Annotated in this window: 49 protein-coding genes, 4 tRNA genes and 1 pseudogene (2 of these 54 cut by a window edge); 29 read left to right on the top strand and 25 right to left on the bottom strand. The window is 55.4% G+C overall.

What is annotated here, in order from left to right; all coding sequences use genetic code 11:
• A protein-coding gene (gene ppk2, locus ACFOSS_RS12610) for a polyphosphate kinase 2 (RefSeq protein WP_377153022.1) crosses the window boundary here: on the top strand, positions 1–254 show its final stretch. 574 nt of this gene lie to the left of the window's left edge; 254 of the gene's 828 nt are visible here — the last part of the coding sequence; its start codon lies beyond the left edge, outside the window; the stop codon is at positions 252–254.
• 108 nt (positions 255–362) lie between these two features.
• On the opposite strand, the gene ACFOSS_RS12605 is transcribed toward ppk2, so the two are convergent.
• Positions 363–2,021, bottom strand: coding sequence for a SulP family inorganic anion transporter (locus ACFOSS_RS12605; protein ID WP_377153020.1), 1,659 nt, complete (start codon positions 2,019–2,021; stop codon positions 363–365).
• 180 nt (positions 2,022–2,201) lie between these two features.
• On the opposite strand from ACFOSS_RS12605, the gene ACFOSS_RS12600 reads away from it, so the two are divergent.
• Positions 2,202–4,055 (top strand): ABC transporter ATP-binding protein, encoded by a 1,854-nt coding sequence (locus tag ACFOSS_RS12600; protein ID WP_377153018.1) that lies wholly within the window; start codon positions 2,202–2,204, stop codon positions 4,053–4,055.
• Between the two features lie 132 nt (positions 4,056–4,187).
• Positions 4,188–4,264: transfer RNA gene (locus ACFOSS_RS12595), tRNA-Met, on the top strand.
• A gap of 182 nt (positions 4,265–4,446) precedes the next feature.
• Here the strand turns inward: ACFOSS_RS12595 and ACFOSS_RS12590 are convergent.
• On the bottom strand, positions 4,447–4,626 hold the full coding sequence (locus ACFOSS_RS12590; protein ID WP_377153016.1) for a DUF2496 domain-containing protein: 180 nt from the start codon (positions 4,624–4,626) through the stop codon (positions 4,447–4,449).
• Between the two features lie 271 nt (positions 4,627–4,897).
• Here ACFOSS_RS12590 and ACFOSS_RS12585 point away from each other — a divergent pair, with 271 nt between their 5' ends.
• Positions 4,898–5,515, top strand: a complete 618-nt coding sequence (locus ACFOSS_RS12585; RefSeq protein ID WP_377153014.1) for a TetR/AcrR family transcriptional regulator — start codon at positions 4,898–4,900, stop codon at positions 5,513–5,515.
• A 47-nt stretch (positions 5,516–5,562) separates the two neighbouring features.
• Entirely contained in the window at positions 5,563–7,881 is a 2,319-nt protein-coding gene (locus tag ACFOSS_RS12580) for an acyl-CoA dehydrogenase (protein ID WP_377153946.1), read from the top strand.
• A 74-nt stretch (positions 7,882–7,955) separates the two neighbouring features.
• On the opposite strand, the gene pyk is transcribed toward ACFOSS_RS12580, so the two are convergent.
• Together pyk and ACFOSS_RS12570 are read right to left on the bottom strand one after the other, a co-directional pair.
• Positions 7,956–9,395: a pyruvate kinase gene (gene pyk, locus ACFOSS_RS12575; RefSeq protein WP_377153012.1), complete on the bottom strand. Its 1,440-nt coding sequence runs from the start codon at positions 9,393–9,395 to the stop codon at positions 7,956–7,958.
• Between the two features lie 189 nt (positions 9,396–9,584).
• Complete coding sequence (locus ACFOSS_RS12570; protein ID WP_377153010.1) at positions 9,585–10,436, bottom strand: MurR/RpiR family transcriptional regulator; 852 nt, start codon at positions 10,434–10,436, stop codon at positions 9,585–9,587.
• Between the two features lie 343 nt (positions 10,437–10,779).
• On the opposite strand from ACFOSS_RS12570, the gene glk reads away from it, so the two are divergent.
• On the top strand, positions 10,780–11,751 hold the full coding sequence (glk, locus tag ACFOSS_RS12565) for a glucokinase (RefSeq protein WP_377153944.1): 972 nt from the start codon (positions 10,780–10,782) through the stop codon (positions 11,749–11,751).
• A 78-nt stretch (positions 11,752–11,829) separates the two neighbouring features.
• Here the strand turns inward: glk and ACFOSS_RS12560 are convergent, their stop codons facing one another.
• The 3 genes from ACFOSS_RS12560 to rimO all read right to left on the bottom strand — a co-directional run bounded on the left by ACFOSS_RS12560 (position 11,830) and on the right by rimO (position 15,448).
• Positions 11,830–13,200, bottom strand: coding sequence for an ATP-binding protein (locus ACFOSS_RS12560; RefSeq protein ID WP_377153007.1), 1,371 nt, complete (start codon positions 13,198–13,200; stop codon positions 11,830–11,832).
• On the bottom strand, positions 13,191–13,865 hold the full coding sequence (locus ACFOSS_RS12555; RefSeq protein WP_377153005.1) for a response regulator: 675 nt from the start codon (positions 13,863–13,865) through the stop codon (positions 13,191–13,193). The genes ACFOSS_RS12560 and ACFOSS_RS12555 overlap by 10 nt, the downstream gene beginning before the upstream one ends.
• Positions 13,866–14,092: 227 nt before the next feature.
• A complete protein-coding gene (rimO, locus tag ACFOSS_RS12550) occupies positions 14,093–15,448 on the bottom strand; it encodes a 30S ribosomal protein S12 methylthiotransferase RimO (protein ID WP_377153942.1) in 1,356 nt (451 codons plus the stop codon).
• Positions 15,449–16,056: 608 nt separating this feature from the next.
• Between rimO and ACFOSS_RS12545 the strand changes: the two genes are divergently transcribed.
• Entirely contained in the window at positions 16,057–16,335 is a 279-nt protein-coding gene (locus ACFOSS_RS12545) for a hypothetical protein (protein WP_377153003.1), read from the top strand.
• A 580-nt stretch (positions 16,336–16,915) separates the two neighbouring features.
• Complete coding sequence (locus ACFOSS_RS12540; protein WP_377153000.1) at positions 16,916–17,392, top strand: SixA phosphatase family protein; 477 nt, start codon at positions 16,916–16,918, stop codon at positions 17,390–17,392.
• A 70-nt stretch (positions 17,393–17,462) separates the two neighbouring features.
• On the opposite strand, the gene sodB is transcribed toward ACFOSS_RS12540, so the two are convergent.
• Complete coding sequence (gene sodB, locus ACFOSS_RS12535) at positions 17,463–18,044, bottom strand: superoxide dismutase [Fe] (RefSeq protein ID WP_377152998.1); 582 nt, start codon at positions 18,042–18,044, stop codon at positions 17,463–17,465.
• 250 nt (positions 18,045–18,294) lie between these two features.
• Between sodB and ACFOSS_RS12530 the strand changes: the two genes are divergently transcribed.
• A complete protein-coding gene (locus ACFOSS_RS12530) occupies positions 18,295–18,627 on the top strand; it encodes a Grx4 family monothiol glutaredoxin (protein ID WP_377152995.1) in 333 nt (110 codons plus the stop codon).
• 49 nt (positions 18,628–18,676) lie between these two features.
• Here the strand turns inward: ACFOSS_RS12530 and ACFOSS_RS12525 are convergent, their stop codons facing one another.
• The 4 genes from ACFOSS_RS12525 to uraA form a co-directional block, all read right to left on the bottom strand.
• Positions 18,677–19,831 carry an ABC transporter substrate-binding protein gene (locus tag ACFOSS_RS12525; protein ID WP_377152993.1) on the bottom strand — a complete coding sequence of 385 codons (1,155 nt, stop codon included), beginning with the start codon at positions 19,829–19,831 and terminating at the stop codon, positions 18,677–18,679.
• Positions 19,832–19,951: 120 nt separating this feature from the next.
• Complete coding sequence (locus ACFOSS_RS12520) at positions 19,952–21,274, bottom strand: Na+/H+ antiporter family protein (protein WP_377152991.1); 1,323 nt, start codon at positions 21,272–21,274, stop codon at positions 19,952–19,954.
• Positions 21,275–21,385: 111 nt separating this feature from the next.
• A complete protein-coding gene (rnt, locus tag ACFOSS_RS12515) occupies positions 21,386–22,021 on the bottom strand; it encodes a ribonuclease T (RefSeq protein ID WP_377152989.1) in 636 nt (211 codons plus the stop codon).
• A gap of 34 nt (positions 22,022–22,055) precedes the next feature.
• On the bottom strand, positions 22,056–23,321 hold the full coding sequence (gene uraA, locus ACFOSS_RS12510; protein WP_377152987.1) for a uracil permease: 1,266 nt from the start codon (positions 23,319–23,321) through the stop codon (positions 22,056–22,058).
• Positions 23,322–23,516: 195 nt separating this feature from the next.
• Here uraA and ACFOSS_RS12505 point away from each other — a divergent pair.
• A pseudogene (locus tag ACFOSS_RS12505) lies at positions 23,517–24,371 on the top strand (flagellar protein MotY); the annotation flags it as partial.
• 267 nt (positions 24,372–24,638) lie between these two features.
• On the opposite strand, the gene ACFOSS_RS12500 reads toward ACFOSS_RS12505, so the two are convergent.
• The 6 genes from ACFOSS_RS12500 to ACFOSS_RS12475 form a co-directional block, all read right to left on the bottom strand.
• Positions 24,639–25,445, bottom strand: a complete 807-nt coding sequence (locus ACFOSS_RS12500; RefSeq protein ID WP_377152985.1) for a tetratricopeptide repeat protein — start codon at positions 25,443–25,445, stop codon at positions 24,639–24,641.
• Positions 25,446–25,565: 120 nt separating this feature from the next.
• Positions 25,566–27,452 carry a M48 family metalloprotease gene (locus ACFOSS_RS12495; protein ID WP_377152983.1) on the bottom strand — a complete coding sequence of 629 codons (1,887 nt, stop codon included), beginning with the start codon at positions 27,450–27,452 and terminating at the stop codon, positions 25,566–25,568.
• Between the two features lie 36 nt (positions 27,453–27,488).
• Entirely contained in the window at positions 27,489–28,082 is a 594-nt protein-coding gene (locus ACFOSS_RS12490) for a LemA family protein (protein ID WP_377152981.1), read from the bottom strand.
• 100 nt (positions 28,083–28,182) lie between these two features.
• Positions 28,183–28,590, bottom strand: coding sequence for a lactoylglutathione lyase (gloA, locus tag ACFOSS_RS12485; protein ID WP_377152979.1), 408 nt, complete (start codon positions 28,588–28,590; stop codon positions 28,183–28,185).
• 78 nt (positions 28,591–28,668) lie between these two features.
• Entirely contained in the window at positions 28,669–29,559 is an 891-nt protein-coding gene (locus tag ACFOSS_RS12480; protein ID WP_377152977.1) for a DMT family transporter, read from the bottom strand.
• Between the two features lie 12 nt (positions 29,560–29,571).
• Positions 29,572–30,681, bottom strand: coding sequence for a beta-N-acetylglucosaminidase domain-containing protein (locus ACFOSS_RS12475; RefSeq protein WP_377152975.1), 1,110 nt, complete (start codon positions 30,679–30,681; stop codon positions 29,572–29,574).
• Positions 30,682–31,012: 331 nt separating this feature from the next.
• Between ACFOSS_RS12475 and tig the strand changes: the two genes are divergently transcribed.
• The 12 genes from tig (at position 31,013) to ACFOSS_RS12415 (ending at position 43,016) form a co-directional block, all read left to right on the top strand.
• Positions 31,013–32,323, top strand: coding sequence for a trigger factor (gene tig / locus ACFOSS_RS12470; protein WP_377152972.1), 1,311 nt, complete (start codon positions 31,013–31,015; stop codon positions 32,321–32,323).
• An 85-nt stretch (positions 32,324–32,408) separates the two neighbouring features.
• Positions 32,409–33,032, top strand: coding sequence for an ATP-dependent Clp endopeptidase proteolytic subunit ClpP (gene clpP / locus ACFOSS_RS12465; protein WP_377152970.1), 624 nt, complete (start codon positions 32,409–32,411; stop codon positions 33,030–33,032).
• Positions 33,033–33,103: 71 nt separating this feature from the next.
• Positions 33,104–34,384, top strand: a complete 1,281-nt coding sequence (gene clpX / locus ACFOSS_RS12460; protein ID WP_377152968.1) for an ATP-dependent protease ATP-binding subunit ClpX — start codon at positions 33,104–33,106, stop codon at positions 34,382–34,384.
• 143 nt (positions 34,385–34,527) lie between these two features.
• Positions 34,528–36,879: an endopeptidase La gene (gene lon, locus ACFOSS_RS12455; RefSeq protein ID WP_377152967.1), complete on the top strand. Its 2,352-nt coding sequence runs from the start codon at positions 34,528–34,530 to the stop codon at positions 36,877–36,879.
• A gap of 165 nt (positions 36,880–37,044) precedes the next feature.
• Positions 37,045–37,317 carry an HU family DNA-binding protein gene (locus ACFOSS_RS12450; protein ID WP_377152965.1) on the top strand — a complete coding sequence of 91 codons (273 nt, stop codon included), beginning with the start codon at positions 37,045–37,047 and terminating at the stop codon, positions 37,315–37,317.
• A 116-nt stretch (positions 37,318–37,433) separates the two neighbouring features.
• The gene (ppiD, locus tag ACFOSS_RS12445) at positions 37,434–39,350 is read left to right on the top strand and encodes a peptidylprolyl isomerase (RefSeq protein ID WP_377152963.1); all 1,917 of its coding nucleotides are present in this window, start codon (positions 37,434–37,436) and stop codon (positions 39,348–39,350) included.
• Between the two features lie 148 nt (positions 39,351–39,498).
• Positions 39,499–40,146: a UvrY/SirA/GacA family response regulator transcription factor gene (gene uvrY, locus ACFOSS_RS12440; RefSeq protein ID WP_377152961.1), complete on the top strand. Its 648-nt coding sequence runs from the start codon at positions 39,499–39,501 to the stop codon at positions 40,144–40,146.
• A gap of 57 nt (positions 40,147–40,203) precedes the next feature.
• Positions 40,204–42,039: an excinuclease ABC subunit UvrC gene (gene uvrC, locus ACFOSS_RS12435; protein ID WP_377152959.1), complete on the top strand. Its 1,836-nt coding sequence runs from the start codon at positions 40,204–40,206 to the stop codon at positions 42,037–42,039.
• Between the two features lie 47 nt (positions 42,040–42,086).
• On the top strand, positions 42,087–42,644 hold the full coding sequence (pgsA, locus tag ACFOSS_RS12430; protein WP_377152957.1) for a CDP-diacylglycerol--glycerol-3-phosphate 3-phosphatidyltransferase: 558 nt from the start codon (positions 42,087–42,089) through the stop codon (positions 42,642–42,644).
• Positions 42,645–42,753: 109 nt separating this feature from the next.
• A tRNA-Gly gene (locus ACFOSS_RS12425) sits at positions 42,754–42,829 on the top strand.
• 5 nt (positions 42,830–42,834) lie between these two features.
• Positions 42,835–42,908: transfer RNA gene (locus tag ACFOSS_RS12420), tRNA-Cys, on the top strand.
• 21 nt (positions 42,909–42,929) lie between these two features.
• Positions 42,930–43,016, top strand: a tRNA-Leu gene (locus ACFOSS_RS12415).
• Positions 43,017–43,321: 305 nt separating this feature from the next.
• On the opposite strand, the gene ACFOSS_RS12410 is transcribed toward ACFOSS_RS12415, so the two are convergent.
• The gene (locus tag ACFOSS_RS12410; protein WP_377152955.1) at positions 43,322–43,729 is read right to left on the bottom strand and encodes an H-NS family histone-like protein; all 408 of its coding nucleotides are present in this window, start codon (positions 43,727–43,729) and stop codon (positions 43,322–43,324) included.
• A 659-nt stretch (positions 43,730–44,388) separates the two neighbouring features.
• Between ACFOSS_RS12410 and ACFOSS_RS12405 the strand changes: the two genes are divergently transcribed.
• On the top strand, positions 44,389–45,318 hold the full coding sequence (locus ACFOSS_RS12405; protein ID WP_377152953.1) for a hypothetical protein: 930 nt from the start codon (positions 44,389–44,391) through the stop codon (positions 45,316–45,318).
• Positions 45,319–45,610: 292 nt separating this feature from the next.
• Here ACFOSS_RS12405 and ACFOSS_RS12400 read toward each other — a convergent pair whose 3' ends face one another.
• Both ACFOSS_RS12400 and ACFOSS_RS12395 read right to left on the bottom strand, forming a co-directional pair.
• Positions 45,611–46,018: an H-NS family histone-like protein gene (locus ACFOSS_RS12400; RefSeq protein ID WP_377152951.1), complete on the bottom strand. Its 408-nt coding sequence runs from the start codon at positions 46,016–46,018 to the stop codon at positions 45,611–45,613.
• A 437-nt stretch (positions 46,019–46,455) separates the two neighbouring features.
• Complete coding sequence (locus ACFOSS_RS12395) at positions 46,456–47,427, bottom strand: GlxA family transcriptional regulator (protein WP_377152949.1); 972 nt, start codon at positions 47,425–47,427, stop codon at positions 46,456–46,458.
• Between the two features lie 220 nt (positions 47,428–47,647).
• Here ACFOSS_RS12395 and ACFOSS_RS12390 point away from each other — a divergent pair, with 220 nt between their 5' ends.
• On the top strand, positions 47,648–48,112 hold the full coding sequence (locus ACFOSS_RS12390) for a DUF3465 domain-containing protein (protein ID WP_377152947.1): 465 nt from the start codon (positions 47,648–47,650) through the stop codon (positions 48,110–48,112).
• Between the two features lie 82 nt (positions 48,113–48,194).
• Here ACFOSS_RS12390 and ACFOSS_RS12385 read toward each other — a convergent pair whose 3' ends face one another.
• Together ACFOSS_RS12385 and ACFOSS_RS12380 are read right to left on the bottom strand one after the other, a co-directional pair.
• A complete protein-coding gene (locus ACFOSS_RS12385; RefSeq protein ID WP_377152945.1) occupies positions 48,195–48,743 on the bottom strand; it encodes an NADPH-dependent FMN reductase in 549 nt (182 codons plus the stop codon).
• Positions 48,744–48,885: 142 nt separating this feature from the next.
• Entirely contained in the window at positions 48,886–49,329 is a 444-nt protein-coding gene (locus ACFOSS_RS12380) for a universal stress protein (RefSeq protein WP_377152943.1), read from the bottom strand.
• 960 nt (positions 49,330–50,289) lie between these two features.
• Here ACFOSS_RS12380 and ACFOSS_RS12375 point away from each other — a divergent pair.
• On the top strand, positions 50,290–51,969 hold the full coding sequence (locus ACFOSS_RS12375) for a methyl-accepting chemotaxis protein (RefSeq protein WP_377152941.1): 1,680 nt from the start codon (positions 50,290–50,292) through the stop codon (positions 51,967–51,969).
• On the opposite strand, the gene ACFOSS_RS12370 is transcribed toward ACFOSS_RS12375, so the two are convergent.
• Entirely contained in the window at positions 51,952–53,358 is a 1,407-nt protein-coding gene (locus tag ACFOSS_RS12370; protein ID WP_377152939.1) for an EAL domain-containing protein, read from the bottom strand. The genes ACFOSS_RS12375 and ACFOSS_RS12370 overlap by 18 nt on opposite strands.
• Positions 53,359–53,729: 371 nt before the next feature.
• Between ACFOSS_RS12370 and ACFOSS_RS12365 the strand changes: the two genes are divergently transcribed.
• The 4 genes from ACFOSS_RS12365 to ACFOSS_RS12350 all read left to right on the top strand — a co-directional run bounded on the left by ACFOSS_RS12365 (position 53,730) and on the right by ACFOSS_RS12350 (position 57,279).
• Positions 53,730–54,251: a glycine zipper 2TM domain-containing protein gene (locus tag ACFOSS_RS12365; protein WP_377152937.1), complete on the top strand. Its 522-nt coding sequence runs from the start codon at positions 53,730–53,732 to the stop codon at positions 54,249–54,251.
• A gap of 232 nt (positions 54,252–54,483) precedes the next feature.
• On the top strand, positions 54,484–55,002 hold the full coding sequence (locus ACFOSS_RS12360) for an Hcp family type VI secretion system effector (protein WP_377152935.1): 519 nt from the start codon (positions 54,484–54,486) through the stop codon (positions 55,000–55,002).
• A complete protein-coding gene (locus ACFOSS_RS12355; RefSeq protein ID WP_377152933.1) occupies positions 54,974–55,291 on the top strand; it encodes a PAAR domain-containing protein in 318 nt (105 codons plus the stop codon). Before ACFOSS_RS12360 ends, ACFOSS_RS12355 begins: the two co-directional genes overlap by 29 nt.
• Positions 55,288–57,279: a type VI secretion system Vgr family protein gene (locus tag ACFOSS_RS12350; protein WP_377152930.1), complete on the top strand. Its 1,992-nt coding sequence runs from the start codon at positions 55,288–55,290 to the stop codon at positions 57,277–57,279. Before ACFOSS_RS12355 ends, ACFOSS_RS12350 begins: the two co-directional genes overlap by 4 nt.
• Before the next feature lies 1 nt (position 57,280).
• Here ACFOSS_RS12350 and ACFOSS_RS12345 read toward each other — a convergent pair whose 3' ends face one another.
• Positions 57,281–57,671: the 3' portion of an insulinase family protein gene (locus ACFOSS_RS12345; protein WP_377152928.1), read on the bottom strand. Its footprint extends 2,417 nt past the window's final position; the window shows 391 of its 2,808 coding nt (coding positions 2,418–2,808); the start codon falls outside the window, past its right edge; it ends in the stop codon at positions 57,281–57,283.

Below are 57,671 nucleotides of genomic sequence, written 5' to 3'. Positions count from 1 at the left end.
AGTCATTTGACCGTTGGGATGAGTATACCGAAGCACGGGATCGGATGTTCCTGCGCACGGATACCTCCTGGGCCCCCTGGTTTGTGGCCCGTTCGGAAGATAAAAAGCGGGTCCGGTTGAATGTGATCTCCCATCTGTTATCGCATATTCCTTACGAGGCACTGCCCAGCGAAGTAATCAAACTGCCAAAGCGAAAAATTGGCCGCTACAAGGAAGCGGACTACCCTTTTCGCTACATTCCAGAAAAATTCTGAAATCGCACTCTGCGGTTTAGTGAAGACGCCAGTGGCGCCTTCACTCGTTATAGCGGCGGCGATAACAGCCGCCTCCGGTCGTAGAGCGCAAGACGGTTATCGTTTGGCTCAATGCCGTGATGGCGAACCCTGCCGGTGCAGGTACTGCTGGATACCGAGTCGGGCATTAAATAACAGCCGATCCCCGAGACTGTCGGCGAATTTGCTATTGCGAAAGCTGGCCAGAACTTTGGGGCTCAAGTCGGCGAACCAGACGGTATAGCCTTGTTCCTGCGCCCTGGCCTCTCCCTGAATCAGCATCTGCAGTGCCGAATACTCGATATCCGGTACTCGGCTCATGTCGAGCAACAATACCTGGGGGTGGTACTGGTGTAACAGACTTTGAATCTGGCTACCGATGTTCTGGGCGTTAATAAAGAAAATGCGGCCTTCAGGTCGCAGGATCAGCAGCCCGGGGATCTGTTCATCTTCCGGGTGGTCAGCGCTGAGCGGACGCAGGACATCAGCCCCCGGCTTGCGTGCTATGACATAGACAGCGGGAAAGGCGGTTTGGTGGGCCAGGCCAACCAGCGAGGCGATGATGGCGATGACAATGCCTTCGAGAGTGCCAAACAGCAGCACGCCAAGACAGGCGATCACCGCCCAGCGAAACTCCAGGGTCCGGATCTGGCGAATGGCGCGAAATTCGGCGGGCTGGATCAAGCCGACCGAATAGACGATGACCACGGCCGCCAGGGTGGCATGGGGAAGATAGCCAAGAACAGGCGCCAATAGCAACAGGGTGGCCAACGCCGTGCCCGCGGTGACCACTGATGCCATCTGGCTTTGTCCACCGCTGGCACCGACGACAGCTGTCTGCGAGGTGCCGCCACCCGAGGGCATGGTTCCACAGAAGGCGCCGACAACATTGCCTGTGCCCGTAGCCAGCAGTTCACGGTTGGCATCTGGTGGCGGATCCTCATGTCGTGCAAAGGCGCGACCGGCGGCTATCGATTCGGTAAAGCTCATCAGGGCGATGCCCAAAGCGCCGGGAAGCAGCTGTTGCATCAGGGTGATATCCGGCTGCACCAGTTGTGGTAATCCCCGGGGGATGATGCCGACGATCGACAATCCCGCGGGGGCCAGATCCAGCCCCCACGCCGCCGCAATGGCAATACCGACCGCGACCAGCGGGGCCGGGCTATGGGGCCAGAAGCGCTCCATGCCGATCAAAATGCCCAGTGTCACCAGCGCCATCAGCAGCGTGATCGGTGAATACGCTGGAATGGCCTGCAGCAGTTGCCACGCATCGTGAAAGAAGTTCTGTTTCTCAATGTGCACACCTAACAGTTTGGGCACTTGATCGAGCACTATGACCAGTCCGATGCCGGTCTTGAAGCCAGTCAGTACCGGCAGCGAGATGAAGTTGGCGATGAAGCCGAGACGCAGCACCGAGGCGAGGATGAGGATCAGGCCGACCAGCAGCGTCAGCGTGGCGCTGGCGGTCAGCAGGCGACCGGGATCGCCATCCGGCACCACTAACGCCAACTGGGTGCCGGCGAGGATAGCCAGTGTAGTGGTGGAGCTGACACTCAGTAGCCGTGACTGGCCGAGCCAGGCATACAGCAACATCGGCACCAGAGCGGTATACAGACCAATCTGGACCGGTAATCCGGCCACAGTGGCATAGGCCATGGCCTTGGGCAGGACCACTGCTGCGGCGGTAAGCCCTGCAATCAGGTCCGCACGGCGCTGACCTGTCTGGAGCTGGGACTGCACTGGGGGCATGATGTTTCTCGCGGGACGGGGTTTATATGAGGATAGTCAAGCGCAGCTAACCAATTGATAACAGTTCGCAGATTCAGACTGCAGTGAACACAGACTGAGCGTATACTCCCTCGCGTCATTCATTAAAAAGTGTGAAGTCCGCGCTAGTAAAATAGACGGGCACTTTGTAAGGATTTTTCGATGCTCTCTTTTTTTGAACGTCTGGTTCCTGCCTTTCCGGCGGAAGAGCCTGTCCAACCGCCGAGTTCACTGTTTGCATTCTGCCGTCACTACACACGGGGCATGGAAGTGCATCTGGTGTTGATGTCGCTGTTGACGACCTTGATCGCGATCGGCGAGGTGTCACTGTTTGGTTTTATGGGCCAGCTAGTCGACTGGCTCTCGGCGCAAACCCCGGACACCCTGGTGTCAGCAGAGGGCGGCCGGCTGCTGTGGTATGGCGTCATGATGCTGATCGGCTTGCCGGCGTTGATACTGATCCACTCCTTGCTGGTGCATCAAACGCTGCTGGGCAACTACCCGATGGCGATCCGCTGGCAGGCGCACCGCTACCTGTTGCGGCAGAGCGTGACATTTTACAGCAATGACTTTGCCGGCCGTGTCGCGACCAAGGTGATGCAGACGTCGCTGGCTGTGCGTGAGACGGTGATGAAGTTGCTGGATGTGATGGTCTATATCGTCGTCTATTTTGGCACCATGTTGTTTACCGTCGGTCAGGCGGATATCTGGCTGATGCTGCCGATGGTGGCGTGGCTGGTGCTCTATCTGGGATTGCAGTGGGTGTTTGTTCCCCGCCTCAAACGGGTCAGCACGGCGCAGGCCGAATCGCGCTCCATGATGACCGGTCGTATCGTCGACAGTTATACCAACATTCAGACCGTGAAACTCTTCTCTCACACCCAGCGTGAAGAGACCTATGCGCGTGAGGGCATGGACCAGTTCATGGGCACTGTGTACAAGCAGATGCGTCTGGTTACCGGGATAAGCGTCAGTGTGCAGGTGTTGAACTATCTGCTGGCGTTTTCCGTGGCCGCGCTGGCCATCGGGTTGTGGATGAGTGGCAACATCAGCGTTGGTGCCATCGCCATTGCCATCAGTTTGGCACTGCGTCTGAACGGCATGTCACAGTGGATCATGTGGGAGCTGAGCGCGCTGTTCGAGAACATCGGTACCGTGGCGGATGGCATGGCAACGCTCGCCAAGCCGCTGGATGTGGTCGACCAGCCACACGCAAAACCGTTGCAGGTGCACCAGGGTGAGGTGCGCTTTGATCATGTCAGCTTTCACTACGGCAAGGGCAGCGGGGTGCTCGACGATCTGGATCTGACCATCAAGGCGGGTGAAAAAATTGGTATTGTCGGGCGTTCTGGGGCCGGCAAGTCGACGCTGGTCAACCTGTTGCTGCGTTTCTACGATGTTGAATCCGGACGCATTCTGATCGACGGGCAGGATATCCGCGAGGTGACTCAGGAGAGCCTGCGTGCTCACATCGGCATGGTGACGCAGGATACATCACTGCTGCACCGGACGGTGCGCGAGAACATCTTGTATGGCCATCCTGAGGCGGGCGAGGAGCAGATGCTGGAGGCCGCGCGCAAGGCCGAGGCGTTGGAATTCATTGCCAACCTGACGGATCCGCACGGTAATACCGGCTTCGATGCCCAGGTCGGTGAACGTGGGGTCAAACTCTCGGGTGGGCAGCGGCAACGTATCGCGCTGGCGCGCGTACTGCTGAAGGACGCCCCGATCCTGATTCTGGATGAAGCAACCTCGGCGCTGGATTCTGAGGTGGAAGCGGCCATTCAGCAAAGCCTCGACAAGCTGATGGCCGGTAAGACCGTTATCGCCATTGCGCACCGCCTATCGACCATCGCCGCACTGGATCGTCTGATCGTCATGGATAAGGGGCGGGTCGTTGAGCAGGGGACCCATGGTGAATTGTTGGCCCAGGGCGGCATCTACGCCCAGCTGTGGGCGCATCAGACCGGCGGTTTTCTCGGCCTGGAAACCCTGGAGGAGGTGACCCCGGCGTGATCCAATGCCGGGGGCATTAGCCACTTCTGCTATTAAATGTGCAAAACAGGTTATTAAATAAGCATTCAAGCAAGCTTGGTGTAATAAAAGTTTGACACATTTCACGCTGGTGGTAGTATGCACTCCATCGGACGCGGGGTGGAGCAGTCTGGTAGCTCGTCGGGCTCATAACCCGAAGGTCGTAGGTTCAAATCCTGCCCCCGCAACCAAATCTCAGAAGCCCGGTGCATAGCACCGGGCTTCGTCGTTTCTGCGCGATGACACTTTCTGTGTCAACCCGGGCGATCCCGCCGGATATCCTCTTCCTTGCACCCTGGCCTTAGCCAAGCGGTGCCACGGCTTGCCATGGTCTTGGCCTGGTGCAGTCCATAGGTGCTCATCAGCGCTTGAGCTATTCGGTTGTCCGGCTGGTGGTCGGCATCGCCTGTTGCCGGGCCAGTTTGCGTTGATAGTCGCGCTTAACCAGCTCCAGTGCAGCCAGTACCCGTTCTGGAGGTTGCTGATGCAGCTCCAGCAGTTCAATCAGATCTACAGCCAGAATGACGTGGGGCTCGGCCTGTTGCAGCGACATAAGGTCTCCGGGAAATGACTGGGCAAAACGGGCAGATTACACAAAAAAATAACCCGACTAACAGGGAGGTAGTCGGGTAAAGACAAAGTGTTTAATTGCAGTGGCATAGATATAGAGTGTCGATTAGGCAGAAAGTTCACGAGAAAACCAAAAAAACTAAAAACTTTCCGAAAATTCGCAAATAGCGGGCGGCCAGGCAGTGACCAATCCTTGACACTGGTCCGATGTGATCTAGTTTTTAAACAAACGTTTGAAGTAGGCAGGGGGCGTGATGGCCAGTTGCGATACCCGCCAGCGCATTCTGGATGCGGCCGACGTGCTGTTTGCCAGACAGGGTTTTTCTGCGACCTCCTTGCGCGATATCACCCGTCAGGCCGACGTGAATCTGGCTGCCGTCAATTACCATTTCGGCTCCAAGCTCGGCTTGATGCAATCTGTCCTCGACCGGTATCTGGCCGTCTATATGCCACGCTTGCAGCAGCGGCTGTCGACCATCACCTGCCCGCTGACTGCTCGTCTTCTGTTAGAGGCCTTCATACAACCGCTGCTTGCATTACAGCAGCAGGATGCCGCTGCGCCCACCCGTTTTTTGCAGCTTTTGGGGCGCGGTTATATGGACGAGCAGGGGCATCTGCGTGCCTTCATTACCCATCATTACGGCGCTGTGCTGCTGTGTATTGTACAGCGCTTCCAACAATTGCTGCCGGAGTGCGGCGATGAGGAGCTGTTCTGGCGCATGCACTTTGCCCTGGGCGCCAGCGTGTTCGCCATGTCGGCTTTCGATGCGTTACAGGCCATCGCCGAGGCCGATTTTGGCAGGAATACCGATGTAGCGGCTTTGCTCGACCGGTTGCTGCCGTTTTTGGCTGGAGGCTTGGTCGAAGGCTGATCCATTCCTTGAGGATGCATGTTGCGAGGTGTCCCATGTTGAGTTTCATGTTGTTACTTTGTTGTGCGCTACTGGTCGCAGGCTATCTGTTGTTGACGGTGGCGCCGTGGCGGATGCGGTGGCTGTCACGCCCGTTTTTTGCGTACTTCAAGCGGGTGCTGCCCCCGTTGTCGACCACGGAGCGGGAGGCGATGGAAGCGGGCACGGTGTGGTGGGATGGCGATCTGTTCAGCGGCAAACCGGACTGGTCCAAACTGCATCGGTTCCCTGCGCCTGCGCTGAGCGATGAAGAACAGCGCTTTCTGGATGAAGTGGTGGATCCGCTGCTGGCCAGATTAAACGATTTTGACATCATCAATCGTCAGCGAGATTTACCGGCAGATGTCTGGGATTACCTGAAACAACAGGGCTTTTTCGCGCTGATCATTCCTCGGCACTATGGTGGTAAAGGGTTCAGTAATTTTGCCAATTCGACCATTGTAAGCCGTATCGCCACCCGCAGTCTGAGCGCTGCCGTGACCGTGATGGTGCCTAATTCGCTCGGCCCGGGCGAATTGTTGTTGCATTACGGTACCGAGGAGCAGAAGAACTACTGGTTGCCGCGTCTGGCCAGTGGCCAGGAGTTCCCCTGTTTTGCGCTGACAGGGCCTGAGGCTGGATCCGACGCGGGAGCCATTCCCGATGTGGGGATTATCTGTCGAGGAGAGTGGCGCGGGGAGGAGATCCTTGGCATCCGCCTGAATTGGAACAAACGCTATATCACGTTGGCACCCAGGGCCACGGTGCTGGGATTGGCGTTTAAATTGCAGGATCCTGATCACTTGCTGGGTGAACGCAGCGATTATGGCATCACCTGTGCGCTGATCCCGACTGATCATCCGGGGGTAGAGATAGGACAACGCCACTATCCAATGGCGCAGGTTTTCCTGAATGGCCCGACGCGCGGACACGAGGTGTTTATCCCGTTGGCGTGGATCATTGGTGGCCAGGAGTATGCCGGTAAGGGCTGGCGCATGCTGGTGGAGTGCCTGTCGGCGGGGCGTGGAATTTCACTGCCGGCACTGGGAGCCGCTTGCGGTCATGCTTCAACCCGAGCAACCAGCGCCTATGCCTATGTGCGACGTCAGTTTGGTTTGCCTATTGGGCGTTTTGAAGGGGTGCAGGAGGCGCTAGCCCGTATCGGAGCCCTGACATACCAGCTGGAGGCCACGCGGCGGCTGACAACGACAGGACTGGATATGGGAGAGCGTCCCGGCATCGTCACGGCAATTTCCAAATATCATATGACTGAAATGGCGCGGCAAATCCTGTGTGATGCGATGGATATTCACGGCGGCCGGGGCGTACAGCTGGGGCCGCATAACTATCTGGGTTACCACTGGATGGGGATCCCGATCGCCATCACGGTCGAAGGTGCCAACATATTGACCCGCAATCTGATGATTTTTGGTCAGGGCGCGACTCGCTGTCACCCCTATGTCTACCAGGAGATGGCCGCGGCGGCCGACGCCGATGCCGAGCAAGGACTGCAGCGTTTTGACGCTCTGCTGGTACGACACATTGTCTTTGCTTTGCGCAACCTGACGTTGGGCTTGGCTTCCGGTCTGACGCTGGGCAAGCTTGAGCGCGCGCCGGTGGCGGGGGCGACCGCTTGTTACTACCGTCAACTGACCCGCTTGAGCCGCGCCCTGGCATTATGCACGGACGTGGCAATGCTGACACTGGGGGGCGAGCTCAAACGGCGCGAACTGTTATCGGCCCGGCTTGGCGACGTGTTGAGCCATCTTTATCTGTGTTCGGCGACACTGAAGTATTACGAGGACCAAGGGCGAAAAGCCGAGGATTTGCCTTACCTGCATTATGCGATGCGCCGTTCACTCTGGCTGGTAGGGCAGGCGCTGCAGGGGGTGTTTGATAATCTCAAACCGGCGTGGGTAGGCAAGTTGCTGAAACGAGCGCTGTTTCCGTTTGGAATCCGCTATCGCCCGGTTCGGGACAGCACTATCAATGCCCTGTGCCAGCACCTGATGCAGCCCAGTGCGCTGCGGGATCGGCTCAGTGCTCTGTGTTTCTGGCAACCGGACGAGAACGATCCCATTGGCCGCGTGGAGCTGGCGTTTAGCGCCATGTTGCAGATCCAACCGTTGGAGCGGCGGGTGCTGGAGGCGCAAAAACAGGGGGTGCTGGCCAGCAAGCTGCCGCTGCCAGCCCTGTTGGCCGCGGCGCAGGCGGCAGGTTTGTTGAGCGAGCAGGAGATAGCGTTGTGGCAGCATGCCGACCGCTTACGCTATCAGGCGTTGCAGGTGGATGAGTTTGCACCTGGAGAATTGGAGCAGATGGGGCCTCAGGCGCCAGCAGGGGATTGATTACCAAGGCAGTGCTGTAAAGAGAACAGGCCTGTCAAAGACAGGCCTGTTCTGCAGGGCAGACGATAGACGGCTTATTCGACTGTCATGATCTTGCAGGTATTGGTCGACCCGGTGGTTTCGAGTTTATCGCCATGGGTGAACAGGACCAGGTCACCTGAATTGAGGTAACCCAGACCCTTCAAGACATCCATGGCATCGCGGCATACTTCAAACACCGGTTTGCTCTCGTCACCATCGAAGAAGACCGGCGTCACGCCGCGGTACAGGCTCGCCCAGTTCAGCGTCTGCTGGTGGCGCGAGAGTGCGAAAATCGGCAAGCCGGAGCTCAGACGCGACATCAGCAGGGGGGTGGTGCCGGACTCGGTCAGGGTGACGATCCCCTTGACGCCGGCCAGGTGGTTGGCCGCGTACATGGTCGACATGGCAATGGTCTCTTCCACCGAGGTGAAGGTGTAATTCATGCGGTGGTTGGAGACGTTGACACTGGGGTGCTTCTCGGCGCCCAGACAGACACTGGCCATGGCCGCCACCGTCTCGATCGGGAAGTCACCCGCTGCGGTTTCGGCAGAGAGCATGACCGCGTCGGTGCCGTCGAGCACGGCGTTGGCAACGTCCATGACTTCGGCACGGGTGGGCAACGGCGCCTTGATCATGGACTCCATCATCTGGGTGGCGGTAATGACGACGCGGTTCAGGCGACGCGCGGAGCGGATCAGCTTCTTTTGCACGCCCATCAGCTCGGAGTCACCGATTTCGACGCCCAGATCACCACGCGCGACCATGACGACGTCGGAGGCGAGGATGATGTCTTCCATGGCCTCATCGGTGGCGACGGTTTCGGCGCGCTCCACCTTGGCGACGATCTTGGCATGACTGCCAGCTTCACGGGCCAGTTCACGCGCATAGTTCAGGTCGGCACCGGAGCGCGGGAAGGAGACAGCCAGATAATCCACGCCCATCTTGGCTGCGGTCTTGATGTCTTCTTTGTCCTTGTCGGTCAGTGCAGGAGCTGACAGGCCGCCACCCTTCTTGTTGATGCCCTTGTTGTTGGACAGGGGGCCGGCGACGGTGACGGTTGTGTAGATGCGGCTGCCTTCGACACGCTCGACCGCCAACTGGACTCGGCCATCGTCCAGCAACAGCAGGTCACCGGCGATCACATCACTCGGCAGGGATTTGTAGTCGATCCCGACTTGGTTTTGGTCACCTTCACCCTTGCCGAGGTTGGCATCGAGCACAAACTTGTCACCCACCGAGAGGAAAATCTTGCCGTCCTTGAAGGTGGAAACCCGGATCTTTGGCCCTTGCAGATCACCGAGAATGGCCACGTTCTTGCCAAGGCGAGCAGCCAGTTCACGCACTTCATTCGCTCGCTTGATGTGATCTTCAGCGCTGCCGTGGGAGAAGTTCATGCGCACCATGTTGGCACCGGCCTTGATAATTCCTTCCAGCACGCCTTCACGGTCGGTGGCTGGGCCCATAGTGGTCACGATCTTGGTTCTTCTTAACATGTAGGACTCCAGAGAGAGTTGTTAATTAGTGATTCAAAAACGCTGATAGTGGCTAGCAACTATGACAAACTGTTTCAGTGACGCTGCACAATGTATTGAATTGTAATTTGAAAACGATTCTACACCATGCGCCGGATCAACGGTATAGCGCTCAAATGACAACAGGCCTCCATCGGAGGCCTGTTGTCATCAGGTATGCAGCATCTCGAAGCGGGAATCCTTGATTCCCTCCTTGACCTTCTTCAGGTTTTCGCGGAATTTCAGGCCGCGTCTTAGGGTAAAGCCAGTGGCCAGGACATCGATCAGGGCCAGCTGCGCGATGCGCGAGGCCATCGGCAGGTAGACGTCGGTATCTTCCGGGACATCCATCGATAGCACCAGATTGCACTCTCGTGCCAGCGGCGAGTCTTTTGCGGTGATGCCAATCACGGTCGCATCGTTCAGTCGTGCCAGGTGGGCAATTTCGACCAGAGCCTTGGTGCGTCCGGTGTGAGAAATGACCACGACCACATCGCCTTCAGCACTGTTGATGCAGCTCATGCGCATCATGACGATATCATCAAAGCAGACGACCGGGATGTTGAAACGAAAGAACTTGTTCAATGCATCATGGGCAACGGCAGACGACGCCCCCAGACCAAAAAACGAGATTTTTTTCGCCTGCGTCAGCAGGTCGACACAGCGGTTGACCATCACGGTGTCCAGGCTGTTCTTGGCCACATCCAGACAGGCGATGGTTGACTCAAAGATCTTGGCGGTGTAGGCATCCGGGCCGTCGTCTGCCTCGACGTGCAGATTCACATACGGAGTACCGTTGGCCAGGCTTTGCGCCAGATGCAGTTTGAAATCGGGGAAGCCTTTGGTATCCAGACGGCGGCAGAAGCGATTCACCGTCGGTTCGCTGACATCCGCCATCTTGGCCAAGGTAGCAATGCTAGAGTGAATCGCTGTCTGCGGCGCGGCCAGAATCACCTCGGCAACCTTACGTTCGGATTTACTGAAACTATCAAGATTTTTAGTGATTTTTTCCAACGTATTCATGACAACGTCTCGACTCTTGAACCGGTAATAAAATAGATAATCAATGCACTAACTCATTGAGTAAAAAGCGCATCCGATATTCTGACCACTGCGGTATCGCTATTTTCGCTCGAAGAAATATGACAAGCAGCAGCCCAATGATTAAGTAAACTTACCAGAGTTTTTTCCGCTTAGGCACTATTTTGTAATTTAATTACGACAATCTGTGCTGTGAATTCCATTTGCTGTGATCGGGCCGCTGTTTATCCGTTTTTTCTCTCGCTAGAATGACCGCCCAGTCGCGCCTCCAGGGTCATTGTCACGGCGGACTGACTTATATTACAAAACAACAAATTCCAAGGAGATTTCTATGGCAACGTATGCGTTGGTCGGGGATGTAGGTGGCACAAATGCGCGTCTGGCACTGTGTGCCATGGAGAGCGGTGCCATTTCCCAGGCCAAGACCTATTCAGGGTTAGATTATCCCAGCCTTGAAGCCGTGATCCGTGTTTATCTTGATGAGCACCATGTGCAAGTTGAGGATGCCTGTATCGCGATTGCTTGCCCGATCAAGGGCGATTGGGTCGCGATGACTAACCATACTTGGGAATTCTCCATCTCCGAAATGAAGGCCAACCTGGGTCTGAAACATCTGGAGATCATCAACGATTTTACCGCTGTATCCATGGCGATTCCGGTTCTGGCAGATGACGACAAGTTGCAGTTTGGCGGCGAAACAGCTCAGGCGGGCAAGCCGATTGCGGTGTATGGCGCGGGTACCGGTTTGGGCGTCGCGCATCTGGTCCACACCGGTGAGCGCTGGATGAGCCTGCCAGGTGAGGGTGGACACGTCGATTTCGCGCCGAACAGTGAAGAAGAAGACGCGGTATTGCATGCCTTGCGTGCCGAGTTGGGGCACGTTTCAGCCGAGCGCTTGTTGTCTGGCCCGGGATTGGTGAATCTGTATCGTGGTCTGGTCCTGGCAGACGATCGTCAGCCTGAAGCGTTACAACCCAAGGATGTGACTGAGCGTGCGCTGTCCGATTCCTGCACCGACTGCCGGCGTGCGCTGAGCCTGTTCTGTGTCTTGATGGGCCGTTTTGGCGGCAACTTGGCATTGAATATGGGCACCTTCGGCGGCGTGTATATTGCCGGCGGCATAGTTCCGCGTTTCCTGGAGTTCTTCAAGGCGTCCGGTTTCCGTGTCGCGTTTGAGGACAAGGGTCGTTTTCAAAACTACCTCAAAGACATCCCGGTCTACCTGATCACCCATGATCAGCCAGGCTTGCTGGGTGCCGGCGCCTACTTGCGGCAGAGCCTGGGTGTGAAGCTGTAAGCTGCGATTCGGCTGCGTCCACATCAGAAACAAGGGGCGCCATGGCGCCCCTTTGCTATGTGTAGCTGTCGTCGTGATTTACTCTTTGCCCAGGGGCAGGCGGATGTCGAAGCGCGCACCGCCTAGCTCGGAGTCGCGGATCGAGATCTCCCCCTGATAGCTGGCAATGATTTCGTGACAGACACTAAGCCCGATACCCTGACCACTCGAGCTGTCGGCACGTACGCCGCGCAGCAAGACCTGCTCACGCAATGAAGGCTCGATACCCGGGCCATCGTCTTCAAGGCAGAGATGCAGCCGGGTGTCATCACGGCGCAACTGCAGCCGAATTTCGCTGATGGCAAATTTATGGGCGTTATCCAGCAGGTTGCCGAGCAGTTCGAACAGATCATCGACCTCGCCGACAAACAGCAGATCCTCATCGTAATCAAACTGCAGATGGATACGTTTGTGTTGATAGACCTTGGCCATGGTGGCCAGCAGTTTTTGTACCACGGGTATCGGATCGCAGCCTTGGCCGCTTAACAACTGCCGGCCCGCCACCGCCCGCCGCAGATGGTATTGCACTATCTGATCCATCAACTGGACTTGATCGTCCAGGCTACGCCGTGCTCCTGGACTCAATCGTTCTTCGGCCATGGTGGCCTGAATCAGTGCCAGTCGTGTTTTCAGGCTGTGGGCCAGGTCGTTCATGGAATTCTGGTAGCGCTGGGTCTGCTCACGCTCATTGGCCAGCAATTCGTTCAGCGAACGCGTGAGTGGTAATAGCTCTGCCTCGAAATGGTCACTCAACTGAATGCGCTTTTGTTGGCGAATCTCCTCCAGTTGTTTTTGCATGCGGCCCAACGAACCCAGCCCCCAGCGGGTGGTCCACAATAGCAGCAGGGCAAAGCCGCCGTAAATCAACAAGGCGCGGCGGATGAAACTCCATTTTGCATAGTTGCGAATGTCCATCAGCTGCTGTGCCGGGCGCATTAATACGACATGAAATGTCCGCGGTATCGGGCTCTTCATGAAGCGGGTAAACCGCAGGCTATAGAAGTAATACACGCCAGCCCCTTGCAGGGTGCCAAGGCGGAAATCCGATTCTTGCCCTTTATGAATGCTGGCTAACTGCGTGCACAGGTCGGTTAACGTGGCGAGTTTTCCGGGGCGGATATCGTGCCACAACATGGAGCCGGTGTTTTCGCAGACCACACCATCAATTTGGCGATGTGGTCCTGTGATCGCCAGATCGCTGAACGGGTGTTCCCGCAGCGTCTCTTCCTGCTGGGCATTGCGGCTGGAGAAGAGGCGTGACAAATCATCACGCATCTCCTCCTGGGTGCGTCTGGTCTGATCTGCGATGAAGCGGTCGTATTCCAAACTCGTGAGCAAGACCATCAGCAGTGCCAATACCAGCAGCATGGCCGCCGTCAGTTTGAACGACAGCGAGCGGATCATTGGCATGGTATGGTAAACAGGTAACCCTGACGGCGGATCGTGGTGATGGGTTGCAAACTACCGTCCGCATCGAGCTTTTTGCGCAAGCGGCTGACCAGGACCTCCAAGGTGTTCGGGTCGCCCTCGCCATCACCGTACAACTGATCCATCAATTGCTGCTTCGATACCACCTGACCACTCTTGCGCATCAGGTATTCGAGGATCGAGTATTCAAAATGGGTCAGCACCACGGTTTCGTCGTTGATCTGCAGCTCTTTGCGCAGCAGGTCGAGCCGAAATGGACCGGCCTGGATTTGCGGCGCAATAAAACCCGCGCTACGCCGCAGCAGGGCGTTGAGGCGGGCCAGCAGCTCCTCCTTGTGGAACGGTTTAACCATATAGTCATCGGCGCCAGCCTCGAGGCCGACCACCTTGTCTTGCCAGTTACCACGCGCCGTGAGGATCAGTACAGGGAACGGGATCTGCCGCTCGCGTAACTTGCGCACCAGCTCCAGACCATCAATATCCGGCAGGCCAAGGTCGACGATGCCGACATCGATCGGATAGTCGTTGGCATAATGCAGCGCCTCATCGGCTTCGTGTGCGGCGAGGACCTGGTGTCCTTGCTCCTGCAATATCGATTTAAGATGATGATTCAACAGGCGATCGTCTTCGACCAGCAGAATTTTCATGGTGTGTACGACTTTGGTTGGTTAGCTGATCCCATTGTCGTTGCCACCTGCAGGGATGACAAGAGTTGACGTGAGAAAGCGTGTGCCGATGGGGAATTAATGTGCGGAAATGTGCGCAATCGAGCGGCCGCCGTTGCAAAGTGATGTCGACGACCAGCAAAAAGAGCAGGGGCTTGCGCCCCTGGTCATGAATTATTGCGTCCTGCTGCTTGCACACAGCGCGGACATCATGCGATGACCGATCCCCATAAATCGTATTCATCGGCATGTTCGATGCTAACCCGAACCAGATCCCCTGGTTTGAGGTTTGTTTCACCATTGAGATAGATGACACCGTCAATTTCGGGGGCATCGCCCGGAGTCCGGCCAATGGCCCCCTCCGCATCCACCTCGTCGACCAGTACCCATTGCGTCTGTCCCACTTTTTGGGCCAGCTTGCGAGTCGAGATCTGTTGTTGCAGCTCCATGAAGCGTACGAAGCGCTCTTCCTTGACCTCTTCGGGGACGGGATCCGGCAGTTCGTTGGCTTGGGCGCCGTCCACCGGGCTGTATTTGAAACAGCCGACGCGATCCAGCTCTGCTGCTGCGATGAAGTCCAGCAGCAGTTGGAAGTCCGCTTCGGTCTCACCGGGGAAGCCGACGATAAAGGTCGACCGCAGGGTGATGTCCGGGCAGATTTCGCGCCACTTGCGGATGCGCTCCAGGGTGCGTTCGACAGCGCCTGGCCGTTTCATCAGCTTGAGGATGCGCGGGCTGGCATGCTGTAACGGAATATCCAGATAGGGCAGGATTTTGCCTGCGGCCATCAGCGGGATGATGTCGTCAACGTGCGGGTAGGGGTATACGTAATGCATACGGATCCAGATACCGAGCTTACCCAGCTCTTCGCCGAGCGCCAGCATGCTGGTTTTGACCGGGGCGCCATCATAGAAGCCGGTTCTGTGTTTGACATCAACACCATACGCTGAGGTGTCTTGCGAAATCACCAGTAGCTCCTTGACGCCGGCCTCTTTCAGGCGTTTGGCTTCGGCGAGCACTTCACCAATCGGACGACTCACCAGATCGCCCCGCATCGACGGAATGATGCAGAAGGTACATCTGTGGTTGCAGCCTTCGGAGATCTTCAGATACGCATAGTGACGCGGGGTCAGTTTGACGCCCTGGGCCGGTACCAGGCTGGTAAAAGGATTGTGGGTCGGTTTTGGCACATAACGGTGTACATGTTCCAGCACCTGCTCGTATGCGTGCGGGCCGCTGATCTCGAGTACCTTGGGGTGGATGGCGCGGATCTGATCTTCCTTGGCGCCCAGGCAACCGGTGACGATGACCTTGCCGTTCTCTTCGAGGGCTTCGCCGATGGCTTCCAGGGACTCCTGGACCGCACTGTCGATAAAACCGCAGGTATTGACGATCACCAGTTCGGCATTGTCGTAGCGGTTGACCACCTCATAACCCTCAGTGCGCAGTTGCGTCAGGATGCGTTCTGAGTCCACCAGATTCTTCGGGCAACCCAGCGAGACGAAGCCGATGCGGGCCGCTCCGGATTGCGTCTGGGTTGGCTGAGCCGGTTGAGTGTCGAGCATCTGCCCCAGAGTGGTAGTGGAGCAGCTGTCAGAGGCGTTCGGATCGAAGGTATTGACGGTCATAGGCGTTAAAGCAGGCAGCAGATGTTAAAAAAGATGGCGGATTATACCTGAAGGAGGGCAAAGGGGAAGGCAGTGAGTTGGTGATTTATTGTTCATTATCTGTAAACAGCGCTGAGCATAGCGCCCTCTGGTTGACATCGCCATGCTCTTGAATCAATCCAGTCAGATCCTCCCCACGCGGGAGCGGCGCAGGTCGTCACTGCCGCACTCAGCACGGTTGCCGTTACAACGCCGCGCGCACTTGACGCCAGGCGGCGACAGATAACTGTAGTAAAGGGTGCTGGTTACGGTATCGAGTCCCATGCTGAAATTAAACTGAGCTGCCGTTCCTATGAGGGCCCCATGGTATTACTGATGCCAAACTTTGGTTGGGACGAATAATATGCAAGGGTGGGGCTGGAATATTATATAAATTCCGATAGCAATTATCGGTTAGTCTTTCGCTTTGATAAATAAAGATTTTTAATGATTTACCTGGGTGGGTGAAATATTTTTGACATACAGGAAGGTTATTTTTATCTGGTCTCAAATACAGGAGTGAATTCATGAAGCGTTTGATGTCGGCGAGTATTCTTATGCTGGGGCTTTCGGCTTTTCCGGTCCATGCCAGTGAATATGATAAGCCGGGATTTGTTACGGAAGTGGAAGATGGCCGTCTGTGGGTATTTAAGGATGGCTCAGAAGAATATAAAGCCTTCAAGCAGCATGGTGAGCCAGTTAAGCAGTTTACCAGTATCGGCACCGGCCCGGGCGGTATGACCGTCAAGGCAGCGGACCAATCGGTTCTGGATGGTTATCACGCGGCCATGGCGGCGAAAAACTGATGCACTAAGAGGAATAATCAGGGCTGATTGAAGTCCTGATTATTCTTTATTCGTCAAGTCGTGACTGTTTTATTAACCCTGTGTAATGTTTAACGATAATATTCGGCCATGAAGTTTAGCATATTATGCTGCATCGCATTTTGTGTGCCGATAGTTTGTTAGATGCTATGGTTATGCGCGTTTAATACTCACATCGTCGATGTATAAATGACGGCAGCGAGGTTGCGCTTGCTGGCGATGTGCTGCATTCCGATTTTTAAATCGAGTGCTGTTAATTAAATGACATGGCGTCCGGTATTATGAATACAGGTTGAGCAGTTGTTTTATATATTGTTGTCATGTTCTGTATTGTCAGCGCGCTGTGATGAGTCCAGTTCTATGGTATTCCGCCGGTAGAGCCATTTCCCCTTCTGTTATTCCTGGCCTGTTTTAGTCCATGGCGCAAGCTATCTTGTGACTACCGTCGCCATACACCCAGTGCGGCCGCTTAGCGTGTCTTGCGAAAGCGTGACCAGGCAGTGGCCGTTTTGAGCTGGCCGGCGCTATGGTTATAGAAGAGGTCTAGTCGGAGGAGTGCAAGATGAAAAAACTCATCCTTATCCGCCATGCCAAATCCAGCTGGAAGATAGCCGAACTGGAGGACAGCTGGCGGCCACTGAGCCCGCGTGGCTACCGGCAATTGGCGAGTCTGACCGCCCACATTCCACATCAGGGGTTGTGGCTGGTATCGCCTGCGGTACGAACCTACGCCACAGCCCATGTGTTGCGTCGTCTGGCGGGGTTACCGATGGGCGGTTTGCTGCTGGACGATCGGCTGTATGAGAGCAGTGGCCACAATCTGATGACACTGTTACGGGGACTGGATGACGTCGATGACGAGGTGACCCTGATAGGGCACAGTCCGGGACTGGACGAGCTGACGCAGCTACTCTGTCACGAACACCATCAACCGTTTGGCACCGGCGACCTGGTCACACTGCAGTTGCAGATTAAGGCGTGGAGCGACTGCCGGGAGAACTGCGGGCAGGTTTTATTACATCTGGTGCCTCGCGACTAGTACTTGCCGGCGTGTATAAGCAACAACCCCGCTAGCGCGGGGTTGTCAGCAATCATGTATCGGGCCGCGATCAGGCTGCGAAGTTCTTGGCTGCAAAGTCCCAGTTGGCCAGAGCCCAGAACGCTTCCAGGTACTTTGGACGCAGGTTGCGATAGTCGATGTAGTAGGCGTGTTCCCAGACATCCACGGTCAGCAGTGGCGTCACACCTTCAGTCAGCGGGCAGCCGGCGTTGGAGGTGTTGTGGATCGCCAGGGTGCCATCGGCCTTCTTCACCAGCCAGGTCCAGCCAGAGCCGAAATTACCGATTGCCGATTTGGTAAACGCCTCTTTGAATTGCTCGAATGAGCCGAATGCGGCATCGATTGCTGCAGCCAGCTCACCCGTTGGGGCGCCGCCGGCATTGGGGGCCAGGCTGTGCCAGAAGAAGGTGTGGTTCCAGATCTGTGCTGCGTTGTTGAATACGCCGCCACTGGAGGTCTTGATGATCTCTTCAAGGGACTTGCCTTCAAATTCAGTACCCGGAACCAGATTGTTCAGGTTGACCACGTAAGCGTTGTGGTGCTTGCCATAGTGATACTCAAGGGTTTCCTGAGAGAAATGGGGTTCCAGTGCATTTTTTTCGTAGGGCAGGGCCGGAAGTTCAAACGCCATAATGCGACTCTCCAATTCGGTGGCCAGTGGCTGGCCTTGTGATAGGTATGCGGGGTAACCCCCGTTGCGTTTTGATTTATAGCAAACTTTTCGGCATAAACGCCACAACTATGACATTTGATTTTAACAACTCGATTACGCTGCGCTCACAGCCGACTGAATGGCGTACTAATCAAGATCCTGCATCAAGGATTGTCGCGGCATGGATAATCAGTAAAATGAAGCCATCTTTAGCGAGCCTGAGGCCAACATGGAAACCATCGACAAGATCAAGCAACAAATCGCCGAGAATCCGATCCTGCTGTATATGAAGGGCTCGCCCAAGCTGCCGAGCTGTGGCTTCTCATCCCAGGCTTCGCAAGCACTGATGGCTTGCGGCGCACCGTTTGCCTATGTCGATATCCTGCAGAATCCGGATATTCGTGCCGAATTGCCAAAGTACGCTAACTGGCCAACCTTTCCTCAACTGTGGGTAGAGGGCGAATTGATCGGCGGTTGTGACATCATGTTGGAAATGTTCCAGCAGGGGGAGCTGCAAACCCTGATCAAGGAAGCAGCGGCACGTCATCAACCGGCAGAGTGATTCGCGGTTGAACTGGCTAACAGGCCCTGCGCATGCAGGGCCTGATCATTTATGGTGTCAGCAACTGTTGCTGCTGTAACGTTGCCAGCAGGGCTTGCCAGGTGAAAGGGTAGCCCTGCCACTGTGTTCTCGATGAATGCTTTGCCAAAAAGGCGGTTCGCGTCATTGCCCGGTAGTCCAGTTTGGCCAACGCACCTGATTCCGTGATCCGGCGCAGCAATGAGATCTGTTCGCGGTCGAAGGCATGCATACCTGTCTGCTGATAGACCGGCTGCCACTGGGCTGCCGGCAGATGCAGATAATCGTAAATCAGCACCATGGCCCAGGCTCCTTCCATAAAGTGCCCACCAATGGTGGTCACCAACTCGCCGCGTTCGACGGCAGCCAGCCCTTGTGGTGTTGCATCAATGCCGGCCAGCAGATACGCGTCGAGCGGCTTGCCGGCCTGTTTTAAGCGTTCTCGCAACCGCAGCGCAAAGGCATCATTCGCGCTCCACAACACTGTGGCCTCAGGGTAGCGTTGCAGTGCGGCAGTGAGTGGGTGTGTGGCTTTCTCGACATTCCAGTATTCGGCAAACTCCTGGGCCAAGGCGGCGTCCGGCTGGCCGCGGAGTGCCTGGCGCATCCCTTGGCTGCGTTGCTGGGCGACCAGAGACACATCGTTGATGGCACCGTTGAAGGCCAGCAACGATACCACTGGCTGTTCAGGCCAGCGTGTCTTGGCGGCCTGCAGCAACGCCTCGGCTTCGAGGCGTCCAGCCAACTGATCATCTGGCCACAAATGTGCCAGCCAAAGTGGGTAGGTTTGCCCCGGGATGCCGATTTGCTGACGTGATAGCGCTGATTGCTGGCTATTGATGGTCAGCAGGCGGACCTGCTGGCGTTCGGCATGCCGAAGCAGCTCAGGCATCACGGGGCCATTGAACTGCAGGACGATAAATGCCGGCTTATGCTGGCGGGACATGGCCTTGTGCGCCAGGGATGCGGCGCGCAGCGGGCTGTCGTTACCGTAACTGACCTGCAAAGACAAACCGAGTCCGCGCGCGGCATGGCGCATGGTTGCTTCCACTTGTTGCCAGAATAGATCATCGTCATGAGCCGGGCTGATAAACAGCACAGTGGCCGGTGGTGCCGCATACAGCTCGGAGAACGGGGTTGTAAAGGTCAGCAATAACAAGAGCAGAAGTTGTCGGCACAGATTCATGATGGCTCCAGCGTCAATGCCATATCCTGTGTTACTGAGTATGGAATACTCAGTGGTAGCTTGCGCGTGAACAGCCAGTGCCGCCCGGGCAGAATGGCCCGGACGGCTAGGCTGGCTGATTTACAGCACCATGCTGGCAATCCAGCCGAAGATCAGCAATGGAATGTTGTAGTGGATGAAGGTGGGGACCACACTGTCCCAGATGTGATCATGTTGCCCATCGGCATTCAGGCCGGAGGTGGGGCCGAGTGTTGAGTCGGAAGCCGGTGAACCGGCATCCCCCAGTGCCCCGGCTGTCCCGACAATGGCAATGGTTGCCAGTGGCGAGAATCCCAGATGCAGGCACAACGGAACATAGATACCGGCGATGATAGGCACGGTAGAGAACGAGGAGCCGATGCCCATGGTCACCAGCAAGCCAACCAGCAACATGGCAAACGATGCCAGCCCCTTGTTATCACCCAAGGCACTGCCGACCACTTGCACCAGGGCATCCACACCGTGGGTGGCATTCATCACAGAGGAGAAACCGGAGGCGGCGATCATGATGAAACCAATCAGTGACATCATCTTGACGCCCTGGGTGAACGCATCCTGACTTTCGTGGAATTTGATGACACCACCCAGAGTGAAGATCAAGAAACCAACCAGGGCTCCGACGATGATGGAGTCGGTATACAGCTGCAGCCCGAGTGCAGAGACGATGGCCACCACCGCGACCCACAGGTGGCGTGGTGTAAACTCCACGGTTTCAGGCTCGATGGCCAGTATGGGCTCGAGTGCATATTCACGTGGTTTGCGATAAGTAAAGAAGGCGAGCGCCAGCCCCAGTGCCATGCCGGCAACCGGGATTGCCATCGCCAGTGGCAGTTGCGGGCCTTCCACCGGCACGCCGCTGCGGATCAGGTTTTGCGCCAGAATATCGTTGAGGAAAATGCCACCGAAACCGACCGGCAGTAACATATAGGTCGCGGTGAGGCCAAAGGTGATGACACAGGCGGCGAGACGACGGTCCAGCTTCATTTGCGCCATCACGTGCAACAGCGGCGGCACCAGGATCGGGATAAAGGCAATATGAACCGGAATCAGGTTCTGTGAGCTGATGCTGACCAGCAGCAGCGCCGTCAACAGCAGTGCCTTGACCCAACGCAGCTGGGTCGGACTGGCCTCTTTGCCCAACTGGGCGATCACCCTGTGGGCGAGCAGATCGGTAATGCCGGAACGTGAGATCGCCACCGCGAATGCTCCCAGCATGGCATAGGAGAGGGCGATTGTGGCGCCGCCACCCAACCCATCGGTGAAGGCTTTCAGGGTGTCCATCAGATTCAGGCCGCCGACCAGGCCGCCGACAATCGCGCTGACAGCCAGCGAGACGACTACGTTGATGCGCATCAGGCTCAGCAGCAACATCAATACAACGGCAATAACCACCGGATTGGTCATGTTACGTTCCTTGTAGGCTTAAAAAGGGAGCATAGTTTGCTGAAAAAATAGCATTTGTCCAGTAGAAACGCCCCATGACGGGGCGTTGGTTGAGCGCGTATTGAGGATGGGTTATTCGGCGGGAGGCCAGCCACCCAGTGACTTCCAGCGATTGACGATATGGCAAAACAGTTCGGCCGTCCGCTGAGTGTCATACAAGGCGGAGTGGGCTTCGCGATTATCAAAGGCGATACCCGCCGTCATGCAGGCTTTGGCCAGCACGGTCTGACCCAGTGCCAGGCCGGCCAGTGTGGCAGTGTCAAACGTTGCAAAAGGATGGAATGGATTGCGTTTCAAGCCGGCGCGTTCCGCTGCCGCCATCATGAAGGCATGATCAAACGCGGCGTTATGTGCGACAACGATGGCTCTGTGGCAATCCGTTTCCTTGAGTCCCTTGCGCAGCCCTTTGAAGATTGCCCCCAACGCTTCTTTCTCGCTGACGGCACCGCGTAATGGGTTGAAAGGGTCAATGCCGTTAAACTCGATGGCGGCCTTTTCAATGTTGGCGCCCTCAAAGGGTTCAACATGAAAGTGGAAGGTCTCATCGATGTGCATCCAGCCCTCGTCATCCATTGTCAGGGTGCAGGCGGCAATCTCCAGCAAGGCGTCGTTGCGGGCATTGAAACCTGCCGTTTCGACGTCAATGACGACCGGAAAATAGCCGCGGAAACGGCGCTTCAATGGGTGTTGCAAGGTTTGTTCACTCATCCATTTACTCTATTTACAGGTTAGAACAGCAGCCTTACGGCTCCATGATGTCATGGCTACTCAGCCAGCCGAGTCGCTCGAATACTTCGAACAGCAGGCTGACCGCGATGGATAACAGTGTTGCCAGCGCCATGCCCTTGAGGCTGACAGTCCCCAGATCCAGGTGCGCACCGGACAGGCCGATAATCAGGACGATCGAGGTCAGAATCAGGTTCTTCGGCTTGCTGTAGTCTACCTTGGATTCGACCAGCATGCGGATACCCGAAGCGGCGATGACACCGAACAGCAGCAAGGAGACGCCGCCCATGACAGGTACCGGAATGGTACGTACCAATGCCGTGAACTGGCCCATGAAGGCGAGCAGAATAGAGATGATGGCGGCACCGCCGATCACCCAGACGCTGTAGACACGGGTAATGGCCATCACACCGATGTTTTCACCATAGGTGGTGGTAGGCACGGAGCCGAAAAAGCCGGACAGGGTCGTGGAGAAACCATCACCCATCAGCGAACGGTGCATGCCGGGATCTTTCATCAGCGGCCGGTCAACGATGCGTTCAGTCACAATGAAGTGGCCGATATGTTCGGCGATGACCACGAAGGCCGCCGGTAAGATGGTGATGATGGCGGCGAGATCAAACTGCGGGCTATAGAAAGTCGGAATCTGGAAGAAGGCGGCACTGCCGACCGCGCTGTAATCCACCAGACCCAGCAGCGTGGCGGAAACATAACCAACGATGATGGCAATCAGAATGGGGATGACGGCGAGGAAACCGCGGAACAGCACAGAGCCGAACACCACCACTGCGAAGGTGATCATGGAGACGGCAATGACCTTGGGATCCAGCGTCTTGGCGGTCAGACCCGCCATGTCGGCTGCCACCGGTGCCAGCTCCAGACCGATGATGGCGACGATGGCCCCCATCGAGGCGGGAGGGAACACCACATTGATCCATTGGTAGCCAAATACCTTGATCAGGCTGGCAACGACCATAAACAGCACACCGGACGCGATAAAGCCACCCAGAGCCAACTCGTAGTTATGCCCGGCCATCACCGCGAACACCGGCGACAGGAACGCAAAGCTTGAACCCAGATAGGCGGGCACCTTGCCTTGGCATAGGAACAGGTAGATCAGTGTACCAATACCGTTGAACAGCAAGACGGTACCCACATCGATCTTGAACAGCATGGGCACCAGCACTGAGGCGCCAAACATGGCAAACAGATGCTGGAAACTTAAGGGGATGCTTTCAAGAAGCGAAGGGCGTTCTTCTATCTGGATAATACGTTTGCGCATGGGATTTCTCCTTTTCCCGCGGGTTATTCTCGATGGTGGGCTTTTATGAGTCTGATCTTGGGTAAAGACGGCGTATTATGGCAGAAAGTCCGCACAAAGCCCATGGCGCCACACGGCGGCGCAATTGTGTTGTTGTCGGACTAAAGCTTTTGATTTTGTGGCCGATAGAGGAGTGAACGGGAAGAGGAGACGGCCGTGAAGTACAGATATCTGGTAGGCTTGTTGTTGTCATTACCCGCCCAGGCGGCGGTATTGGAATATGCTGCGCCGATGGATCAGTCGGTGTGGCGCCTGACCGAGGATACACCGCTGGAGTGTCGGCTGGAGCATTTTATCCCTGGCTATGGCAGCGGTGCCTTTGTCAGCCGGGCCGGCAAGAACATCAATCTTGATTTTGAGCTGCGACCATTACGACCCAATGCCCGCATTCAAACCGTCACATTACGCTCTGTTCCGCCTCGCTGGCGCCCTGGCATGCCGGAGGCCTCGCTCAGCACCATTCGCTTCTACAAGCAATTTGATGGCCTGGTCGAGGGACAAACGGCATGGGCCATGATGGGCGAACTGGAACAGGGGCGTTTCCCGGCCTTCATGTTCGGCGATTGGTATCACAGAGGTCAGACTGTTCAGGTGTCGGTCTCTGCGGTGGGGTTTTATGCCCGCTACCAGTCATTTCTGATGTGTTTACAGAGCCTGCTGCCGTATACCTTTGAGGATATTGCCTTTACCGCGTTGACCTATGAACGGAACAGCGATCAGCTGACCCCTTACTCCCAGCGCCGCCTGGAGATGATAGGCCACTATCTGAAGTCAGATCCCAGCATTGATATGCTAGTCATCAACGCTTACACCGACAGTTATGGCGGTCGTTGGCCAAACCAGAAACTGTCGGAGCGACGTGCCGAGGCGATCAAGCAGTTTTTTGCCGATCAGGGCATAGAACCGAGTCGGATTGAAGTGCAAGGTCACGGTGAGAAACAGCACATTGCCAGCAACGAGACCGCCTCAGGGCGTGCCGTTAACCGCCGGGTGATTATCTCGATGTCACGCGCCTTGCCCAGCTACGAAACGCGGGGCGTCGAGGTAGGCGAGCCTATCTTTACCGGGGCGCCGGTTGTCGAAGAAAAACCGGCGATTGTCAGCCCTGATGCCGCTTCAGGTGCCGTGCCAGCCGAACAAACGCCGGCGATCAAGGCGGGGCAACCCGCCATCAAGGCACCGTCAAGCGCAGCGAATAAGAAGGTTTAAGTTAACAGCCTGTCGCTACGCCGAAAAACAGACCCGCCATCCGGCGGGTCTGTTTTGTATGGGCATGAGTTAATTGACCTGGTATTCCGCCGCGTAGGATTCGGCCAGTACCATGGCCTTTGCCAGCGCGGCTGCATCCAGGCGGGACGCGGCATTGTCGCGAATCTTGGCGGCATCGGGAAAGCCGACGGCTGCAAGCGAACCCCAGACATACGCCTGCATGTCATCCTGTGGCACGCCTTGCCCCAGCGCGTACATGGCCGCCAACAGGAATTGTGCTTCGATATGGCGCTTTTCTGCTGCCTGGCGATACCAGAACAGAGCCTGCTTGTTGTCGGCCGGAACGCCCTGTCCGTTGTAGTAGAGCAAGCCGATATGGTAGGGCGCATCGGGGTGATCCAACTCCGCAGCGCGGCGATACCAACGCAGTGCGAGTTTGTAATCCTGAGCGATACCACGCCCCATGTCGTACATCAGCGCCAGATTATAGGCGGCCTCAGCATGATCCTCTTCAGCCGCGCGCTTATACCACTCGGCGGCACGCTTTTGATCCTGCTCGAGTCCTTGGCCTTGATCAAAACGTAATCCCAACAGGAACGCCGCTTCGCCACATCCCCGCTCTGCGGCTTGCAGGTAGAGCTGTAAGGCCTGCTTGGCATCAGCGCCCATGCCGCGCCCTTGCTCATAGAGTTGACCGAGCTTGAACATTGCCAAGGCGTGACCTTGGGCCGCGGCGAGCCGGAACCAGTGAACGGCCATCAAATCATTCTGTAATACTTCATTACCCTGGGCGTAAACGTCACCCAGCACAAACTGGGCATTGGCGTCGCCTTGGCGGGCGGCTAGCTGGGTAGCATTGAGATCTTTGAACTCCATATCGTCTCTTCCCGTGCGGCTAGATTGATTGTTTTAGTCGTGGTGATTATACCGACAGCGCTGCAGGCTAACAGCCACGCACACCACAGAGAGTGCGGCTGTTAACGTTTTCAAATCGCACTAGCTCCCGGTAGCCGGTTTTGTGATCGTCATCCCTTGACGCAAAGGTGCCATCGGCATGTCAAAGCAGAGGCTTAATACGCGGAATAACTCAAACTCGATGTCGGTGATCTGACCATCCTGCTCCATGATGACTGCCAATCCCTGCAAGATTTTCAGACGGATGCCTGGTGAGGCCAGTTTCAGTTGCGCCAGTGCCTGTTCGATGGTTTCCCAGGAAGACGCGGACACGGGCGGCACCTGCGGCAGTCCCAACTGCGCAAGCACGCGGTTGCACAAGGGGTGATGTTGTGCACTCTGTTCGCTTGCGGCAAGGTCTAGCTTGTTGAGCAGCAGATTCAATGGGGTCAGGCAGGACTCCAATTGACGCAGGGGCGCAGTGCTATGCACCCGCGGAGTCAACTGGTGGCTAGCCAGTTGAAAAATCAGCCATTCCGTTAAACTCACCTGCTGATCGGCCTCGATGAGCTGGCGCCACTGCGCCAGCATTGAGTCCAGTTCCGCGCTGGAGCGTTGGCGCAGTGTTGCCAGTGCCAGTTCGAGCACCCCCAGACGCAATTTGCGTGGTATTTCAAACCGACTCATGGCGTCGACATGTTCGCCATCCGGGTGTGCCTTGAGTTGACGGTGGCGAATCGCGAGATCGGTACTCAGCAACATTGCCGCGATAACGCAAGGCGCCAGGGTGTCGTCATGCACCGCATCACGCAGCGCCGTGGGCAGGAAAGGCATCCATTCCTGCGGTGCATCCAGATCCAGTTCGGAAATCGACACGGTCTGATGCGGGGTCACCTGCCAGTTGGTTGTAAGATCGCGGTTCGGGCGTTGAGGGGCCGGGATATCCGCGGTTTCCCGGTACTCATCTGGCGTCATGCGGGCTCCGGTGCGGATATAACACCCATCCCAGTCGGGTTGTAATAACCGGATGCGTTCGGACAGCGGCGGGTGGGTAGCCAGTTTGCCGGCAAAGGTTTGCGGCAGACCCTGTGCAAAAAAAAGATGTTGAAACTCTGCACTGGCCGGATGAAAGACCAGCGAGGCATAGGGGTGTCCGGCGACTTTCTTTAGTGCATTGGCCAACGCTTCCGGATGGCGGCAGAATTGAACAGCACTGGCATCGGCGAGCGCCTCGCGTTGACGGTTGACTGCGGCCCCCAGTAACCGCCCAAACAGCACCCCTCCGTAGCCGAGTGCAGCCAGGCTCTCCTGTAGCAGGGGGGTGGCGCTGCGCTCATAGCGGCGGGTTCGGGTCTGACCAAACTGATTGATCCAGATAGCCACCCGGGTAATGAAGAGCAGCCCGGACAAAGCGGCGGCGAGAAGTGTATTCAAGCGGATATCGCCATGATAGATATGACTGACTTCGTGGGCGACCATGGCCTGTAGTTCATCGCGGTCGAGTGCGTCCAAGGCCCCGGCCGTGACCACAATGACCGCATCATGAATGGTGCTGCCTGCGGCGAATGCATTGATCCCGCGTTCCTCATCCTGCACAAAAATAGCTGGAACAGGCAGATTGCTTGCTAACGCCATCTCTTCTACCACGTTGCGCAGTTGTTGTTCTTTGAGCGCTGCCGGGCGAATGGCCAGGCGTCGTCCGCCTAGTAACTGGGCGACTTTCCAGCCGCCTTGTCTGAGGCTTTGATAGCGCAGAACTGACACCAGCAGACTGATAAACATCACGGCGCAGGTAAGGCCGATCATCTCGGTCGCGGAGAAGAGTGGATGTTGACTGTCAGGGGGAGTCAACAGCCAGCGGATTGGCAATAGCATGGCCGTGATCAATGCACTGGAAAGCAGGCCCAGAGCGACAACACCACTAACATAAAGGCATAACAGCCAGCGGCTCTGACGCCGGCGTTCTGCCTGATGACGATAAAAGTCCATCGGCGGGCTCAATCTCAGGGTTCAACCCTGTTGGTCTCAAGTGAGTGATATGACCGGCGCTTGCTGGAGGGGAACCTCGTCCATCTCCAGCAAGCTGGCGTCCATGGTGTGGCCAATGCGGCTGGCGACCAGGATGTTCGGGAACAGGCGCCGATAGATGTTATAGCTGGTCACGCCATCATTAAACGCCTGGCGCGCAAAGGCGACACGATTCTCGGTAGCGGTCAGCTCTTCAAACAAGGCCCGCACCGTTTCATTGGCTTTCAGGTCTGGATAGGCCTCCAGCTGAACGTTCAAACTGCCAAGGGCTCGAGTCAGCTGATTTTCGGCCTGCGCCAGTTGTTGCATGCTGCTGCTTTGACCGGGATGAGCACTGGCGAGTTTGAGGACTGACATGGCGGTATTGCGTGCCTCAATGACGGTGGTCAGCGTGGTAGATTCATGCCGCAGGTAGCCTTTGACTGTTTCAACCAGGTTTGGGATCAGGTCATGACGGCGTCTTAACTGCACGTCGATCTGAGCAAAACTGTTGCGATACTGGGCTTGCAGGGTGACTAACTGGTTATATATGGCGACCAGCCACAGGGCCAGCATGCAGAGCAGTACCACAACACAGATGAAGATCAGCATCAAACTCTCCCGTCAGCAAGCCTGTTACTGCCGTTATATGGCGACAGGCAGTGATCTCAATATCACTTGCATTGAACCCCGGCAGAAGCCGGGGGAAACATTAGCCACCCAGTCCCAGGCCGGCATGTTTTTGGTTAATCAATTCGATCTTGTAACCATCAGGGTCAACAACAAAGGCGATCTCGGTGGTACCGCCTTTGACTGGGCCAGGTTCACGGGTGATGGTTCCGCCAGCTGCACGAATAGCGTCGCAGGTGGCGTAGATGTCCTGTGCTTCGATGGCGATGTGGCCAAAGGCGGAGCCCATGTCGTACTCGCTGACCCCCCAGTTGTAGGTCAGCTCAATCACGGCCTCATCTTGTTCCTCACCGTAGCCAACAAAGGCCAGCGTGTATTGGTATTCAGGGTTTTCGCTCTGACGCAGTAATTTCATGCCGAGGATGCGGGTGTAGAAGTCGATGGAACGTTGCAGGTCGCCGACCCGCAGCATGGTATGCAGAATGCGCATGAATCTCTCCTGATCGAGGATAACGGTTTGCCGGCAGCGGTCACTGCCGCCAACAGGATAACATGAAACGTGAGACTGTCATGGTGGCGAAGTTCTGTCTGACTCCCGGTTTTCGACGCGGCGCCAGAGTACACCTAACAGCGCGCCACCCATGATCAAGCATCCGGCGAATAAATGACGCCATGTCAAACGTTCGCCGTTGAGCAACACCAGCAACAGCGTGCTGAACAAGGGTGTAAGATACGCCAGAATTCCGATACGTCTGGGATCGCCATCTCGCAAAGCCAGATACCAAGTGATGAAGGCGGCGCCCATCGGGCCTAAGGCCAAGCCAATGATCAATCCCCACTCCGTTGTCGAGATGCGCTGCCACGGCAGGGCGCCTTCGGTTAATCGGGCTGTCACCAGCGCCAGCACGCCGGCCAGCAGGCAACAGGCGCCGATGACCGGGGCAGGGGCCGGTGGCAGTCGTCGTGACAACACCGAATAGGCTCCCCAAATCACCGCGGCACCCAGTGCCAATAAATAACCCGGGAGATATTGCCACTGCAGTTGTAATTGGCCGTTGACCATGACCAGCACTGTGCCGCTAAGGCCCATTGCTGCGGCGAGCAGATGATTTTTGCCAAGCGGGTGTCCTGGCAACAGCAAAGGCGTGAATAACAGTATCATCAGCGGCCACAGGTAATTAATGAGGTTGGCCTCCAGCACAGGCGCATGACGAAAGGCGCTGAACAACAGCAGGTGATAGCCAAAAAACGCGCCTATGGTAACCAGCCAGGTGCTGGTGGCTGCCCGCCATTGGCGCCAGAGCGGCAGTGCGCCGAGGCCGCAGAAAAATAAGACCAGCCCAACCAGAACCATTGGCGAGACACTTTGTACTCGTGAGGTGAGAGCCGCCAGCGATGACCACAACAGGATGGTTAACAGTGCCAGCAGGGTGGAGCGATCCAACAAAGACCTTGTCACAACTTCTCCTTGTTATCCGGTCAGACACGCAGGGTCGAAACGGTCGTTGCCGTTGAGCCAGCCTAACAGTTCGGCAACGGATGCGTTATCTGCATAGGGTTGGTAGCGTTCCAGCAGGATTTGATGCTGTTGCGTGCTCAATTGCGCCAGGCCGGTTTCACAAAACCAGGTCAAATCAGTGGCTAACAGGTTGGCAATAGTGGGACCGAGATCCCGCTGTGCCTGCTCCAGCCAGATGGCGTCGGCATCATAATGTTCGCCCAGCGCATAACTCAACGGCAGGCTGGCCAGTGGCAAACGGCTGAGGCCGGGTTGTTTCATCGGGTTGACTGCATGGCCGGCAAGGTAGCTGCCCAGTGAGGGGGGACGATGCTGAAATGCTCTTAAATAGAGGTAATCACTGGCTTTTTTACCATCATTGACCGGATAGTTGTCCCATAAAAAGGGTTTGCGGCCCAAGGTGTCGATGACCCAGCGCAGGTGATCTTCCGGGTAGCTGTCGGAACAGACTTTCGGCCCTGTCCAAAACAGGTCGAAACGGCTGTCCAGACCGCACGCCAGCGTCTGCCAGTAATCAGTCGGCATGGCACCGAATACGCGTTCCAGTACGGGATCGGTAGAATAAAAACTGGGGCAGAATATATGCCGTTTGGCCTGACTGTGGGCAGCGATGTCGTGGGCAATCTCCAGTTGCAACGATGCCAGCTGTGGGGTGTCGCTGGGCATATCATCAAACAGTACCGCCAGGATGTCCGGTTGCAAGCGTCGGTTAATTTCATCTATGCGCGCTAGCAGTCGCGGGCGATGCTGCCGGTAGTTGTGATGGGCTCCCAGCGGGGTAAGGCCAATGCCAAATGCCAGCCCGTTTTGGCGACAGCATTTGCGCAGGTCAACCAGGTGTTGCCACTGCTCATCGCTCCAGCTAAGCCACCAGGTGCGGCGCAGACAGGCGTCGTCTTTCGGCGCATAGATATAGAAACCATACCCGTGCGCCGGCAGCCATTGTGCATAGTGGTTGCGAGCCAGCCAGGACCAGCTCTGACCAAAAAAACCTTCAATGACACCAAGGCCTGCGGGAGGGAGTGAAGCCACTAAGGATGAAGGGAGGGGGCTCGATAACATGGGCTCTCCTGTGAGAGATGGAAGGCGCACTTTAGCAAGACTGATTGCGTTGACGGAATAATTCGTCATCACATGGTGTTGATACCGGAGTTTTCAGTACAAAAAGCCAGCGAACAGTGGCGTTTTTGTCGTAAAAATGCGATTCAGATATGCTCGCGGCCGGCCCTATGGCTCGACTCACCGGACAGGCATGGCTATAATGCCGCGTCATTTTATGAATCAAGGGAAGGCGATTTGCCTTCAAACACGGATGAAGAGGGCGGTTGTCGCCTGGCTGAGTCTGAGGTGCGGAACGACCGGTTCCGTAAGCTGAGTTGAACGAGGTAAAAGAATGCAAGTTTCTGTAGAGACGACCCAAGGTCTGGAGCGCCGTCTTACCATCACAGTCCCGGCTGACAAGGTAGAAAAAGAAGTCAATGCCCGCTTGGCTCAACTGGCGAAGACTCGTCGTGTTGACGGTTTCCGCCCGGGCAAGGCACCGATGTCCATGATCAAGAAGATGTATGGTCAAGCTGTGATCGCGGATGTGGCTGATGCACTGATTCAGCGCCATTTTGTCGAAGCCGTCGTTGGTCAGAAGCTGAGCCCGGCTGGCGCTCCGACTGTTGAACCGAAGGAACTGACGGTTGGTGAAGATTTTGCTTTCACTGCCACCTTCGAAGTGTATCCGGAAATTGAAATCAAGAATCTGGATACCATCAAGATCGAAAAGCCGGTCGCCAGTGTTGAAGACACCGATCTGGATAAGATGATCGAGACGCTGCGCAAGCAGCATGCGACCTGGGAAGAAACGGATGCCGCGGCGGCAGCCGATCTGCGCGTCAACATGGACTTCACTGGTTCCATCGATGGTGTTGAGTTCGAGGGTGGCAAGGCAGAAAACTTCGCTCTGGTCCTCGGTGCCGGTCGCATGATCCCGGGCTTTGAAGATGGCCTGTTCGGTAAGAAAGCTGGCGAGACCTTCGATATCGACGTCACGTTCCCGGCTGACTACCACGCTGAAAACCTGAAGGGTAAAGCGGCCAAGTTTGCCATCAAGCTGAACAAGGTTGAAAAGCAGGTTCTGCCTGAACTGACCGAAGAATTCGTCAAGCGTTTCGGCGTAGAAGACGGTGCTGTTGAGTCACTGCGTGGCGAAGTGCGCAAGAACATGGAGCGTGAGCTGAGCCAGGCGCTGAAGAATGCTGTTAAGGAACAAGTCCTGCAAGGGCTGGTTGACAGCAACGAAATCGCTGTGCCTAAGGCGGCCGTAGAGCAAGAAATCGAAGCACTGCGCAAGCAAGCCATGCAACGTTTCGGCGGCGCGCAAAACGCCAACATGCCTGCCCTGCCGGCTGAACTGTTCCAGGAGCAAGCAGAACGCCGCGTTCGTATCGGCCTGCTGCTGGGCGAAGTGATCCGCACCAACAAAATTGAAGCCGAAGATGCACGCGTCAAGAGCATCATCGAGTCCATGGCCACCGCGTATGAAGATCCGCAGGAAGTCGTTGACTACTACTTCAAGAACGAACAACTGCTGAACAACATCCGCAATCTGGCGGTAGAAGAGCAAGCAGTTGAGCTGATCATGTCCAAGGCGCAAGTGACCGATAAACCGGTATCCTTCGACGATGTCATTAACCGTGCCGCGTCAGCTGCCTGATAGCATTTGACGTCATCACGAAATTGATGCCTATAATGGCCCGTGTGCTCTCACTCGGGCCTTTTTACTTTAGGAACATCGCCTTATGAATAAACTGCTCCAGGATCCGCTTGCGCCGACGATGAATGCTCTGGTCCCGATTGTGGTGGAACAAACCGCCAAGGGTGAGCGTTCATACGATATTTATTCTCGCTTGCTCAAAGAGCGGGTGATCTTCTTGACCGGTCAGGTTGAAGACTACATGGCTAACCTGGTCGTGGCTCAACTCCTGTTTCTGGAATCCGAGAATCCCGAAAAAGATATCTATCTGTATATCAACTCGCCAGGGGGTTCGGTGACTGCAGGCATGTCCATCTATGACACCATGCAGTTCATCAAACCGGATGTCAGTACTGTCTGTATGGGACAAGCCTGTTCGATGGGGGCGTTTTTGCTCGCCGGCGGGGCCGAGGGCAAGCGCTTTGTCCTGCCGCACTCGCGGGTGATGATTCACCAGCCACTGGGTGGATTTCAGGGCCAGGCGTCCGACATCCAGATCCACGCCATGGAAATCCTGAAGATCAAGCAGACGCTCAACGAGCGATTGGCGTTCCATACCGGCCAACCGCTGGATAGAATCGAGCGTGACACCGATCGCGATAATTTCATGTCTGCCGAGCAAGCGGTCGAATATGGTATTGTCGATGGCGTCTTGGCCAAGCGTGACTGACACGCGGCAGCGCCTGTTATACACTGAGGCTGTCGGGAGTTTGAACTCCTGTTTTCTATTGAGGTTTGTGAATGACAGATAAACGCAAAGGTGATGGCGAGCACGGCAAACTGCTGTATTGCTCTTTTTGCGGCAAGAGTCAGCATGAAGTGCGCAAATTGATCGCCGGGCCGTCCGTTTACATTTGCGACGAGTGCGTGGACCTGTGCAACGACATCATCAGCGAGGAGATCCGCGAGATCATGCCGCGCAAAGATGAACGCGCCTTGCCGACACCGCACGAAATCCGTGCTCACCTTGACGATTTTGTAATCGGCCAGGAGTATGCCAAGAAAGTTTTGGCGGTTGCTGTTTACAACCACTATAAGCGTTTACGCAGTGGCCATGCGGCCGATGGCGTTGAGCTTGGCAAATCCAACATCCTGTTGATTGGCCCGACTGGTAGCGGCAAGACGCTGTTGGCAGAAACGCTGGCACGCTTCCTGGATGTTCCGTTTACGATGGCGGATGCAACAACCCTGACCGAAGCCGGCTATGTGGGGGAGGATGTCGAGAACATCATCCAGAAACTGTTGCAGAAGTGCGATTACGATATCGAGAAGGCACAGCGCGGTATCGTCTATATCGACGAAATTGACAAGATCTCTCGCAAATCAGAGAACCCGTCAATTACCCGAGATGTTTCAGGGGAAGGCGTGCAGCAGGCGTTGTTGAAGCTGATCGAAGGCACCATCGCCTCGGTTCCCCCGCAAGGTGGTCGCAAACACCCGCAGCAGGAGTTCTTGCAGGTCGACACTTCCAAGATTCTGTTCATCTGCGGTGGGGCATTTGCCGGTCTGGATAAAGTGATCGAGCAGCGCTCCGCCAAGGGCACGGGGATCGGTTTTAAAGCCGAGGTTCGCTCCAAGGAGAAAGGGGTCTCGTTGACTGAGTCCTTTGCTAAGGTCGAACCAGAGGATTTGGTCAAGTATGGCCTGATCCCGGAATTTATCGGCCGCTTGCCGGTTATTGCTACCTTGACCGAACTGGATGAGTCAGCGCTGATCAAAATCCTGACTGAGCCGAAAAATGCGCTGACCAAACAGTTCCAGGCGCTGTTCAAACTGGAAGGTGTAGATCTTGAGTTCCGTCAAGAGGCCTTGCTGGCGATTGCTGCCAAGGCGATGGAGCGTAAGACAGGCGCGCGGGGTTTGCGTTCGATCGTCGAGGGTGTGTTGCTTGACACCATGTATGACCTGCCGTCACAGCAGAATGTCAGCAAGGTGGTTGTTGATGAGACGGTGATCGCCGGCGAGAGCCAGCCATTGCTGATCTATGAAAACAGCGAGCGACAGGCCGTTTCCGGCGATTGATTGCGTTAAATATGAGCAAACGGAAGGGGCCAATGGCCCCTTTCTTGTTTTTTGGCGCCATGACAATTGAATCTGGCGCTTTCAGCCCCATATACTCGGCTAGTTACGTAGAGAAGAAGGCGATTATGCCAAAAGATATGAATATGAATTCTGAGCGTTCAGAGCGTCTGGTGCTACCCGTGCTGCCACTGCGGGATGTTGTGGTCTATCCGCATATGGTGATCCCGCTGTTTGTCGGCCGCGAAAAGTCGATTCGTTGTCTTGAGGCCGCCATGGCGCAAGATAAACGGATCCTGCTGGTCGCGCAGAAAGAGGCGGCGACGGATGAGCCGACGCTGACCGATCTATATCAGGTCGGCACCATAGCGAATATCCTGCAATTGCTGAAGCTGCCGGACGGGACTGTCAAGGTGCTGGTCGAGGGCGCTCAACGCGCCGAACTCGAGCAGTTGACCGAGGACGAAGAACACTTCGCGGGCGTCGCGCAGATTCGAGACAGTATCGCCATCCCTGAAAATGAAGAAGAGGTGATGGTCCGCTCTGCGATTGGTCAGTTTGAAGGTTATATCAAGCTGAACAAGAAGATCCCGCCTGAGGTACTGGCTTCTATCTCGTCGATTGATGATGCGGCGCGTCTGGCCGACACCATGGCTGCACATATGCCGCTGAAGATCGAGGACAAACAGAAAGTTCTGGAGCTTCCTGAAGTCTCCGAGCGTCTGATGTTCCTGATGGCGATGATGGAGTCCGAGATAGATCTGCTGCAGGTAGAAAAGCGCATCCGTTCGCGTGTCAAAAAGCAGATGGAGAAGAGTCAGCGCGAGTATTACCTGAACGAGCAGATGAAGGCGATCCAAAAAGAGCTGGGTGAGCTGGAAGAGGCGCCGGATGAATTTGATGGCCTGCAGAAAAAGATTGATGAAGCCGGTATGCCAGAGGAGGCCAAAGCCAAGGTGGTCTCCGAGCTCTCCAAGCTGAAGATGATGTCGCCGATGTCGGCTGAGGCGACGGTCGTGCGCAGCTATATCGACTGGATGATCGCGGTGCCCTGGAAAACCCGCACCAAGGTCAAGAAGAACCTGGCCCAGGCGCAAGACGTACTCGATGCCGATCACTATGGTCTGGATAAGGTCAAAGAGCGCATTGTGGAGTACCTGGCGGTTCAGAGCCGCATGAACAAGCTCAAGGGGCCGATCCTGTGCCTGGTGGGGCCGCCTGGCGTCGGCAAAACCTCACTGGGTCAATCTATTGCCAAGGCCACAGGTCGCAAATACGTGCGCATGGCGCTTGGCGGTGTGCGCGATGAGGCCGAAATCCGTGGTCACAGACGGACTTATATTGGCTCCATGCCTGGTAAGTTGTTACAAAAGATGGCCAAGGTAGGGGTGAAAAACCCGCTGTTTTTGCTTGATGAGATCGACAAGATGTCATCCGATATGCGGGGTGACCCGGCATCCGCGCTGCTGGAGGTGCTGGATCCGGAGCAGAATAACAGCTTCAACGACCACTATCTGGAAGTCGATTACGACCTCTCGGATGTGATGTTTGTTGCGACCTCCAACTCGATGAATATCCCTGGTCCGCTGCTGGATCGTATGGAAGTCATCCGTCTATCCGGTTATACCGAGGATGAAAAGCTCAACATTGCCAAGCGCCATCTGCTGGAAAAACAGATTGAGCGCAATGGCCTCAAGCCGAATGAAATTCGCATCGAGGACTCGGCACTGATAGGCATCATCCGTTACTACACCCGCGAGGCGGGAGTGCGGGCGCTGGAGCGTGAGATTTCCAAGTTGTGCCGTAAGGCGGTCAAGACCATTTTGCTTGATAAGCAGATCAAGCAGGTTGTGATCAACCAGGACAATCTCAAGTCCTATCTCGGGGTTGAGCGCTATGACTACGGTAAGGCCGAGGATCACAATCAAGTCGGTCAAGTCGTAGGTTTGGCCTGGACTGAAGTCGGCGGGGATTTGCTGACTATCGAAGCGACCAATGTTCCTGGCAAGGGTAAGCTGACCTTCACCGGCTCCTTGGGCGATGTGATGCAGGAGTCTATCCAGGCGGCGATGACGGTGGTTCGCGCGCGTGCGGAACAGTTACGCATCAATCCGGATTTTTATGAGAAACGCGATATCCATGTCCATGTGCCGGAAGGGGCAACCCCGAAAGATGGACCGAGTGCCGGTATCGCCATGTGCACCGCTTTGGTATCCAGTTTGACCGGAAATCCGGTACGTTCCGATGTGGCCATGACGGGTGAAATTACCCTGCGTGGTGAGGTGCTGCCAATCGGCGGTCTCAAGGAGAAGTTACTGGCAGCGCATCGCGGCGGAATCAAGCGTGTCGTGATTCCCAAAGAGAATGCCAAAGACCTTGAGGAGATCCCGGACAACGTCAAGCAGGATCTGGAAATTCATGCCGTACGTTGGATCGACGATGTGCTGCGTCTGGCATTGCAGGATCCGGTAGCGGGTTTTGAAGTTGTTACGCCGTGAGGCGGATTGCTGAAGAGAGGCTCCTGACAGGTTGCAAAGCGTGAGTTGAAACGGGTTAACGTAGACACTCACTTGCAACCGATCAGGAGGATTGTTATAAAGCGTTGACTCGCTATCTCCCAAGGAATATGGGGTAGCCAAGGCTAAAAATAGGGGAAGAAAAACGTGAATAAATCACAACTAGTTGACAAAATTTCCGAAGGTGCTGACCTGTCCAAAGCTGCGGCTGGCCGCGCGCTGGATGCTTTCATTGATGCGGTAACCGAAGCCATGAAGGATGGTGATCAGGTTGCACTGGTTGGTTTTGGTACCTTCTTGCTGCGTGAGCGTGCATCTCGTTCTGGCCGTAACCCGCAAACTGGCGAAACTATCGAAATCGCTGCCGCCAAAATTCCTGCATTCAAGGCAGGCAAGGCGCTGAAGGATGCCGTCAATTAAGACTGGTTTTGTACAGACTAGTATCCGACTGTTGAATTCTTACGATTTTTGAATCAGGCGCATCGGACAGGTGCGCTTTTTTATATTCTCATCCACTGCATCGGGAGTAGATATTCATGCTGATGGATAAATTGCGGGAAGGCGCTCAGGGTCGAGGAGCCAAGATTGTTTTCTGGCTGATCATCCTGTCCTTCTCTCTGGCTGGCGTTGGTAGCTATCTGAATCGTCCGGCAGACACCAGTCCTGCCAAGGTCAACGATCAACCGATCACCGCACAAGAGTTTGATCAGGCGTATCAAAGCGAACGGGGCCGTATGCAGCAACAGTTTGGCGAGAGCTTTGCCGAGCTGGCGGATAATCCGGAATATGTACGCCAAATGCGCCAGGCGGTACTGGATCGACTGATCAATCAGCTAGCCGTGGATCAGCAGGCTCGTGAGGCGAAGATTCGCATTGGTGATCAGCAAATCAAGGACACCATCCGTGCGATGCCGGAATTTCAAAAAGATGGTCAGTTCAATAATGAACTCTATCTGAACTTGCTGAGCCAGGCGCGCCTTGATCCGAACTCGTTTAGTGAGTCTATCCGCAACCAACTGCTGCAGCAGACCTGGGCATCCAGCCTGACGGGCACAGATTTTGTGTTGCCGTCGGAAGTGACCCTGATCGACAAGCTGCTGCAGCAGACGCGCGATGCGCAACTCTACACAGTCCCGGTCGCGCATTTCCAGAAAACCGTATCGGTCACCGATGCCGAACTCGAAACCTATTACAAGGCGAACAGCAACCAGTTCCGCAGTCAGGAACAGGTCAATGTCAACTTTGTCGAGCTGGATGCGGCTGCGCTGGCAGCCAATATCAAGGTTGAAGATCGTGAGCTGCGTGATTATTACGAGCAACATATTGACCAATACCGCACTGCAGAGCGTCGCCAGGTTGCCCATATTCTGATCAGCGATAAGGATGCGGCCGTTGCTGAAAAGCAGGCTGAGACGGTGCTGACTCAGTTGAAGGGCGGTGCTGATTTTGCTGCACTTGCCAAAGAGTTTTCCTCCGACAAGCTTTCGGCCCGTAACGGCGGGGAGCTGGATTGGTTTGAGCGTGGGGTGATGGATCCGGAGTTTGAGAAGGCGGCCTTTGCCCTGTCCAAGCCCGGTGAACTTTCTGCTGTCGTCAAGAGTCAGTTCGGTCTGCATATCATCAAGTTGGTGGGTGTTCAGCCGGAACATGAGCGTCCATTCGACGAGGTGAAGGCCGATGTCCTGGCCAAGCTGAAGGCTGACAAGGCGCGGGATCTGTTTATCGATCAGCAGCAGAAACTGTCTGAGCTCGCCTTCGAGAATCCCGACTCGCTGGATGTGGTCAGTGAAAGCATGGGGCTCAAGCTGCAACAGTCCGGCCTGATGACCACCAGCACGGCCAAGGCTCCATTCGATGATGCCAAGCTCAAGCAACAGGCGTTCGCGGAAAACTTGCGTGATACCAATGCCAACTCTGAAGTGATTACCGTCGGCGAGGGTAAAGCCTATGTATTGCATATCCTCGAGCACAAGCCGGCGATGGTGCGTCCACTGGCCGATGTGAAGGCGGACGTCGAAGCAGCCGTGAAACTGCAGAAGGCGCAAGTGGAAGCAGAGAAACAGGCGGCAACCTTGCTCTCCAAGCTGAATAACGGTGAGGATGTGTCTGCGCTTGTCAAGGAACTGGATGTTAAAGTCGAGTCCAAGACCGGTATCAGCCGGACCGGGGCGACGTTGGTCGGCACCCTGTTGAACGAGCTGTTCCGTATGCCGCATCCAGCGGCCGACAAGCCAGTTCGCAAGCTGGTGGCCATGCCGGAAGGTGATCAGGTAATCCTGGTGCTGAACAAGGTCACGGACACCGATCAGCCCTCAGCAGCCAAGAGCATGTTGCAGACGCAACTGGCACAGGGGCGGATGATCGCCAGCCAGGCGGCCTTGTTGCAGCAGGCGCGTGATGCCGCGACGATTGAATACAATCCGCTGTTCAATTCCCAGCCAGTCAGCGAGTAATACGAGACCCCACCGCAAGGTGGGGTTTTTGTTTGCGGCAAACTTTTGATGCAGTTGGCTTGCAGCGTCATTTTGTTTCGTTATGATGCCGTTACAGTGCTGCCGTCTATGATGTGTGGTTGTCGTTGTATTTAGCGGAGAAACTCGATTGATTAGCGTATTCCTGGTTGATGATCATGAACTGGTACGCACAGGGATTCGTCGCATACTCGAGGATGTTCGGGGGTTGAAGGTGGCAGGAGAGGCCACGACCGGTGAAGCCGCGGTGCAATGGTGTCGCGAGCATGCAGCGGATGTGATCCTGATGGACATGAACATGCCGGGTATCGGAGGGCTGGAAGCCACTAAAAAAATTCTCAGACACTCACCTGACGCACGCATCATAGTGCTGACCGTGAATTGTGAAAATCCGTTTCCGACCAAGGTGATGCAGGCAGGGGCTGCCGGTTACCTGACAAAATCATCGGCACCGGATGAAATGATCCAGGCTATTCGTGCCGTGCACGCCGGACAGCGCTATATCTCGCCTGAGATAGCCCAGCAGATGGCATTGAGCCAGTTTGCTACTCAGGATGCAGACAACCCCTTTAAGGCGTTATCGGAGCGTGAGCTGCAAATCATGTTAATGATTACGAAAGGCAGCAAGGTGAATGATATTGCCGAACAGCTGAGTTTGAGCCCGAAAACAGTCAATAGCTATCGCTATCGCCTGTTCGATAAGCTCAACATCAGTGGCGATGTCGAGCTGACAAGAATGGCGATCCGCTATGGCATGCTGGATGCGCAATCCTTATAGCAGCAAGATTCAGAAGAAGGCGGCTGCGGCCGCCTTTGTTGTTGATGGGGCGGAGTTATGACGTCGTTTGATCACAAGGCCTTCCTGGCCACAGTGCCGCACCAGCCCGGTGTCTATCGGATGCTCAATGCCCAGGGCGAAATTATCTATGTCGGCAAGGCTAAAGATCTGGCCAAACGGCTGGCTTCCTACTTCCGGCGCGATCCCGGTAGCGAGAAGACACGTGCGTTAGTGCGTCATATTGCACAGGTGGAGTTCACGGTGACCTATACCGAGACCGAAGCCTTGATACTCGAGCACAATCTGATCAAGCAGTATCAGCCCAAATACAACATATTGCTGCGTGATGATAAATCTTACCCCTACCTGTTGTTAACGCAGGAGCGACATCCGCGCTTGACGTTGCACCGAGGTCCGCGGCGGATAAGTGGTGAATATTTTGGCCCATATCCGAGCGGTAGCGCCGTGCGCGAAAGCCTGCACCTGATGCAGAAACTGTTCTCCGTGCGCCAATGTGAAGATGCGGTTTACGCCAATCGCAGCCGCCCCTGCCTGTTGTATCAATTACAGCGTTGTTCTGGCCCCTGTGTTGCCGGTCTGATCAGTGACGAGGAGTATCAGGCACAAGTTGAGCTGGCGCGCCTGTTTCTGCAGGGTAAAGATCAGCAGGTGATTGCTGATCTGGCCGAGCGGATGGAACAGGCCAGTCAGGCGCTCGCCTTCGAGAAAGCGGCGCGCTACCGTGACCAGCTACTGGCATTGCGGCGTGTCCAGGAGCAACAATCCGTCAGCGGTAATGTGCTGGATGAGCTGGATGTGATCGGAACTGCCTTAGACCAAGGCGTGGCCAGTGTGCATGTCCTGTTCATCCGTCATGGCAAGATCCTCGGTACTAGAAACTACTTCCCCAGTTTCCCGGCAGGGTCGTCGCAGGATGAACTGTTGCATGCCTTTATCTTGCAGTTTTATCTCTCTGGTCAATCGGGGCGCCAGATCCCCAGTGAAGTCCTGATTGATTGCCCACTCGAGGATGATGAAGCCTTGGCCAGCGTGTTGGGTGATGCTGCGGGTTATCAGGTGCGGGTTGCTCACCGGACTCGCGCCGAGCGGGCTCGCTACTTGAAATTGGCCAGCACCAATGCACAGGTGGCTCTGATCAGTCACCTGGCACATCGCACCACCTTGCAACAACGCATGATCCAACTCGAAGAACTGCTTGAGTTAACGATACCGGTACAGCGCATGGAGTGCTTTGACATCTCTCATACCATGGGGGAGGCAACGGTGGCCTCGTGTGTGGTATTTGGCCGTGAAGGCCCATTGAGCAGCGAATATCGTCGGTTCAATATCAGCGGTATTACGCCAGGCGACGATTATGCGGCCATGGCCCAGGCACTGGAGCGCCGCTTTGGCAAACAGCAGGAGCCAGACAAGGTGCCAGACTTGCTTTTCATCGATGGCGGCAAGGGGCAGTTGGCGCGAGCCGAGGAGATTGTCACGGCGCATCTGGATAAACTCGCCGGCAAGAGGCCGCTGTTAATCGGCATTGCCAAGGGTGAAAGTCGCAAGCCGGGCTTGGAGACCTTGATCATCGGTGAGAGTCACGAAGAGATGTCATTGCCTGCCGATTTACCGGCACTCCATCTGATCCAGCATATCCGCGATGAGTCACACCGCTTTGCCATTACCGGGCATCGCGCCCGGCGGCACAAGTCACGCATGACCAGCGCTCTCGAGGAGATCCCGGGGGTGGGCCCCAAACGTCGCCAGTCGCTGCTCAAACACTTGGGAGGCATGCAGGAAGTGTTACGTGCCAGTGCCAGCGAATTATCGAAAGTGCCGGGCATCAGTCACGAACTGGCAAGCAAAATCTACGACGCATTGCATCATTAGTTTGATTCGGGCAACATGGGCCAGCTTTTTTGCAGCGGCGTGGCCCCATGTTAAATATTCCCAACATCCTGACTCTGTTCCGAATTTTCCTGATTCCGGTATTTGTCGTTCTCTTCTATTTGCCCTACGAATGGTCGAATCTCTGGGCCGCTGGCATGTTTGTGCTTGCCGCCATCACCGACTGGTTTGATGGCTACCTGGCGCGTCGGCTCAATCAGAGCACGCCGTTTGGGGCATTTCTCGACCCGGTCGCCGATAAGATCATGGTGTCTACTGCCTTGGTGCTGATTGTCGAGCACTACAATACGGTACTGGTGACCATTCCGGCCCTGACAATGATCGGGCGTGAGATATTGATTTCAGCGCTGCGCGAGTGGATGGCTGAACTGGGTAAGCGTGCCAGCGTTGCCGTGGGCTGGATGGGGAAATGGAAAACCACCATCCAGATGGTGGCATTGACGGGGCTCATCTGGGAAGCAAATATCTGGATGGTCTGGGCCGCATACGTGTTGCTGTATGTCGCCGTAGTGCTGACGTTCTCTTCTATGTTGCAGTATATCCGCGCGGCCTGGGGTGATCTGACAGCGCGCCGCCATGGCAGTTAATGCCGAAAAAAGCAGCGAACAAACAACAAGATGGCGATTCAGGGTTGACTCAGGACCGAGGATCGCTAGAATGCACCACACGTCGACAGCATGTCGATGTGGTCTCAAAGCGGGAATAGCTCAGTTGGTAGAGCATAACCTTGCCAAGGTTAGGGTCGCGAGTTCGAGTCTCGTTTCCCGCTCCAAATAAGGCGCGTTAACAAAGCGGTTATGTAGCGGATTGCAAATCCGTCTAGTCCGGTTCGACTCCGGAACGCGCCTCCACTTTTCAAGTAGTACCGCTCAGCCCGAGTGGTGAAATCGGTAGACACAAGGGATTTAAAATCCCTCGCTGGCAACGGCGTGCCGGTTCGATTCCGGCCTCGGGCACCATTACGTAACCTCAAAAACCCCTTAAGACTCAAGCAGTTAAAGCGCTTTAATGCCGATGTGCATCGTTGTTTACCCTGCTGTTTTCTCTCTGCCGTTTTCCTTTCCTGTCGATATCCTGTAGCAGCGGATGACGACTTCCTGCTGCTCGCTGCGAACCGTTGCGAACAACGTCCAACATACCCAAGGCGTCTAGTCCTGGCGGTGTCCGGGTTGGTTCCGGTGCCAGCTCCCGCAGCGGGGAGTGGGCATAAAAAATCCCGAAACAGCGGCACTGTTTCGGGATTAGAACCACCAGTCAGCCGGAATTAAATCAGGAAATCTTCCAGCTTCTTGCCTTGTTCTTCGATAGCACGACGGATCGGGGTCGGCTGACGGCCTTGGCCAGTCCAGGTGCGCTCTTCACCGTTCTCGTCGGTGTAGCGGTACTTGGCCGGACGCGGAGCCCGCTTGCTGGTGCCGGTAGCGGCAGGGGCTTCGGCACTGCCCATCAGCTCGGTGACGTCGATGCCATCGGCCTTCATCATTTCGATGTATTGGCGCACCTTCTCGGCATGGGCTTCACGTGCTTGCTGTTCCAGCTCTTTTTGCTGGCGCAGCTCGGCGATGACAGAAGTCAGCTTAGCCAGCCCTTCTTCGAGTTGTTCCAGCGTCAAATCTTTAGCGACGGCTTTGAGGCTGCGGTAGTTCAGCAGGACCTTGATGAAATCGGACATGATAATTCCTTTATAAAAATGAGTAGGGTTTGGTGATAAAAACACCGGCTACGCCTCTATTATCAGGCTGGATTTTAGAGGGGTTTATTTGATAACTCAATAATCCATCTCGACTGAAAACGGAATAAATGAAGGCGCAGAGAATAAAATTGTGACCCTGATGGCGGAATATTATCGATAAACACCGACAGTACACATGTTATAAACAGATATTACCCCTTGGAACAGTAATCTGACTCAAAGGAGTATATCTGCGCTAATCCAGTGCAGATTCAGCAGCACGGCAAGCCAGGGACTAGCAGCCGGAGGTAACGCGAACTGCTAGTAGTGAGGTAACGTATTTTCAATACAGCGATAATCAGCGCAATAATTAGCTTGTATCAGGCCGACAAGTAAAAGCTGTTTGTTGCGTTACAGGCTCCAACGCAAGAATGTCCGGGTGATGGCCCGCTATCGATTTTGAACAAGCGGCTAACCTGGCGCGGAGAATATTTCCGCGGTGGCGGGCTTGTACTTTCCGGGCGGTACAGGCTTACCTGAATGACCTGGAAGCAGGTTCCTCCATGGTTTGTCGCGGGCATGCACCGCTTATTGCTTATCGCTTATCGCATATTGGTATTAGTATTAAAGCGCTTTTATCTTTTCACCATGAGGGGCCTATGGTGCGACATAGAAGGCGGCTCTGGCTACCCGTGCTGATGTTGTTGCTATCCCACAGTGGATATGCCAGCGAATCCATTCTCCAAAAACAGGCTAATGCTGCCATCTCATTGATGACATTTACCGTGACACCGGATATTACGGCCAGCAATCTGAGCATCAATGATAACAGCTCAGGGAAAACCGATTTGTTACTCTCACAATTTGGCGGTGGCGCAACGCTTGACGATGAATATCCGATCTATCTGGAAGGTAATGTTGGTTTCAGCCGTTACGATCCAAGCTTTTTGATAAGAGACGAGGGTGAGGGTGTAGAGATACCGACACGCTGGAATACGCTGTCCGTATCAGGAGGGCTGGGCTGGGATATGCGCGTCTATTCCGATTGGGTGTTGCGTCCGATTGTTAATGTCGCGCTTGGCACTGTTGCAAGCGATATCAGGATTGCCGACTGGATTTTTGACCAGTATCGCACGACGGATAGCAGTTTTTTGGATAGTGGACGCCTCAATACCTTTGGCTTGGGTGGCGCTCTGATGCTGGATTACGAATCTTACTCGGATAAACAGGATATCGATGTAGAAATGCGGTATTCCTATATTCACCTGCAGAGTTTTGGTAGTACCAGTACCGTTGTAAAGGGAGAGGCCAACGCGGAAAATCTCGGTCTCTACCTGCGACGCCGAGCCCCAACCGGTCTTGAACTGTTATCGCGCCCATTACGCTATGTGCTGGAAGGTGCCAGAACTGAGTATTTTGGTACGCAACGCGGCCTGCTGGGATTCAATGCGCTTAATTCACTTGGTCTTGGTGTTGAGGTAGATAGCAGCAAGTATGATATTTGGATTACGCGGACCAGGCTGGTTGGCCGATATATGTTTGGTGAAAACACATCAGGTTATTCTATTGGACTGGCGGTCAGTTTCTGATCGCACTGGCCTTTTCGGCACAGCATCAGGCTGAGCATGCGCTGTTCTTCTGCGCCTATTGCCGATGTCATGAACGATGCTGGTTGACCATCGACGATAAATGGCTACGGTGGCGTATATCATCGCCGTATTCGAATGGTTGTGTGTTGTGTGCCTGGTTGCACTACGCCGAATTATGGCGCTTTAGGCGTCAGCAACGATGGCGCCGTTTATTGCAGGGACGAGCTGGAGTGCGCATAAAAAATCCCGAAACAGGGGCACCGTTTCGGGATTGAAAAACAGAAGTTCGAAATTAAATCAGGAAATCTTCGAGCTTCTTGCCTTGTTCTTCGATAGCGCGACGGATCGGCGATGGCTGACGGCCTTGGCCGGTCCAGGTGCGCTCTTCACCATTCTCGTCGGTGTAGCGGTATTTTGCCGGACGCGGAGCACGTTTGCTGGCGCCGGTTGCGACCGGAGCTTCAACCGTGCCCATTAACTCGGTGACATCAATGCCATCAGCCTTCATCATGGCGATGTACTGACGGACTTTCTCGGCGTGGGCTTCACGAGCTTGTTGTTCCTGCTCTTTTTGCTGGCGCAACTCGTCAATGACAGACGTCAGTTTAGCCAGACCTTCTTCGAGTTGTTCCAGCGTCAAATCTTTAGCGACGGCTTTGAGGCTGCGAATGTTCAGCAGGACCTTGATAAAATCAGACATGATATTTCCTTGGTATTATCAATTATCGAAACCTGATTCGTATCAGGCCGGCTAGGATACTTAAACAGTTTTTGATTCTATGGCGTTTTGGCGAACAACTCAATAATAGATTCCGGCGTTTGGATATTCTATGAGCGACGCGACATATATTTGTGATCACGTTGACTAAGCGCTGATAGGCGCAATTTCTCCCGTTATGTATATACAGCGTTGTAGTGTCATGGGATTGGATGTTGGTGTTAGCTAAATAGCTGTTCCGAATAGTAGACCATTCACGACATTGACTGCGGTAGCGCTAAGCTGACCCTTTACGCCAGGGATAGCACTGTGGAGCCTTCATGGATGGGTTTACGGCATGTCAGCGTGTTTCCTTGTCGATGCAGCGCTATTAGGCTCGGCTATTTAGCGCATGCTAGTTTTTGTCAATTAACACCGGCCTATTCTGTCGCACGAAAAGTTTGCCGCCAGGCTTGCGGGCTGAGTGAAAAGCGTAGTTTGAAGTGATGACGAAACAGGCGCGTATTGGCAAAGCCGACGCATTCGGCGATCTCATCAATTGACATGTGACTGTTCTCCAGCAGAGTACAACTTTGTTGCAGCCGCGCATCAATTAGCCATGTTGTCAGACTCTTTCCGGTCGCCATAAAAAAATGGCGTGTAAAACTTCGCCGACTCATGGCACAACGCGCCGCCAGATGATCTATTCGCTGCGAAGAAGCCAAATGCTGGTGTAAATAATCCAGCAATTGATTGATGCGGCTATCTTGAGTCGTTGTGGCCACGGGTTGCTGAATAAACTGTGCCTGATCCCCCTCGCGGTGTGGGGATACCACCATCAGGCGTGCCAATTGATTGGCAACATGGCTGCCATGGTATCGTCGTACCAGATTCAGGCAGCAATCCAGCGCCGCGGCGGTGCCTGCCGAGGTGGTGAGGTTATCCGTTTCTATATACAGCGCATGACTATTCAGCTTTACGCCGGGAAACCGTCGCAGGAAATCATCGCTAGCCAGCCAGTGAGTCGTAGCTGAGCGTGCGTCAAGCAAGCCGGCATACGCTAAGGCATAGGCGCCATAACAGAGTCCAACCAGATGCGTGCCATTGGCATGTGCCTGTTGTAATACGGCAGTCAATGCGGGTGTTGGCGCCACCGAAATATCAGCCCAACCAGGAATAATCACCATGTCGTACTGAGCGAGCTGTTCAAATGTCCCATCCGCATGAATGGAAACGGCCGGGCCGGCTTGAATGTCACTCCCTGTAGTCGATAGCAGTGCGAGATGGAATAGGCGCTCGCCATCGAGCGGCGTATTGAATAAGGCGTACGGCACCGCGAAATGGAAAGGTGATATTCCCGGGTAGATCAATATGGCGACATGCGGTAGCTGCGTCTTGCAGGATGGGGTCACAATAAGGTCTGCATTGGGTGGAGGTGCCATTATTCTTGGTGCTAATGCCGCGCACGACAACTCAGAACGGCTATTTCTGTGTTGTCGGTAAATAAATTGCAGCCTGAACTCGTATCACCGTTATCAGGTGACAATAAACAGAGATTACGTAGAAAAGCGCATGGCAACGCATGTCCGCTGCTGTATTCAGGTAATATGATGCCGATAACGAGGAGTGTTTATGAATAGAAAAGTGGTCTACGTCGTTGCGGTTGTCGCGCTGATGGCTTTAGGTTGCATAGGTGTTAAGTGGATTCGGCAGCAGGCGGTGGTGGCGGCCCAGAATGCGCCCTGGCGTCAGTTGGCCAAGAAGGATGAACAGCGGTTGCTGGAGGCCTACCAGAAGCGTCAGCAGCACGTCCAGGTCGCGGTGACCGGCCGGGTCATCAAACTGTTGCCGGATCACGAGAATCGACCACGGCATCAGCGCTTTCTCATCGAAGTGGGTAATGGCATGACGCTACAGGTTGCGCATAACCTGGATTTGGCTCCACGCGTCCCGGGTTTGGAATATGGCAATCAGATTTCAGCCGCTGGCGAGTATAGCTGGAATGAACAAGGCGGCGTCTTGCTCTGGACGCATCGTGATAAGGAGGGACAGCACCCCGACGGTTGGTTGGAATTTAACGGCGTACGCTATCAGTAGAGCGGCTTGCCGCAGATTGCCAATGCCCTCTGCAGCAAGGGTTGTCTTGACGTTGCTGACATATCAGCCTGCGTGGCGCTGGTTATTTTTGTAGTTGTCGAACCCATACGGCCAAGGCTTGCAGCTGATTGCGCAGAGCCTCGCGCAAGGTCTCATCGATAAGGTTGCCCTGGTCATCAAAGCCCCCGGTAAAGGCGTTTGCGAAAAATTCCGGCTTATTCAACGGATGCAAGTCGAGAAAGACACAGACCTGACGCAGATGATACTGGGCCCTGGATGTCCCCATGCCGCCACCTGCGCCCATAATGGCGACGGCCTTGCCGGCGAGTAACCGGTTGTCCGGCTCGCGGGAGGCCCAGTCAAGAATGTTCTTCAGTGCTGGTGCCATGGAGTAGTTGTATTCCGGGCAGGCGAGCAGCAACCCATCCGCCTGCGCCAGCTGCGAAAATACCCGCTGCACTGAGGGCGGCGGAGTGGTCACGTCGGCATTGTAAAACGGGATATCAGACAGATCCGCCAGCTCAAGCACTGTGTCCGCTGGCAGTAGCGATTGGGCGGCTCTGAGTAATCCTTTGTTGGTCGAGCGGGTGCGCAAACTGCCGGCAATACCAAGAAGTTTCAACTCTGACATGACGAGAACTCCTGTTTAATGAGATAGGGAACCTTATTAGCAATAGCCGGAAACAGGCTGCGGTCAAGTTCGTCGCCCTGGCCTGAGCTTGCATGGGCGTGTGTCACCCACCACAGCGCGCGAAGTGGCGAAAGCCGAATAGCTACTCTGTTTTGGGGATCACGCAAACCAACACGCTACAAGGCGACTCGGATAACAGCGATTGACCGACAGAGCCACGCCACCAGCGGGCCAGAGTACTTTGCTCGCGATGACCGACGACGATTAAATCCGCCTGACAGCGTCGTGCCTGAGCCACAATCTCCTCGACCGGTTGTCCACGACGGACTATCCCTGTCACGCTCAAGCCCTGGTCGCGCAAGGCGTATTCTCCGTCCTGTAATACCTGACTGACCTCTTCGTGTTCATGTTGCAATAATTCGCCAGAAGGGTAGACCGACTCAGCGAGCGCTATATCGGCGGCATTGGCAATCACGGCCACCAACTGGACATGTGCACCGCAGGCAATTGCCATCTCGGCCCCCTGTTTTAGCGCTTCACGGCCGTCCAGGCTGCCGTCATAAGCCAAGACAATATTCTTGTACATATTCGCTCCTGTCGCAGATGCCGATAACACTATGTTGAATAGCACTATCTGCGGCCGGCCTCTAATAGGTGTAACGATGAATGACACATATTTCACATATTGTGAAACATGGTAGACAAATGAATGAGAACTGCATCTTTGGTCGCAGAAAATAAAATTATCCTTGCTGCAAGGATGAGCGGGAGTAGCAAGATGAAAGACCGAAGCAGGAATATATGCGCATCCCTCGGTGTGATGAGAATAGCGCCTGGCTATTCAGGATGAAACTGCGTCATGATTATCGATGCCATTGTGCATCAAGAATATAGGCGCAGAAGCTGAATATAAGCGAGAGGGCTGGCTGGCGCGGTCGTCAGAGTGTGATAGCGGCTGGCGACACGCTCGGGGGGACGCAGGAAAAAACAGCTCATAAATCAACTGACCGGGAGGCACCAGTTGACATGCTGTGAACCTATACACATGAACACTACCGTATTGTTTCTGCCCTGGGGGCGCTGTTTGCACTGCCCGGACAACATCATGAGTCATCTTCTATTTGAAACTGCTATTTAGGTGCCGAGAGATCTCGATGGTGCTGTGCATGGAGCCAGATTTTGCAATCATGATTTATATGCAACCATTTTGCATTTTTACCATTGATAAATCGGGGTAACAAGCGGTTGAACAAGCATCATGCGTTAGCAAAGCATATGAAATAATGTATCAGTATTGTAACGGGGGAAATAAAGTCTCGAGCGAGCCTTGTCGTGTGCCTAGGGTATTTTTAGAGTGACACTATGATATTCAATCAAATTGTACTTTCTTTGTTATTTGTTGGTTAATAAGCGCTGGCGTAAAGTCGGTCACGAAGGGCTTGTTTATAAGTTTATCAAAAGAGTGTTGTATTTAGAGGTTCGCTGTTTATACAATCCGCGCCGCCAATAACGGCCATAAAAAATGGGTTACATGATGGATGGTATAATGTCGTTACCAGCAGCCTCATTCGAGCAAGAACGCCAGCCTGCAACGGTAATTGCCTGGTTCAGCCGTTTTAAATTTGGCACCAAGATGAATCTGTTGGCCGTGTTGATGCTACTGCTGTTTCTTGGCGGTGCATTATTCAATGCACTGGCTGCCAAGGACTCGGTCCAGCTGTCGCTGGAGGAGGGATTACAGAACCAGGTTAACAGCTATGCGGCTCTCTTGATCGCCAGTCAACGACGCGAGTCTGGCGAGGGCTTTGCGACCTATGCCCGCAACTTGTTGGATGCGGCGCGTTGGGGAGAAAATCAGTCCGGTTACCTGTTTTTGACCGATCGAACCGGCCGGTTCGTGGCCTACCCACCGAAACCTGAATTGCTGGGGCAGCGGCCTCCCGCCACTGTGGTGGCCGAGACGGGACGTGATATCACCGAATCTTTTGCCGATGTGGCGGCCACAGGCACCCCACGGCTGATTCACTACCGCTATATCAAACCTGGTAGCGGAGAAGTACAGAACAAGGCGACCTATCTGGTTGCGGTGGGGGACTATGTGTTGGGGGCCGGTCTGTATCTGGATGCCGCAGATGTGGCGTTCGAAGAGTATGTCTGGAGTAGCCTCGGTCAGGTGTTGATCATCACGCTGGCGATGATGACGCTGGTGCAACTGGTGGGTCGGGGCGTCAGCCACCAGGTGCGGTTGTCACTCGGCAGCTTGCGTCGGATTACGGATCGTATTCTCGATCAAGGGGTTGCGGTGTGGGGTAATGATGAGTTCGCGGCTATCAACCGTGAACTGGAACAAACCCGTCAGCATCTGGCACACCTGCTGTTCCAGCAGCGCAGCAGTGCGCAGATGGTTGCTGCGGCCTCATTGCAAATGGACAGTGGTGTCCTGCAGGTCACTGCGGCGATTCATGAGCAACAAGGGCGCCTGAACGAATTGGCGTCGGCCATGGAACAGATGAGCTCTTCAGTGCAGGAGGTGGCGGTTCAGGCCAATCGGTGTGCCGGGGATACCCGTCATGCGGCACAGAGTGTCACCGAAGGGGAGCAGGAAGTTGGTCGCGCGATCCACTCCATGCAGGCGCTGACGGTGGAATTGAACCACTGTGCAGAGGGCATTGGCGCGGTAAAGCAACAGGTGTCAGCCATTTCTCAAGTGGTGGATGCGATCAATAGCATCTCCGAACAGACCAACTTGCTGGCGCTCAATGCTGCCATTGAGGCGGCTCGCGCGGGTAGCTATGGCCGGGGGTTTGCGGTGGTAGCAGATGAAGTGCGACAGCTGGCCAGCCGTACCCAGACGGCGACCAAGGATATCGCGGTCATGATTGGCCGCCTGCAAGACAATACCGATGAAGCCGTATCCCGAATGAATTATGCGGTTAATCAGGCGCAGGTGGCGGCCAATGAAGCAGGTTCGGCGAATCAGGAGTTCAGCCGGATTGCCAGTCAGACGCAGAACCTGATGCAGGGAACCGAATTGATCGCCACCTCCGCCGAGGAGCAAAGTCAGGTTTCACAACAGGTGACGGCAGCCTTGCTGGCCATCCGTCATGCCGTGGATGAGACGGCACAAGTGCTTGAGGAGTTGACGATCGCCGGTCGTTCACTGGCTGATGAGGCGCAAGGGCTCGAGCAACAGGTAGAACGCTATCGTCTACCCGCGCGTGACTGACGAACGAGGGTGCGCAACGTTCGTGCTGTTGGGCAGTTGCCATTTTAGCAGTTCATTTATGGGCATGGGTCTGGCGAAGACATAGCCCTGTATCAGGTGGACTCCGAGTTCCCCGAGCAGCCTGACCTGCTCGGGGCTTTCGACGCCTTCAGCGATCATCTGCATTGTGGTTTGATGACCAAACGAGATGATGCCATGCAGCAGTGTTTGCGAGCCCTCTTCGGTCAGGTGATCGACAAACATCTTGTCAATCTTGATCTGCTGGATATTCAAGCGTTGCAGATAGGCAAATCCACCGTATCCAGTACCAAAGTCATCCAGTTTGAAGTCATATCCCCGCGCCATCAGCGCGCTGAGGTGTAGCAGCGCCTGCTTGAAATCCTGTATCGGTTTGCGTTCTGTCAGCTCAAAACAGATGCGCTCCGGTTGCGGCCAATGGAGTCGTGCCAGCAGTGTCTCAAGAAAAACCCCTTCAACATGAATGGCGGAGATATTGATGCTGACCCAGGTTTTGGGGGGGAGTAACGGCAGGTCCTGCAATACCTGCTCCATTAGCTGCTCGGTGATCGGAATGATCAGTTGGCTGTCTTCCGCTGCATCGATGAACTCAGACGGTGAAACCCATTTACGCCCCTTTTCCCGCCAGCGAATGAGCACTTCGTAACCGACGACCTGCTGCTTTGCCGCATCGACTATGGGTTGGTAGTAAGGGGTAAACTCTCTGCGTTGCAGGGCTTTTTTTAGTCGCTGTGGCATCGCGTATGCCAGTTTGCGCCAATGCCAGTACAGTGTCGCCAGTCCCAGCCCACAAAGCAGCGACAATGGCAAGATCCACTCGAACAGACGCTGCTGCCACTGTCTCATTAGCCGTTCGCCAGCCCAGAGTTCGATACTGACCCCGGTCTGTTGATCTTCAAAACGCAGGCGCTGCGCATGGGGTTCCCGTTCGATGCTGGCATCGCCAAACTGAGAGTGCAGCCCGGATGCGAGATGGTGTATCACGCCATGAAACAGAGTGCGGTCTCCATTGGCCAGCATGGACATGGACCAACCACCATTCAAAACCCAGTAGACCAGATTCCCGTCCTGATTATGCAGTACCACCAGCTCCTGACGGCTATCAAATTCGGCGGCCGTGGTGGTGATATGAAAGCCGTCGCTGAGTTGATGCTGGGTAAGCAGCGGAGGAAATAACGACTGGCCAATTGACGAGCAGCGACTGCCATCCTTGCCCATGATACCGATGACGCGAATATAGAGGTTATGACTCTCCGGTGAGCGCAGCAGGCGGATATCTCCACCGCTGCAATCGTAATGCAGCCGCGGCAACAGCATACGGGCACTCTGCGTCAGCTCTGCGCGTCGGGCGTGGAAATTCTCAACCAGCATACTCATTTTTCTGTTGAGGTCGAAACTCACGGCCAAACGCGTCAGAGCTGGTAACAGCAGACTGCTCAGCAGAAAAGGCAGTAAAAAAAGCAGTAACAGTTGCCAGCGGTTACGCCAAACGATGGAGAGGCGGCTGTTAATCATCATGCGGCCAGAATAGAGGTCAACCGGAGCAACCAGTGTATACGGAGTGGCGCCATTTAAAGCGTGTCAGGCTCCGCATGGCGAGCATATTTTTGTCTGGTAGCTATTGTGCTGCGCAGGATTTTAAACGCCGGCTAAACCGCTTGTCGATTCCACTATTCAGTACCAATGCGCATGCTAGATTGCGGTTGAGACGGGAAAAATCCCATTTAACGGAGCACAACATCATGCCGAACAGGATAGGAAAAACCTGGTTGTTGATCGCCGGAGTGATCGCGATGCCGGCATTGGCGAGCCAGGACTTGAATACGGCCTTGGGGGGCGCAGCGGCGGGGGTTGCCGGGACCATTATCGGACAACAGATGGGTGGCCAGACGGGGGCGTTGGCGGGCGCAGCCATCGGTGGTGCGGTTGGTAGTGCCGCAACGACCAAGCATGGCCGCCGCAACGAAGCGGCCTTAGGGGGCGCTATCGGCGCCTTGAGTGGTGCCGCATTAGGCCAGCAGGTAGGCGGGGAAAATGGACAGTTGCTGGGGGCCGGTATCGGTGGCGCGGCGGGTGCCGTGCTCGGCGCCAAGACGGGCGATAGTGGCAAGTCTGCCGGAAAGCGTCACTACTATCCGGAGCGTGACGAGCACCATGCACCGCACAAACCCTGGAAGCCGTCATGGCAAAAACCGCATCATCATGAAAATGACTACTATCATCCGCATCCGGGACCGGGCCATCATCGTGGCCATCGCAGATAACATCCCGGCATGACCGCCCGGCGGCAGATCAATATCCAGAATAGGCAACACTGACAAGACCCTTCACCAGAAGGGTCTTGTTGTCTGGCGGCTTGTGCTATTTAGCGCGGACCAGGGTAAAGATCGGCTTGATTGTGCCACGATTTTTCACAACGCATTGAAATCATGATAGTTATTAACTGGCATCGTTTATGTATATCCGGTCTGACATGCAAACAGACAGGAGCAGGACATGCCAACACCTTGTTATATCGCGATTCAGGGCAAGAGCCAGGGCAACATTACCGCAGGGGCCTTCTCTGCCGCCTCAGTCGGTAACATCTATGTGCAGGGCCATGAAGATGAAATGCTGGTACAGGCGTTTGAACATACGGTTACCGTCCCGACGGATCCACAATCAGGGCAACCAGCAGGTCAACGATCGCATCGGCCGTTTCGCTTCACCGTGGCGCTGAACAAGGCCGTGCCCTTGTTGTATAACGCACTGGCAGCGGGAGAAATGCTGCCCAAGGTGGTGCTGCGCTGGTTCCGTACCTCGGTAGAGGGGCGCCAGGAGCATTTTTTCACCACCGCACTCACCGATGCCACCATCGTGGATATTCAATGCCTGATGCCCCATTGCCAGGATCCCTCGAAGGTGGAATTTACCCAGCTAGTGCAGGTATCACTCTCCTATCGGCGTATTGACTGGGAGCATCTGGCGGCCGGGACCTCGGGCGCGGATGACTGGCGAGCGCCGTTGGAGGCGTAACCCTGTGCCGGCTGTTGTCAGGAAAGGTGATTGGGGACTAGGTCATAGCGGTTACCCGCCTACCCGGGTTATGGATGGCAGCGTGGATGTGTTGATCATGGGGGTTGCCGTTGCCCGGGCGGGTGACGCGCTCGCTGCGCATCGCAAACATAAACACCCTTTGCATGCCAGGATTATTGCAAATGGTGTGCCGAGTGTGCTCGTCAATGGGCGGCCGATCGCGGTCTCCGGCGGTGCGGTCAGTTGTGGCGGCGCCTTGCTGGCAAATGGTCATGTGGAGGCTGGATGAGCAGAGTGTCCGGGTTAGCATTCCGTTTGACGGTCGACGGGCAAGCGGCAGACGCCTGGCAACTGCTCTCATTGTCGGGGTGTGAGCGACTTTCTCAGCCGACGCGTTGGGAGTGGTTAATTGCCGGCCCTCGAGCGGTGTCTGATATCAGCGATTGGCTTGGAAAGTCAGTCTGGCTGGAGATGCATCATCAGGGGCGGATCCAGCGACAGCTGGGCGGGGAAATCCGCGCGCTGCAACGTCTTGCTGAGGGGCGCTATCTCGCCCGCTTGCGACTGGAGGTGGTGGATCCTCTTGCCCGGTTGGCATTGCGCGATAATTGCCGCATTTTTCAACAGCAGGATGCCCGGCAGATTGTGCGCATCCTGCTGGATGAACATCATTTACCCGCTGCACGTTTTGTGCTGTCCGGCATGCTGCGGCCGCGGGAATATTGCGTGCAATACCACGAAACCGATCTGGCATTTTTACAGCGTCTGCTCAGCGAAGAGGGGTGTGTATTTTATTATGACTGGACCCATCCGCGCCGTCCGCTGGTGATTACCAATTCATTGTCGGTGCTGCAGGATGCGGGCTGCCTGGCCTTCAACCCCCATCCTGCAGCGTGGCAGGATCCTGCGTCTGTCACTGGTTTGACGCGACACTGGCTACAACCGACCGAGTTGACGCGGTTGCGACACTACCATTATTTGCAGCCCACCGCGCCAGTGCAGGCGGAGCGTGGTGTCTGTGACTCGACGCGGTTGCACTTCATCTATCCCGGTCTGGCTGAGGATCCGCAGCATGCTGAACAACGCTGTGCCATCTACCATCAGTCTAGGCAGGTGATGACCAACCAGTTGCAGGGTGTCTCCGGGCTGGCCAGCATGCGTCTCGGGTTGAGCTATACCGTGCAGGGTCATTGTGATGGTGAACGAGCATGGCAACTGCTCAGCATCGAGCACACAGCTCAGCAGGCGGCGGCATTGGAGGCAGAACCGCATGAGGGCATGACCAGCTACCACAATCGCTTTACCTTCGTGCCTGCCGACCAGCTTGCCCTCAGTGCGCCGTTAACCCGTCCTGTGATTGCCGGACCACAGAGTGCGCGGGTTGTCGGGCCGCCAGGAGAGGAGATCTACTGTGACGATCAGGGGCGCATCAAGGTGCAGTTCTATTGGGACCAACATGGCCACTACGATGACCATAGCTCCTGCTGGCTACGCGTGGTCCAGCCGCTGGCGGGGGCAGGGTTTGGCAGTCTGACGTTACCTCGGGTGGGGCAAGAGGTGTTGGTGCAATTCCTCGATGGCGATGCGGATCGGCCGGTGATTACCGGTTGTCTATACGATGGTGCCCATCCGCTTCCCTATCCGTTGCCGGAGAACAAGAGCCGAACCGTAATGCGCAGCCACTCTCTTCGAAGTGACGGTTATAACGAACTCAGTTTCGATGATGCGACGGGGCAGGAACAGATCAGACTCAAAGCGGAGCGGGATCTGCAATTGGCTGTCGGGCGCCGTCGCCTCAGCCAGATTGCTGAAGATGACAGTCTGCATGTTGCGGGCAACAGCCGGAGTGCCGTGGCGGGGGATTCCCATCTGCGGGTGGACGGCAACAGCCATCTGCATACCGGCGGAGCCTGGCATCAGCGTGTCGATCAACAACTGGTTCTGCAGTGTGGGCGCGAGGTGTCTGTCAATGGTGGTGGAGATCTGCAACTGCAAGCGGCAGGGGAGATCTGCCTGGAGGCGGGGAAGAGCCTGGTTCTGAAAGTCGGACGCAGTTTTCTGCGGATCAGCCATGACGGCATAACGCTGGTTGCACCGGTGATCCGCTTAAATTCGGGTGGGCAAGAGCGGGCACACGCGGCTGTGCTACCGAGTCCGCCCTTGTCACCTGACGGGATCCAGATGCCCGAGATCCCGCCATTAGCGCCATGGCAACCCGATATCCGCCAGCAGATAGACAGTGTGCTGGCGGTGAGTCCCTATCTGTTCTCGTGCTGACTCACGAGCCTAGATTGCTGAATTTGCGCCTGCTGTTCTGGAATAGCTGCAGGTCAGTAATGAATTCGCCCTCGCAGATGCGCTCCGAGTCCTGATGGGCGTCGCCATAACTGCACAATACCAGGCGATCGGCTTGTGAACTGCGCAGCGAACGCAAGAAGCGGATGAGCTCAGCACGGCTCATCCGGGTGACCGCCTCCGCCACCCGTTCCCGCTGATTAAAGCTAAAGTCGCGGCTGCCGACGCTGACCCAGAGCCGCTGGCTTCGGGTGCGCTGATTGGCATCTTTTTCCAGCAACTGGTTGAGCAGCCCCTGTTTGCTCTCTTGCCAGGTCTGTTCATTGAATTCCATCAACTGCAGATAGAAATCGTCGATGAACAGTTCAATTGCA

The sequence above is a fragment of the Pseudaeromonas sharmana genome (assembly GCF_042649925.1).
Classification (GTDB): Bacteria; Pseudomonadota; Gammaproteobacteria; order Enterobacterales; family Aeromonadaceae; genus Pseudaeromonas; species Pseudaeromonas sharmana.
This window is presented reverse-complemented; position numbering and strand designations above follow the sequence as displayed.

Bases quoted from the DNA above. Each gene is read 5' to 3' on its own strand.
- ACFOSS_RS12605 (WP_377153020.1), bottom strand. From the start codon at position 2,021: ATGCCCCCAGTGCAGTCCCAGCTCCAGACAGGTCAGCGCCGTGCGGAC.
- ACFOSS_RS12600 (WP_377153018.1), top strand. From the start codon at position 2,202: ATGCTCTCTTTTTTTGAACGTCTGGTTCCTGCCTTTCCGGCGGAAGAG.
- ACFOSS_RS12590 (WP_377153016.1), bottom strand. From the start codon at position 4,626: ATGTCGCTGCAACAGGCCGAGCCCCACGTCATTCTGGCTGTAGATCTG.
- ACFOSS_RS12585 (WP_377153014.1), top strand. From the start codon at position 4,898: ATGGCCAGTTGCGATACCCGCCAGCGCATTCTGGATGCGGCCGACGTG.
- ACFOSS_RS12580 (WP_377153946.1), top strand. From the start codon at position 5,563: ATGTTGTTACTTTGTTGTGCGCTACTGGTCGCAGGCTATCTGTTGTTG.
- pyk (WP_377153012.1), bottom strand. From the start codon at position 9,395: ATGTTAAGAAGAACCAAGATCGTGACCACTATGGGCCCAGCCACCGAC.
- ACFOSS_RS12570 (WP_377153010.1), bottom strand. From the start codon at position 10,436: ATGAATACGTTGGAAAAAATCACTAAAAATCTTGATAGTTTCAGTAAA.
- ACFOSS_RS12560 (WP_377153007.1), bottom strand. From the start codon at position 13,200: ATGCCAATGATCCGCTCGCTGTCGTTCAAACTGACGGCGGCCATGCTG.
- ACFOSS_RS12555 (WP_377153005.1), bottom strand. From the start codon at position 13,865: ATGAAAATTCTGCTGGTCGAAGACGATCGCCTGTTGAATCATCATCTT.
- rimO (WP_377153942.1), bottom strand. From the start codon at position 15,448: ATGCTCGACACTCAACCGGCTCAGCCAACCCAGACGCAATCCGGAGCG.
- ACFOSS_RS12545 (WP_377153003.1), top strand. From the start codon at position 16,057: ATGAAGCGTTTGATGTCGGCGAGTATTCTTATGCTGGGGCTTTCGGCT.
- ACFOSS_RS12540 (WP_377153000.1), top strand. From the start codon at position 16,916: ATGAAAAAACTCATCCTTATCCGCCATGCCAAATCCAGCTGGAAGATA.
- sodB (WP_377152998.1), bottom strand. From the start codon at position 18,044: ATGGCGTTTGAACTTCCGGCCCTGCCCTACGAAAAAAATGCACTGGAA.
- ACFOSS_RS12530 (WP_377152995.1), top strand. From the start codon at position 18,295: ATGGAAACCATCGACAAGATCAAGCAACAAATCGCCGAGAATCCGATC.
- ACFOSS_RS12525 (WP_377152993.1), bottom strand. From the start codon at position 19,831: ATGAATCTGTGCCGACAACTTCTGCTCTTGTTATTGCTGACCTTTACA.
- ACFOSS_RS12520 (WP_377152991.1), bottom strand. From the start codon at position 21,274: ATGACCAATCCGGTGGTTATTGCCGTTGTATTGATGTTGCTGCTGAGC.
- rnt (WP_377152989.1), bottom strand. From the start codon at position 22,021: ATGAGTGAACAAACCTTGCAACACCCATTGAAGCGCCGTTTCCGCGGC.
- uraA (WP_377152987.1), bottom strand. From the start codon at position 23,321: ATGCGCAAACGTATTATCCAGATAGAAGAACGCCCTTCGCTTCTTGAA.
- ACFOSS_RS12500 (WP_377152985.1), bottom strand. From the start codon at position 25,445: ATGGAGTTCAAAGATCTCAATGCTACCCAGCTAGCCGCCCGCCAAGGC.
- ACFOSS_RS12495 (WP_377152983.1), bottom strand. From the start codon at position 27,452: ATGGACTTTTATCGTCATCAGGCAGAACGCCGGCGTCAGAGCCGCTGG.
- ACFOSS_RS12490 (WP_377152981.1), bottom strand. From the start codon at position 28,082: ATGCTGATCTTCATCTGTGTTGTGGTACTGCTCTGCATGCTGGCCCTG.
- gloA (WP_377152979.1), bottom strand. From the start codon at position 28,590: ATGCGCATTCTGCATACCATGCTGCGGGTCGGCGACCTGCAACGTTCC.
- ACFOSS_RS12475 (WP_377152975.1), bottom strand. From the start codon at position 30,681: ATGTTATCGAGCCCCCTCCCTTCATCCTTAGTGGCTTCACTCCCTCCC.
- tig (WP_377152972.1), top strand. From the start codon at position 31,013: ATGCAAGTTTCTGTAGAGACGACCCAAGGTCTGGAGCGCCGTCTTACC.
- clpP (WP_377152970.1), top strand. From the start codon at position 32,409: ATGAATAAACTGCTCCAGGATCCGCTTGCGCCGACGATGAATGCTCTG.
- clpX (WP_377152968.1), top strand. From the start codon at position 33,104: ATGACAGATAAACGCAAAGGTGATGGCGAGCACGGCAAACTGCTGTAT.
- lon (WP_377152967.1), top strand. From the start codon at position 34,528: ATGAATTCTGAGCGTTCAGAGCGTCTGGTGCTACCCGTGCTGCCACTG.
- ppiD (WP_377152963.1), top strand. From the start codon at position 37,434: ATGCTGATGGATAAATTGCGGGAAGGCGCTCAGGGTCGAGGAGCCAAG.
- uvrC (WP_377152959.1), top strand. From the start codon at position 40,204: ATGACGTCGTTTGATCACAAGGCCTTCCTGGCCACAGTGCCGCACCAG.
- pgsA (WP_377152957.1), top strand. From the start codon at position 42,087: ATGTTAAATATTCCCAACATCCTGACTCTGTTCCGAATTTTCCTGATT.
- ACFOSS_RS12410 (WP_377152955.1), bottom strand. From the start codon at position 43,729: ATGTCCGATTTCATCAAGGTCCTGCTGAACTACCGCAGCCTCAAAGCC.
- ACFOSS_RS12405 (WP_377152953.1), top strand. From the start codon at position 44,389: ATGGTGCGACATAGAAGGCGGCTCTGGCTACCCGTGCTGATGTTGTTG.
- ACFOSS_RS12400 (WP_377152951.1), bottom strand. From the start codon at position 46,018: ATGTCTGATTTTATCAAGGTCCTGCTGAACATTCGCAGCCTCAAAGCC.
- ACFOSS_RS12390 (WP_377152947.1), top strand. From the start codon at position 47,648: ATGAATAGAAAAGTGGTCTACGTCGTTGCGGTTGTCGCGCTGATGGCT.
- ACFOSS_RS12385 (WP_377152945.1), bottom strand. From the start codon at position 48,743: ATGTCAGAGTTGAAACTTCTTGGTATTGCCGGCAGTTTGCGCACCCGC.
- ACFOSS_RS12380 (WP_377152943.1), bottom strand. From the start codon at position 49,329: ATGTACAAGAATATTGTCTTGGCTTATGACGGCAGCCTGGACGGCCGT.
- ACFOSS_RS12375 (WP_377152941.1), top strand. From the start codon at position 50,290: ATGTCGTTACCAGCAGCCTCATTCGAGCAAGAACGCCAGCCTGCAACG.
- ACFOSS_RS12370 (WP_377152939.1), bottom strand. From the start codon at position 53,358: ATGCTGGTTGAGAATTTCCACGCCCGACGCGCAGAGCTGACGCAGAGT.
- ACFOSS_RS12365 (WP_377152937.1), top strand. From the start codon at position 53,730: ATGCCGAACAGGATAGGAAAAACCTGGTTGTTGATCGCCGGAGTGATC.
- ACFOSS_RS12360 (WP_377152935.1), top strand. From the start codon at position 54,484: ATGCCAACACCTTGTTATATCGCGATTCAGGGCAAGAGCCAGGGCAAC.
- ACFOSS_RS12355 (WP_377152933.1), top strand. From the start codon at position 54,974: ATGACTGGCGAGCGCCGTTGGAGGCGTAACCCTGTGCCGGCTGTTGTC.
- ACFOSS_RS12350 (WP_377152930.1), top strand. From the start codon at position 55,288: ATGAGCAGAGTGTCCGGGTTAGCATTCCGTTTGACGGTCGACGGGCAA.